At 64.8% G+C, this 57,671-nt stretch carries 45 protein-coding genes (1 of these 45 running past the window's edge); 22 read left to right on the plus strand and 23 right to left on the minus strand.

Going from position 1 to position 57,671, the window contains the following annotated elements; all coding sequences use genetic code 11:
• Positions 1-804: 804 nt before the first annotated feature.
• The 4 genes from WC597_RS12675 (at position 805) to WC597_RS12690 (ending at position 5,323) form a co-directional block, all read left to right on the plus strand.
• Entirely contained in the window at positions 805-1,197 is a 393-nt protein-coding gene (locus WC597_RS12675; RefSeq protein WP_372693892.1) for a DUF2946 family protein, read from the plus strand.
• A 361-nt stretch (positions 1,198-1,558) separates the two neighbouring features.
• Positions 1,559-2,023, plus strand: coding sequence for a copper chaperone PCu(A)C (locus WC597_RS12680; protein ID WP_372693679.1), 465 nt, complete (start codon positions 1,559-1,561; stop codon positions 2,021-2,023).
• Positions 2,024-2,376: 353 nt separating this feature from the next.
• The gene (locus tag WC597_RS12685; protein WP_372693681.1) at positions 2,377-4,479 is read left to right on the plus strand and encodes a TonB-dependent siderophore receptor; all 2,103 of its coding nucleotides are present in this window, start codon (positions 2,377-2,379) and stop codon (positions 4,477-4,479) included.
• 118 nt (positions 4,480-4,597) lie between these two features.
• Positions 4,598-5,323, plus strand: coding sequence for a superoxide dismutase (locus WC597_RS12690; protein WP_372693683.1), 726 nt, complete (start codon positions 4,598-4,600; stop codon positions 5,321-5,323).
• An 82-nt stretch (positions 5,324-5,405) separates the two neighbouring features.
• On the opposite strand, the gene WC597_RS12695 is transcribed toward WC597_RS12690, so the two are convergent.
• On the minus strand, positions 5,406-5,939 hold the full coding sequence (locus WC597_RS12695; protein ID WP_372693685.1) for a winged helix-turn-helix transcriptional regulator: 534 nt from the start codon (positions 5,937-5,939) through the stop codon (positions 5,406-5,408).
• Here WC597_RS12695 and WC597_RS12700 point away from each other — a divergent pair.
• From WC597_RS12700 to WC597_RS12720, 5 genes are all read left to right on the plus strand, one after another.
• A complete protein-coding gene (locus WC597_RS12700) occupies positions 5,904-6,761 on the plus strand; it encodes an NmrA family NAD(P)-binding protein (RefSeq protein ID WP_372693687.1) in 858 nt (285 codons plus the stop codon). The genes WC597_RS12695 and WC597_RS12700 overlap by 36 nt on opposite strands.
• 123 nt (positions 6,762-6,884) lie before the next feature.
• Positions 6,885-7,505: an SCO family protein gene (locus WC597_RS12705; RefSeq protein WP_372693689.1), complete on the plus strand. Its 621-nt coding sequence runs from the start codon at positions 6,885-6,887 to the stop codon at positions 7,503-7,505.
• Positions 7,506-7,839: 334 nt separating this feature from the next.
• A complete protein-coding gene (locus tag WC597_RS12710) occupies positions 7,840-9,267 on the plus strand; it encodes a cytochrome ubiquinol oxidase subunit I (protein WP_372693691.1) in 1,428 nt (475 codons plus the stop codon).
• The gene (cydB, locus tag WC597_RS12715; RefSeq protein WP_372693693.1) at positions 9,257-10,258 is read left to right on the plus strand and encodes a cytochrome d ubiquinol oxidase subunit II; all 1,002 of its coding nucleotides are present in this window, start codon (positions 9,257-9,259) and stop codon (positions 10,256-10,258) included. Before WC597_RS12710 ends, cydB begins: the two co-directional genes overlap by 11 nt.
• Before the next feature lie 175 nt (positions 10,259-10,433).
• On the plus strand, positions 10,434-11,087 hold the full coding sequence (locus WC597_RS12720; protein ID WP_372693695.1) for an STN domain-containing protein: 654 nt from the start codon (positions 10,434-10,436) through the stop codon (positions 11,085-11,087).
• Positions 11,088-11,160: 73 nt separating this feature from the next.
• On the opposite strand, the gene WC597_RS12725 is transcribed toward WC597_RS12720, so the two are convergent.
• Positions 11,161-12,057, minus strand: a complete 897-nt coding sequence (locus WC597_RS12725; RefSeq protein ID WP_372693697.1) for an MBL fold metallo-hydrolase — start codon at positions 12,055-12,057, stop codon at positions 11,161-11,163.
• Positions 12,054-12,614 (minus strand): cysteine hydrolase family protein, encoded by a 561-nt coding sequence (locus WC597_RS12730; RefSeq protein WP_372693699.1) that lies wholly within the window; start codon positions 12,612-12,614, stop codon positions 12,054-12,056. Before WC597_RS12730 ends, WC597_RS12725 begins: the two co-directional genes overlap by 4 nt.
• 90 nt (positions 12,615-12,704) lie before the next feature.
• On the opposite strand from WC597_RS12730, the gene WC597_RS12735 reads away from it, so the two are divergent.
• On the plus strand, positions 12,705-13,670 hold the full coding sequence (locus tag WC597_RS12735; protein ID WP_372693701.1) for a GlxA family transcriptional regulator: 966 nt from the start codon (positions 12,705-12,707) through the stop codon (positions 13,668-13,670).
• 270 nt (positions 13,671-13,940) lie between these two features.
• Positions 13,941-14,231, plus strand: a complete 291-nt coding sequence (locus WC597_RS12740; protein WP_372693703.1) for a HEAT repeat domain-containing protein — start codon at positions 13,941-13,943, stop codon at positions 14,229-14,231.
• Positions 14,232-14,984: 753 nt separating this feature from the next.
• Here WC597_RS12740 and WC597_RS12745 read toward each other — a convergent pair.
• The 7 genes from WC597_RS12745 to WC597_RS12775 all read right to left on the minus strand — a co-directional run bounded on the left by WC597_RS12745 (position 14,985) and on the right by WC597_RS12775 (position 32,218).
• The gene (locus tag WC597_RS12745; protein WP_372693705.1) at positions 14,985-16,847 is read right to left on the minus strand and encodes a PAS domain-containing protein; all 1,863 of its coding nucleotides are present in this window, start codon (positions 16,845-16,847) and stop codon (positions 14,985-14,987) included.
• A gap of 152 nt (positions 16,848-16,999) precedes the next feature.
• Entirely contained in the window at positions 17,000-17,734 is a 735-nt protein-coding gene (locus WC597_RS12750) for a Crp/Fnr family transcriptional regulator (RefSeq protein WP_372693707.1), read from the minus strand.
• A gap of 661 nt (positions 17,735-18,395) precedes the next feature.
• Positions 18,396-19,586, minus strand: coding sequence for an HlyD family efflux transporter periplasmic adaptor subunit (locus tag WC597_RS12755; RefSeq protein ID WP_372693709.1), 1,191 nt, complete (start codon positions 19,584-19,586; stop codon positions 18,396-18,398).
• The gene (locus tag WC597_RS12760) at positions 19,579-21,705 is read right to left on the minus strand and encodes a type I secretion system permease/ATPase (protein WP_372693711.1); all 2,127 of its coding nucleotides are present in this window, start codon (positions 21,703-21,705) and stop codon (positions 19,579-19,581) included. Before WC597_RS12760 ends, WC597_RS12755 begins: the two co-directional genes overlap by 8 nt.
• On the minus strand, positions 21,705-22,982 hold the full coding sequence (locus WC597_RS12765; RefSeq protein WP_372693712.1) for a TolC family protein: 1,278 nt from the start codon (positions 22,980-22,982) through the stop codon (positions 21,705-21,707). Before WC597_RS12765 ends, WC597_RS12760 begins: the two co-directional genes overlap by 1 nt.
• Entirely contained in the window at positions 22,979-31,183 is an 8,205-nt protein-coding gene (locus WC597_RS12770; RefSeq protein WP_372693714.1) for an Ig-like domain-containing protein, read from the minus strand. Before WC597_RS12770 ends, WC597_RS12765 begins: the two co-directional genes overlap by 4 nt.
• A gap of 213 nt (positions 31,184-31,396) precedes the next feature.
• Positions 31,397-32,218, minus strand: a complete 822-nt coding sequence (locus WC597_RS12775; RefSeq protein ID WP_372693716.1) for an NAD(P)H-hydrate dehydratase — start codon at positions 32,216-32,218, stop codon at positions 31,397-31,399.
• 114 nt (positions 32,219-32,332) lie between these two features.
• Between WC597_RS12775 and WC597_RS12780 the strand changes: the two genes are divergently transcribed.
• Positions 32,333-32,671: a P-II family nitrogen regulator gene (locus WC597_RS12780; RefSeq protein WP_008261682.1), complete on the plus strand. Its 339-nt coding sequence runs from the start codon at positions 32,333-32,335 to the stop codon at positions 32,669-32,671.
• Between the two features lie 83 nt (positions 32,672-32,754).
• Positions 32,755-34,161: a type I glutamate--ammonia ligase gene (gene glnA, locus WC597_RS12785; RefSeq protein WP_372693719.1), complete on the plus strand. Its 1,407-nt coding sequence runs from the start codon at positions 32,755-32,757 to the stop codon at positions 34,159-34,161.
• A gap of 106 nt (positions 34,162-34,267) precedes the next feature.
• Here the strand turns inward: glnA and tatC are convergent, their stop codons facing one another.
• The 3 genes from tatC to WC597_RS12800 are packed head-to-tail and all read right to left on the minus strand — an operon-like array spanning position 34,268 to position 35,972.
• Positions 34,268-35,158, minus strand: coding sequence for a twin-arginine translocase subunit TatC (gene tatC, locus WC597_RS12790; protein ID WP_372693721.1), 891 nt, complete (start codon positions 35,156-35,158; stop codon positions 34,268-34,270).
• Positions 35,155-35,730, minus strand: coding sequence for a Sec-independent protein translocase protein TatB (gene tatB, locus WC597_RS12795; RefSeq protein WP_372693723.1), 576 nt, complete (start codon positions 35,728-35,730; stop codon positions 35,155-35,157). The genes tatC and tatB overlap by 4 nt, the downstream gene beginning before the upstream one ends.
• A 23-nt stretch (positions 35,731-35,753) precedes the next feature.
• Positions 35,754-35,972: a twin-arginine translocase TatA/TatE family subunit gene (locus WC597_RS12800; RefSeq protein WP_248116433.1), complete on the minus strand. Its 219-nt coding sequence runs from the start codon at positions 35,970-35,972 to the stop codon at positions 35,754-35,756.
• Positions 35,973-36,082: 110 nt separating this feature from the next.
• Between WC597_RS12800 and rnhA the strand changes: the two genes are divergently transcribed.
• Positions 36,083-36,535, plus strand: a complete 453-nt coding sequence (rnhA, locus tag WC597_RS12805; RefSeq protein WP_372693725.1) for a ribonuclease HI — start codon at positions 36,083-36,085, stop codon at positions 36,533-36,535.
• Here rnhA and WC597_RS12810 read toward each other — a convergent pair.
• The 7 genes from WC597_RS12810 to kdsA form a co-directional block, all read right to left on the minus strand.
• Entirely contained in the window at positions 36,532-37,929 is a 1,398-nt protein-coding gene (locus WC597_RS12810) for an MFS transporter (protein WP_372693727.1), read from the minus strand. The two genes, rnhA and WC597_RS12810, sit on opposite strands and share 4 nt — an antisense overlap.
• A gap of 31 nt (positions 37,930-37,960) precedes the next feature.
• On the minus strand, positions 37,961-38,419 hold the full coding sequence (locus tag WC597_RS12815; protein ID WP_372693729.1) for an NfeD family protein: 459 nt from the start codon (positions 38,417-38,419) through the stop codon (positions 37,961-37,963).
• Positions 38,420-38,436: 17 nt separating this feature from the next.
• Positions 38,437-39,432: an SPFH domain-containing protein gene (locus tag WC597_RS12820; RefSeq protein WP_372693731.1), complete on the minus strand. Its 996-nt coding sequence runs from the start codon at positions 39,430-39,432 to the stop codon at positions 38,437-38,439.
• A gap of 76 nt (positions 39,433-39,508) precedes the next feature.
• Positions 39,509-40,600, minus strand: coding sequence for a DUF3089 domain-containing protein (locus tag WC597_RS12825; RefSeq protein ID WP_372693733.1), 1,092 nt, complete (start codon positions 40,598-40,600; stop codon positions 39,509-39,511).
• Positions 40,600-41,601: an ADP-glyceromanno-heptose 6-epimerase gene (rfaD, locus tag WC597_RS12830; protein WP_372693735.1), complete on the minus strand. Its 1,002-nt coding sequence runs from the start codon at positions 41,599-41,601 to the stop codon at positions 40,600-40,602. The genes WC597_RS12825 and rfaD overlap by 1 nt, the downstream gene beginning before the upstream one ends.
• Positions 41,598-43,055, minus strand: a complete 1,458-nt coding sequence (gene rfaE2 / locus WC597_RS12835) for a D-glycero-beta-D-manno-heptose 1-phosphate adenylyltransferase (protein WP_372693737.1) — start codon at positions 43,053-43,055, stop codon at positions 41,598-41,600. The genes rfaD and rfaE2 overlap by 4 nt, the downstream gene beginning before the upstream one ends.
• Positions 43,056-43,073: 18 nt before the next feature.
• Positions 43,074-43,952: a 3-deoxy-8-phosphooctulonate synthase gene (kdsA, locus tag WC597_RS12840; protein ID WP_372693739.1), complete on the minus strand. Its 879-nt coding sequence runs from the start codon at positions 43,950-43,952 to the stop codon at positions 43,074-43,076.
• Positions 43,953-44,064: 112 nt separating this feature from the next.
• Here kdsA and WC597_RS12845 point away from each other — a divergent pair, with 112 nt between their 5' ends.
• The 3 genes from WC597_RS12845 to sseA are packed head-to-tail and all read left to right on the plus strand — an operon-like array spanning position 44,065 to position 47,579.
• Positions 44,065-45,519, plus strand: coding sequence for a deoxyribodipyrimidine photo-lyase (locus WC597_RS12845; RefSeq protein ID WP_372693741.1), 1,455 nt, complete (start codon positions 44,065-44,067; stop codon positions 45,517-45,519).
• Positions 45,520-45,537: 18 nt separating this feature from the next.
• On the plus strand, positions 45,538-46,758 hold the full coding sequence (locus tag WC597_RS12850; RefSeq protein ID WP_372693743.1) for a class I SAM-dependent methyltransferase: 1,221 nt from the start codon (positions 45,538-45,540) through the stop codon (positions 46,756-46,758).
• Positions 46,755-47,579 (plus strand): 3-mercaptopyruvate sulfurtransferase, encoded by an 825-nt coding sequence (gene sseA, locus WC597_RS12855; protein ID WP_372693745.1) that lies wholly within the window; start codon positions 46,755-46,757, stop codon positions 47,577-47,579. Before WC597_RS12850 ends, sseA begins: the two co-directional genes overlap by 4 nt.
• Positions 47,580-47,582: 3 nt before the next feature.
• On the opposite strand, the gene WC597_RS12860 is transcribed toward sseA, so the two are convergent.
• Positions 47,583-48,905: a dicarboxylate/amino acid:cation symporter gene (locus WC597_RS12860; protein ID WP_372693747.1), complete on the minus strand. Its 1,323-nt coding sequence runs from the start codon at positions 48,903-48,905 to the stop codon at positions 47,583-47,585.
• A 34-nt stretch (positions 48,906-48,939) separates the two neighbouring features.
• Positions 48,940-50,031, minus strand: coding sequence for an amino acid ABC transporter substrate-binding protein (locus WC597_RS12865; protein ID WP_372693749.1), 1,092 nt, complete (start codon positions 50,029-50,031; stop codon positions 48,940-48,942).
• Between the two features lie 80 nt (positions 50,032-50,111).
• Between WC597_RS12865 and metC the strand changes: the two genes are divergently transcribed.
• The 4 genes from metC to WC597_RS12885 are packed head-to-tail and all read left to right on the plus strand — an operon-like array spanning position 50,112 to position 56,177.
• On the plus strand, positions 50,112-51,290 hold the full coding sequence (metC, locus tag WC597_RS12870) for a cystathionine beta-lyase (RefSeq protein WP_372693751.1): 1,179 nt from the start codon (positions 50,112-50,114) through the stop codon (positions 51,288-51,290).
• Positions 51,291-51,313: 23 nt separating this feature from the next.
• Complete coding sequence (locus WC597_RS12875) at positions 51,314-52,660, plus strand: O-antigen ligase family protein (protein ID WP_372693753.1); 1,347 nt, start codon at positions 51,314-51,316, stop codon at positions 52,658-52,660.
• Positions 52,635-54,716: a DNA topoisomerase IV subunit B gene (locus WC597_RS12880; protein WP_372693755.1), complete on the plus strand. Its 2,082-nt coding sequence runs from the start codon at positions 52,635-52,637 to the stop codon at positions 54,714-54,716. The genes WC597_RS12875 and WC597_RS12880 overlap by 26 nt, the downstream gene beginning before the upstream one ends.
• A 48-nt stretch (positions 54,717-54,764) precedes the next feature.
• Positions 54,765-56,177: an FAD-binding oxidoreductase gene (locus WC597_RS12885; protein WP_372693757.1), complete on the plus strand. Its 1,413-nt coding sequence runs from the start codon at positions 54,765-54,767 to the stop codon at positions 56,175-56,177.
• A 1-nt stretch (position 56,178) separates the two neighbouring features.
• Here the strand turns inward: WC597_RS12885 and WC597_RS12890 are convergent, their stop codons facing one another.
• On the minus strand, positions 56,179-57,201 hold the full coding sequence (locus WC597_RS12890; protein ID WP_372693759.1) for a cupin-like domain-containing protein: 1,023 nt from the start codon (positions 57,199-57,201) through the stop codon (positions 56,179-56,181).
• A 105-nt stretch (positions 57,202-57,306) separates the two neighbouring features.
• On the opposite strand from WC597_RS12890, the gene yaaA reads away from it, so the two are divergent.
• On the plus strand, positions 57,307-57,671 hold the beginning of the coding sequence (gene yaaA / locus WC597_RS12895) for a peroxide stress protein YaaA (protein WP_372693761.1). 406 nt of this gene lie beyond the right edge of the window; 365 of the gene's 771 nt are visible here — the first part of the coding sequence; its start codon is at positions 57,307-57,309; its stop codon lies off the right edge, out of view.

Raw genomic sequence — 57,671 nt, forward strand, 5'->3', positions numbered from 1 at the left:
AATCGGCCGGTCCGCTGCGCTGGTTGAAGGCTGCGCTGACCGGCCTCTTGCCAACCCCACCAACCCCAGTTCAGATCACCAAAGGACTCTCGTTATGGCTGGATGAGAAACGGGGGTCACGTCACTAGCAGCACGAACCCGCCAGCGATTACGATAAGGATTATGACGACTGCTTTCAAAATCATCGTGTCACTCTCCAAGTCCGAGGAGGATGGAAGACGATTAGAGGATGCGCCCAACGCTGCCGTTCGTCGTTCGGACATCAATTGTGAGCCAAGGGTGGAAATCAATTCTGACCCAGATTCGGAAAACAATCGAAACGGCGGTCAATTGTGAAACGCCACACGATTGGGGCAATAGGCTACACATATTAGATCAACGCCTAAGATATATTATGCGCAATGTTATCAGTCTCGCTTTTTGGTTTGAGTGTCAACGTTCCAGGTTTTCGAGACTCCGGCCATTTCCTGCGTCTTGGTTCGAGATTAGTTGGATTCCGGTTCCACATTCGTCAGACGCACGCTGTAGGCCGCTTGGGCACTCGCGCTGTCCAGCACATGGCTGACGGCTGTGAATACCAGTTCGTTCGGCGTCACAAGCCGATCAAGCGCGGCATCGCGAACTGTGAAGGCGAACCGAACGGGACGTTGACGCTTACATACAAAGCGTCATTAACAGATGAAGATACGCCGCCACATTCTCGAAGATGAACATATTGCTTCGTGCATAGCCATGTCAGACAATTGGCCACGCGGCATGGGTCTTCCTTTCATGCGGCCGCCCGAGTATGGCAGCCCAGTGTCTATGTCATCCTCCAAGCATTGGTCGCTGAACCGATCGCTGGCGTTCCTCGCCGCGACGTTCGCCATTATGTTCGGGACTCTGCTGCCTTCGGCAGTGGCGGCTTCTGCGGCGACGGGGTCGCCGGTGGTGCTATGTTCGGGCGACCAGATCATGGTGGTCTATGACGCCGACGGGAAGCCTCGACCCCAAAAGCCCTCGCCAATGGATAGCCTGAAATGCGCCTCGTGCGTATTGGCAAGCTTCACCACCCTGCGGCCTCCACCGCCGCCGATCCATCCAGTGACGCCGCCGCGTATCGTCGCGGTACAGCCGATCGTCATCGCCTCGATCCCGCCGCCGCCTCTGGTGCGGACGGGGCTTCGCCCGCCGCCCACGGCTCCACCTCCCGCCTGAACAGATCGACGCCTGCGCGATGACGCCCCCGTCGGTGCGCGCCCTTCCCTGTTCAGGACAATCCACACATGTCTCTCAAGACTACTGCGGCGCCCTCTGCGCTGCTGATCGCGGCGTTCGCTATGCGTCCTGTCGATCATCTGGCCGGTGATCCGGTGAAAGCGTTGCCTTGAAGCAGTGTCGGTGCTCCGCGCGAACTTCATCCGTTGAGACTGCATGCCCCTTGCCCTGTTGACGATCAGCCGGGCGGCCGTCCTCCTCTCGGCTGCCTCAGCCTGATTGCCATCCTAGTCGGGGCCTATTGGCCGCCGACCTGAGCCCCCCTCCTCCTGCTTTCATGACCGACAACCCGGAGATTCCGATGAAACACTTGATCCTTCCGACCCTCGTTCTGGCCCTCGCCGGCTGCGGCCAGGCTCCCGAGCCCGATGCGCAGGCGACGGTTTCGATCACCGACGCGACCTGTCGTCCCACACCCAACGGGCTTGATGTGACCGGCTGCTATGTGACGCTGACCGCCAGCCACGACGACCGGCTGGTCTCGATCTCCGCCCCCCAGGCCGGCATGGCTCAGGTCCACGAGATGAAGATCGAGGACAATGTGATGAAGATGGCCGAACTGAAGGACGGTCTGGCGCTGCCGGCTGGCGAGGCCGTCTCCCTGTCGCCGGGCGGAAACCATATGATGCTGATGGGCCTCAAACAGCCCCTCGTCGCGGGCGAGCAGGTGTCGATCACGCTCAACTTCGAACACGCTCAACCCATGGGCATCCGCGCCCTCGTCGCCCAGCCTGCGGTCGACGGCGACCACGCCAGCCCGCACTGAAGTCGGCTTAGGGGTGCGGAACTTCAGACGACAGGACGGACCCGGCTTCGCATTCGCGTTGTGCGCCCTGCTGTTCGCTCTGACGTTCCGTGCCCTCGTGCCAGCAGGCTTCATGCTGGAGGCCCGCCCGTCCTGATGATCTGAGCCCCGCCGGCCGCCTCGTGCGCCGGCCTGTCCGGTCATTCGAGGAGGCCCCCGTGCCCAATCCATCATCACGCGGTCCGCGGGAGACCGCCGCACAACGCCTGATCAAGACCGTGCGGACCGGACAGACCAATGCCCCTGTGGTCATCGCCGTCACGTCCTCGCCCAGACCCGCCCCAGCCTCCTCGCATCCCCTTCACGGACGTTTCATGACCTTCAAGACCTTCCTTCTCGCCGGCGCCGTGATGGTTTCGGCTTCGCCCGCCCTGGCGCAGACCGCCCGCGCCGATCAGGACGCCGCCAGCTGGATCGACGAGGTCGTCGTCACCGGCGCCCGTCAGGGCTATGCGGCCGCCGGATCCACCTCGGCCACGCGCACCGACACGCCCCTGATCCATGTGCCGCAATCGGTCCAGGTCATCACCCGCTCCCTGATCGAGGAGCAGGACGCCCGCACCCTGGCCGACGCCCTGGTCAACGTCTCCGGCGTCAGGGCGACCCGGCAGGAGGAGGCGCTTCTGGTGACACCGATCATCCGCGGCTTCCCCTCCGAAATCTATCTGGATGGCCTTCCCGTCCACACAGGCCCTAACGCCGCCAACGAGCCGACCAGCCTGTTGGGGGTTGACCGGATCGAGGTGCTTAAGGGGCCGACCGCTACCCTCTACGGCGGCGGACTGGGCACGCCGCTGGGCGGACTGATCAATGTGCAGTCCACCCGCCCCACGGCAGAGGCGGAGGCGACGGTGGCGGTGCGCGGCGGCAGCTTCTCGACCTGGGGCGCCGCCATCGATCTGAACCAGCCGTTCGGCGACCGCGTCGCCGGTCGGATCACAGCCGAATACCAGACCAACGAAAGCTGGATCGACCTGGTCGAGGGCGAGCGGATCGCCATCCAGCCCAGCCTTTCGGTCCAGTTGACGGGCCAGACAGAGCTGCTGCTCCAGGGCCAGTACAACAAGCGCGATATGCTCGAGTATTCCGGCATTCCCGCCGAGCAGGCGATGGCCGGCGAGATCGACCGCAACGCCTTCGCCGGCGCGCCGGTCGGCCAACCGCGCACCGAGATCGAGAACACGTCCGCGACGGCGACCCTTCGACATGCCTTCAGCGACGACATGCGTCTGGCCGTCACCGGCCGCTATTACGAAAGCGAGATCCCTCAGTACGGCAGCTTCATCATGCCGGCGTTCTCGCCCCCCGATCCGGCGACGCCGACGGTCTATCCCATCCTGACCATGAACATGATGAGCGGCTCGGAAGAGGCGACCTTCGACGCCAACCTCTGGCGTCGGGTCGAAGCCCTGGGCGGGCGCCACGAACTTCTGATTGGGGCCAGCTACGACCACACCGACTTCTACTCCAACATGGGTTTCAGCGGTCTGTCGGTCGGCGATCAGGGTCTTGCCGACCCAGCCTATGATCTGCCGTTCGGAGATCCGCAGCCGCTGATCCTGACCCAGACCGACCGCTACCAGACCCTGGCCGTCTATGCGCAGGATCAGGCCACCTATGGCCGGCTACATCTGCTGGGGGCCGTGCGCTACACCCGTCTGAAGTTCCGGGAGTTGGAACAAGGCACGGACCAGACCTATGAACGCTGGTCGCCGCGCGTCGGCGCGACCTTCGATCTGGTTGACGGCGTCGCCCTTTACGCCGGCTACGCCGAGGGCTTTCGCGCCCCATTCGGCTTCATCGGCATGACGACGCCGGAGCCCGAGGAGTCCCGCAACGTCGAAGGCGGACTGAAGCTGGCGCTGAGCGACCTCGGCGTGTCCGGCACCTTAGCCCTGTTCGAACAGACAAGGGATAATATCGCGACCCCTGATCCCGCCAATCCTTTCATGTCGGTCCAGACCGGCGAGCAACGGGCGCGCGGTTTCGAAACCGACCTGGTGTGGGAGCCGAGCCCTGCGGTGTCGGTTCTGTTCAACTACGCCTGGACCGACGCGGAGGTGACCCATGACAACACCACGCCGATCGGCGACACGCTGGCGCGCATCCCCGAGCACAGCGGTCGGATCGCGGCCCGCTACCGCTTCCTGAACGGTCCCGCCAAAGGACTGTCGCTCGGCGCCGGCGTTACCGCGTTCAGCGAGCGTCAGGTCACCCTGCCCAACACCATCACGGTGCCGGGCTACGCGACCATCGACGCCCAGGCAGCCTATGACTTCGATCGGTTCTCGATCGCGGTCTCCGCCGTCAATCTGGGCGGTCGCGACGCTTTCGACCCCTATCAGTATTTCGGCTTCCCGGTCGTCATGCCGACCCAACCGCGCTCGGCCTTCGTCACGTTGAAGGCGCGGTTCTGACCCTGCCGCCCACATCCCTGCGGCGCGCCTGCCAGCCGGACGACCGGCGCAAAGCGTCGCAGGCCTGGGCGTTCGTCTCTGCCAAAACGTTCACGCGTGACCCTTCAGGAGATTGCTCATGATCAGACCCCTCATCCTTACCTCCGCCCTGGCGCTCGCGACGCTCGCCGCCAGCCCTGTTCTGGCGCAGACAGCGCCCGCGCCTTCGACGCAAGGCCAGGCGCCGGCCGCCGCCTTCACGCTTCCGGCACTGCCCTACGCCTATGAGGCGCTGGAACCCGCCATCGACGCCGAGACGATGCGCATCCATCACGACCGGCACCACAAGGCCTATGTCGACAATCTGAACGCGGCCGTGACGGCCGACCCCGCACTGGCGGGCGACTCAATCGACGATCTGCTGGGTCGTGTCTCCACCCTGCCGCCGGCGATCCGCAACAACGGTGGCGGCCACTGGAACCACAGCCTGTTCTGGACCCTCCTCGCGCCCGTCGGTCAGGGCGGCGAACCTTCGACCGAACTGTCGGCCGCCATCACGCGAGACTTCGGCTCGATGGAGGCCTTCAAGACGGCCTTCAACCGGGCGGCTACGACCCGCTTCGGGTCCGGCTGGGCCTGGCTGATCGTCAAGGACGGCAAGCTGCAGATCACCTCGACGCCCAACCAGGACAATCCCTTGATGGACGTCGCCGAGGTTCGCGGCGCCCCGGTCCTGGCCGTCGACGTCTGGGAGCACGCCTATTATCTGAAATACCAGAACAAGCGCGCCGACTACCTGACCGCCTGGTGGACCGTCGTGAACTGGAACACGGTCAACGGCCTCTATGCGCAGGCAATGCAATAGCCGCAGTCGTCACTGGGGCGCCTCCCCCTGTCCGAGTAGATACAAGGATGACCCGCAGGTGCCTTCAAAACTAGGCTGTCGGTCATCTCGCGTTCAAGATCTGCTCTTCGTCGGACAGGGACCAGGCGTCGACGGGCTCGCGTCGAACCGAGCGATCGAGAACGTCTTTCGGCACGGCCATTCCCCAGTCGTTCATGGCGTAGAGAAGCGGCTTCAGAGACGCTCCAAACGGCGTCAGCTCATAGACGACGCGGGGCGGAATCTCCGCAAAGACCGTCCTCGTCACCAGCCCGTTGGTTTCGAACTTCCGCAGCCGATTGGTCAGCGTGTGGGCGCTGATCCCCTTCAGCTTCGACCGCAGCACCGAGAAGCGAAGGGGCCCCGCCAGCAGTTCGCGAACGATCAGCGTCGCCCAGGGACCGTCGAGCAACAGAAGGAAGCGCTCCACCCCGCATTCGGGCGATGAACACTGAGGCGAAGGGATTTCAGCCAGCATAGACAATTCGTCCATTGGTGCATTTGACGTAACCGGTGCACCTATAGCACCAGCGTGTTCTGTTTCACCACTCAGGAAGAACCGATGCCCTTCATCATCCATGGCGCGACCGGTGCGCAAGGCGGCCCCCTTTACGCAAGCCTGCGTCGCGCCGGCCTGGACGCCGTCGCCGCTGTTCGCGATGTCGCCAAGTTCCCGGACGACACGGCGGTCTCCATCGACAATGACTCTGTCGACTCGCTGATTTCGGCCTATCGCGGCGCGGACGGCGTCTTCATCCACCTGCCCCAGACCTCCGAGGCAGGCCGTCTTCAGCACGCCAGGAACATCGTTCAGGCCATCGAGACGGCCAAGCCCAAACGCATAATCATCTCCACCAACGGCGCGATCGTCGATCAGCCGGGATCGGCGCTGCAATCGTCGGACGACAGCGCCATCATGGTGTTGATCCGCGGCGTTCAGGACAGCGGCGTCTCGCATGCCGTGGTCGCCCCGCGTCTCTATCTGGAAAACCTGCTTCTTCCGATGGTCTTCGGCCCGGCCCAAAGCGAGGGCGTGCTGCAGTATCCCGTGGCCGCAGACTATGCGGTGTCGTGGAGCTCGCACCTCGACGTCGCCGAGGCCGCGCACAAGTTGCTGGTCGATCCTACCGTCTCCGGCGTCGTCGGGATCGGGCATCAGCCGGGATTGGTGAGCGCGGATCTCGCCGAGGGTTTCTCGCAGCAGTTCGGCCGCGACATCCGTTATGAGGCGCTGCTGCCAGAGGCGTTCGGCGACCTTATCGAACCCATGATCGGCCCGGCGACCGCCAGTGTCGTGGGCCTCTACAAGGCGCTCGCCTATGCGCCCGACAATGTGATCCGCCAGGAAACCAGCGCCCAGGAAGTGCTGGGGCTCCATCCCATGAGCGTGCAGCAATGGCTGAACGCCATGCAGGACTGATCCACCGCTCTGCGGCAGGCCTGTCGAAGACTGCCCGAGGCAGACCTCGACAGGCTGTCGATCCTCCAATCCGTGTCGCGCCCATGATCGCAGCGACGTCGCTTTAAAGCTGGAGCTGCATTCATGACCCGCCCCTCTCTCGTTCTATTTGCAGGCGGCGTTATCGCCATCGCTCTTGTGATTGCGATCGCGACAGGGGTCATTCTGGCTGGACGCTCCTCGTCGACGTCCGGTGAAACGAGCGCCGCAGGAACGCCTCTGATCGGCGGCGACTTCAACCTGGTGAACCAGGACGGTCAGCCGGTCGATCAGACGATGCTGAACGGCAAATGGAGCTTGGTCTTCTTCGGCTTCACCTTCTGCCCCGAGTTCTGCCCGACGACCCTGGCCGAGCTGGCGGTCGTTCAGCAGCGTCTGGGTAAGGACGCCGACCGTTTCCAGATCATCTTCGTCAGCATCGATCCCGAACGCGACACGCCTCAGGCCCTGAAGGATTACCTGTCGTCCGACGGCTTCCCCAAGGGGACGATCGGTCTTTCGGGAACGGCGGAACAGACCGCCCAGGCGGCCAAGGCTTATCGCGCCTACTATGCCAAGGTGGGCAGCGGCGACAGCTACACCATGGACCACTCGCTGACTGTCTACCTGATGGGGCCGGACGGCAAGTTCAGGACGGCTCTCACCTACGGCCTGGGTCCGGACAAGTCGGTCCAACTCATACAGGACGCCCTCGCCAAGGGCTGATCCGCTTGTCGCAGGCCCACGGACGGTGGCTGTCGCGCCGTCCTTCGCCGCGGCTGTGCGTTGATGCGATCTGCGGCGGATTTTCTCGTCCGTAACGATGCACGCTTCCATGGTCCAGGCTTTAGCGCCCTATCCGGCGCTCCGAGCACCGCCCTGGGACATTCCGCCCAAGGACAGATCGTCCAAGGACCGATCGCCCAATTGAGATCGCAGCCATGGCCAGACAAGTGTCGTCAGCAGTCAGATGCCGCTTTTTATCCGTCCGATGGACTGATGACGGCGCTTCGACAAGACGCGCCCTGTTCATCAGCGCATTTCAGTCAGGATCTTTCTCTTGGACGTAGACGCTCTTCTTCTTGCGCGCATGCAGTTTGCGTTCACCATCGCCTTCCACATCGTCTTTCCCGCCTTCTCCATCGGCCTCGCCAGCTATCTGGCGGTGCTTGAGGCGCTCTGGCTGAAGACCGGGCGGGATCTGTACCTCAACCTGTTCAACTACTGGCTCAAGATCTTCGCCATCGCCTTCGGCATGGGCGTCGTGTCGGGCCTGGTGATGTCCTATCAGTTCGGGACCAACTGGTCGGTGTTCTCGGACAAGGCTGGCCCGGTCATCGGGCCCTTGATGGCCTATGAGGTGCTGAGCGCCTTCTTCCTCGAAGCCGGATTTCTGGGCGTCATGCTGTTCGGCCTGAAGCGGGTCGGCAAGAAGCTGCACTTCATGGCGACCCTGATGGTGGCGATCGGCACCTTCGCCTCGGCCTTCTGGATCCTGTCAGTCAACAGCTGGATGCAGACGCCGCAGGGCCACGCCATCAACGACGTCGGACAGTTCATTCCGATCGACTGGTTCAAGATCGTCTTCAACCCCTCCTTCCCCTACCGCCTCGCACACATGCTGATGGCCGCCTATCTGACGACCGGCCTGGTGGTCGGCGCGGTCGGGGCCTGGCACTTGCTGAAGGACCGGACCAACAAGGGCGCGCGCAAGATGTTCGCCATGGCCATGGGAATGATCCTGATCGCCGCGCCGGTGCAGATCGTCATCGGCGACATGCACGGCCTGAACACGCTGGAACATCAGCCCGTCAAGGTGATGGCCATGGAGGGCCATTTCAAAAGCCACCCGGACGGCGCGCCCCTGATCCTCTTCGGCATTCCTGACCGCGGGGCGGCGACCGTTCACGGCGCGGTCGAGATCCCCAAGCTGTCGTCCCTGATCCTGAAGCACGATCTCAACGCGCCGCTAGCGGGGCTGGACACCATCGATCGCGCCGACTGGCCGCCGGTCGAGATCGTCTTCTGGTCCTTCCGCATCATGGTCGGCCTGGGCATGGCCATGCTGCTGCTGGGTGTCTGGGGCCTGTACGCCCGTGTGCGCAAGCGGCTGTATGACGCCCCCTGGCTGTACCGTTTCGCCCTCGTCATGGGGCCGATGGGCTTCGTCGCCGTCCTGAGCGGCTGGGTCACCACCGAGGTCGGGCGTCAGCCCTGGACCATCTATGGCCTGCTGCGAACGGCCGACAGTGCGGCGCCGCTCGCCGCCCCTGCGGTCGCCACATCGCTGGCCGCGTTTGCGGTCGTCTATTTCGCGGTGTTCGGCGCCGGCGTCTTCTACATCCTGCGCCTGATGAGCCATGCGCCCCATCGCGGCGAGCCGGGCGTGGCCGAGACGCCCATCCGCACCGCCGGGATCACCCCCGCGCCGGGCATCGATATGGACCGGCCCATCCCGACGATCGAGGAGAGCGACCATGACCGTTGATCTGACACTCGTCTGGGCCGCGCTTCTGGCCTTTGCGATCTTCGCCTATATCGTCATGGACGGGTTCGATCTCGGGGTCGGCATCCTGTTTCCTACCCTGAAGGCCGGCGAGCAGCGTGATCGGGCGATGAACTCGATCGCGCCGGTGTGGGACGGCAACGAGACCTGGTTGATCCTGGGCGGGGGCGGTCTGTTCGCGGCCTTTCCACTGGCTTATGCCGTCCTGATGCCGGCGGTCTATACGCCGATCATCGTCATGCTGCTGGGCCTGGTGTTTCGGGGCGTCGCCTTCGAGTATCGCTGGCGCACGGTGCGGGCCAAGCCGATCTGGGACATCGCCTTCTTCGGCGGGTCGCTGATGGCCGCCTTTTCCCAAGGTGTGATTCTGGGCGCGATCCTCCAGGGGGTCGAGGTCTCGGGCCGCGCCTATGGCGGCGGCTGGTGGGATTGGCTCAGTCCGTTCAGCCTTCTGACGGGCTGCGCCGTCGTGACGGGCTACACCCTGCTCGGCGCCACCTGGTTGAACATGAAGACGGAAGGACCGCTACAGGACCATGCCCGCAGTCAGGCCTGGAAGCTGGGTCCGGCGACGCTGATCATGATCGGGGCCGTCAGCCTGGCGACACCCTTCCTGGATGGAGAATACGCCAGACGCTGGTTCGACTGGCCCGGTGTGCTGCTGACCGCCCAGGTTCCGCTGATGGTGCTGGTGCTGGCGGCCGGCTTCTTCCTGGCCATGAGCAAACGACGCGAAGTCTGGCCCTTCGTGATCTCTCTAGGTCTGTTCGCCGTCACCTTTGCAGGTCTGGGCGTCAGCATCTATCCCTACGCCGTGCCGGACCAGATCACCCTGTGGGATGCGGCGGCCCCCGCCTCCAGTCAGTCGTTCATGCTGGTCGGCGCCCTGATCCTCATCCCCATCATTCTGGCCTACACCGCCTATGCCTACTGGGTGTTTCGCGGCAAGGTCGGCGACGAAGGCTATCACTGATGCGCGCCCCCTTTCGCCAGACGCTGTGGTTCCTGGGCCTGTGGATCTTCGGGGTCTGCGTCCTCGGGGTCGCGGCCTACATCCTTCGAAGCGTGCTCAAGCTCGCCACGGGCTAATTAAGGCCGCGACATACCGACGCGGTCACGGTGTTGATGCAGTTCGCCGCTAGACCTTGATGCGGCGGGGAAACTTCCCGCGCCTCATCATTTATCAGGGTATCAATATGCGCGTCTTGGCCGGTCTAGCGATCGTTGTCGGCATTACATCCGGAGCGGCGTGGCAAACGCCAGCGATGGCTCAATCCGCCCCTCGTCCGTGCGTCAACGAGTCCCTTCAGATCAATATTCGCGCCCAGCCCATGCCGGCCGCGCTTCGCGAGCTGTCGCGGCAGACACACTGCCCGATTTCCGGGACAGCCGACGCTCGGGGCCTCACCAGCAACGCCGTGCGCGGAACCTATACGCCGAGTGCGGCTCTGACCGCGCTCGTCGATCGGCGGGGGCTGAGAACGCGTTCCGTGCGACAAGGTCTGTCGGTCGAGCGTCTGGCGCGGACGAGACCGGCGCCGACGCCGGAACCGATCCAATTCGACTGCCAGAACGATTCCATCGCGCTCCGCATCCCGTCCATGCCGCTCGAAGCGGCGCTGAACGCCCTGTCGGAAGCGACCAAGTGCCCGATCTCGCGGTCGTTCCAGGTGGATGGCCTGCGCTCGCGCGCGATCAACGACACCTACACTCCGTCCGAAGGATTGCAGGCTCTGTTGGCCGGGACAGGTCTCCAGTCACAAGCGATCCGCCAGGGCCTCGAAGTTCTCCCGGCGCGTTGACCCAAAAACACCGGGCGGAGCCTCGTTCCGCCCGGTGGTGCGTCTGTATTTGGGCCTCAGATCGCCAGCGCGATTACAGCGCCACCCACTCGCCGTCGCCGGGGATATCCAGCTTCGAGGCGAAGCCTTCCCGTTCGGCGAAGACCTTCAGATCGGCGCGGCTGAGGATACAGTGGTTCACCGCCTCCATATGGGTCGCGATCAGTCGCGCCTGAGGCGCCGCCTTGCTCACCGTGAGAATTTCCTGCGGGCCCATCAGGATCGGTCCCAGATCGATGTTCTGGGCATAGCCGGCATTCAGGATGATGATGTCGGGTCGATGCTGGGTGATCGCCCCAGAGACCTCATCGTTCCAGACGGTGTCGCCGGCCAGATAGACGGTCTTGTGGCCCGGCTTGCTCAACACCACCCCACAGACAGGATCCAGGATCGGGATGGCCTTCAGGATCTCGTCTCGGCCGTGATGGCCGCCCGTTCGTGCAAGGGACACGCCCCTGAACTGGGTTGACGCGTCCAGGACGCGCACCTCCGTAAAGCCCTGGCCTCGGATCTTCTCGGCGTCGGTTTCGTTCTGCGCAAAGATCGGCATCGCCTTGGGCAGGGCGCGCTGAGCCGCCTCGTCCCAGTGATCCAGATGGGTGTGGGTCACGATCACCGCATCCACATCCATCACGGCCGACGCCGGCATCGGCAGGGGCACAAGCGGATTGCGCAGATGGCTCATCGCGGACCCCGGGAAACCCGGATAGGCGCCCTGATCCGCCAGCATCGGATCGATCAGGAACCGAACGCCCGCATAGTTGATCTGAACAGTCGCATTGCGGACCTGAAGCATGCGATCGCCGGCCGGTTGCGCCTGGGCCACCGCGCTGGAAACGGCGCCGGGGGCGGCAAGAACCGCCGCGACACCCGCGCCCACGCCCAGCATCCCTCGGCGCGACAACCCCATACCGAAGCCAGCCGAACTCATTTCGAAGCCCCTTCCAGAACTTCCGACGTCGAGACGATGCGGCCATAGGCGAAGGCGAGCGCAGCCATGAAGGCGGTATGCACCTGGTCGGCCGGCACATCGCGACCGTCGAACGACAACCCCATGGTGGCGCAGGCATCATGCGCGACGGTCACCCCATAGCCGAAGTCGAACGCGGCGCGGGCCGTGGCGTCGATGCACATGTGGCTCATGGCGCCGACGATGACGACCTCGGTGATCCCGGCGTCGTCGAGGCGACGCTTCAGCTCGGTGTCCCGGAAGGAATTGGGATAATGTTTGACCAGAACCGCCTCTTCGCCCTGAGGCGCAGCTTCGGCGATGATGTCGACCGCAGGCGTCCCCGGAGCGAACGGGACATCGGCAGGGCCGCCCGGCGTTTCGTGACGGATATGGATGATCAGGCCGCCATTGGCGCGCGCCGCGTCCAGAAGACGACGGGCATTGGCGACGGCGTCTTCGAGACCCGACAGCGGCAACTTGCCTTGCGATTGATATTCCTGCTGCAGGTCGACGACGATTAGAGCACGGTTGGCCATGGGAATGTTCCTCTGAGTGTGCGTGACCTATACACCCCTCGATCCGCCAGGTTCAGTGGCGGGATCGTCATAAGACGGGTCGAAAACGACATGACGCACATCGCCATTCTCACCTACCCGGAGGCACAGCTCGCGGCCGTCCTCGGCATGACCGACCTGCTCGCCGCCACCAACACCGCGACGATGCTGAACCTTGCCGAGCCGCCCCTGATCGTCAGCCATTGGCGAAAGACGCCATCCGGGATGCAGGTGGCTCAGGTCTTTTCGACGGGGACTGCAAGCCCCATCCCGACCGTCTGCATCATGCCGCCCTCGCTCCAGGGACCACCCGCGCCTGACCCCGCCACGACAAAATGGCTCCAGACCCTTCACCGTCAGGGCTGCGTGATGGCGTCCGTCTGCACCGGCGCCTTCGTCTTGGGCGCCGCCGGCCTGCTGGACGGCCATACCGTCACCACCCACTGGACTTACGAAGCGCGGTTGCGAAAGGCGTTTCCGCTCGCCCATATCGATGCGGACCGGCTCATCATCGATGAGGGCGACGTGGTCACGGCCGGCGGCGTGATGTCCTGGACCGATCTCGCCCTCACCCTGATCGAGCGTTATCGAGGCCGCGCCGTTATGAGCGAGGTCGCTCGCAGTTTTCTGCTGGACCCGCCGGGGCGGCGGCAGAGCTATTACAGCAGTTTTGCGCCCGCCCTCGATTACGGCGACGACGCCATACGCCAGGCGCAGGTCGTTCTGGCCGAACGCATGAAGGAGGAGATCAGCCTGGCCGAACTGGCGTCCGCTGCGGGCCTGGAACAACGTACCTTTCTGAGACGCTTCACAAAGGCGACCGGCCTCACAGCGACGGCCTATCGGCAACGCCTGAGGATTTCCCGCGCCCAGGACTTGCTTCGCAACACCAATCTGAAGACAGAACGCATCGGTTGGGACGTCGGCTACGCCGACCCCAGCGCCTTCCGAAAGGTCTTCCAGACCATCGTCGGCCTATCCGCCACGGAATACCGAAAACGCTTCGCAAGCGATATTCAGAAAGAGAATCCCAATTAGGGTGGCTTGAGTTGCACTTTTGCCAAGAAGCGCCGCGAATGACACTTGGGGACGTGGCAGCCCAAGTTCTTAGTCGACCATCATCCCTCCTATAGGGCCGAAACCGGCTCCAGACCGAAGCTCTAGCTTCGGAAGGCGTCCCTGCGCTCGCGCATCTTGCACAAAATTCGGCCCACGAAGGAACCGAGTGCAAGATTTTGACAAATCAAGGTATTTTATCATCGCTGAGGCGATTCGAGGAGCGTGACGGACGACTGACTGCCGGATGCCGTGGTCGCACGCGCCCTCGAAGTGATCGCCAGCCTACAATCCGCTGCTCTGATCAAGGCGAGCAGCGCCAATCTCGCGGCCGTCAGGGTCGCGGCGGCCCAGACGCTCCATATCCTTCCGCACGGCGCGCGCGACAATCTAATCATGCTTGTTGACGACGAGGCTCCCAAGGTCCGACTGGCCGCGATCCTTGCGCTAGAGGCACTGGGCGAGACCGTGGCGCTCGACGCGGTGGAATCCATTCTCGCGCGCAGGCCGCGTCACCCATCGTTCTTTGGGGCCCCGGCGTGAAGGGCCAGGAGGAATATGTGGCCTACAATGCAAGCACCTGCCTTACTGGTCGGCGGAGGCGCCCGGCGCTCTGATCGACGATGACGAGACGGATGCCGACATCCTGGCGGCCTATTGCGAAGTGACATAGGGGCGGACCGTTCTGCGGCAAATCCTGGATCGCACGCCGTTCCGAAGCACCTTGTCGAGCGGCTCGGCAGTTGGCGGACGGCGGAAGTGAACCTATCGACGCTGCTTTCCTGCGCAACAGATCAACTGGCTGCGGCACGACATCCGATCGATCTGGAGCGGATCCGGTCCGTGATGACAGGATCGCCGATCCGGTTAAACGAACTACTCGGCTGATGCTCTCGGGCATCTGTGCCGTGTTCGCTCTCCACTCCTACGGATCGTGCTGGATATTTCGTTCACAAGGAAATGCCGAGGAGACATGTGGATGGAAGATCGTTCGTCTTCCCTCTTCGCTTCTGGCGTTTATCCAAAACCGATATACGTCTCAGATTCTTGTATCTACCCACCTCCCTGACAACCCGAGCGCCTTGCTGCTTTGCAACAGCGGCTTCGCCCAGAACGCAACAGCTATCTCTCTTAAATTGTGATATTGCTATATCTATTCAGGCCCCTACACCGGCAACAGCTCCCGGACCTGTTCAGTCTCCGAAGAGGGCGCATGTTCCAGACTGTGCAGCCGGATCACACAGCGCCGGGGCTTAGCGCGGGCTACCCCACCAATTTCAAGGGGCTTGGTGCAAATCAGCCCATCCCAGCTTCGGCAGCCAGTTTTAGTAGCTCGGCCAGGCTCTTTACGCTGAGCGTATCCATCAACTGGGCACGATAGGTTTCGACGGTGCGCGGGCTGAGATTCAGGTCTCTGGCGATCGACTTGTTCGAGCCGCCTGTCATGAGGCCCTTCAGCACATCGCGTTGGCGATGTCCCAAAGCGTCGAACCGTCGCCGCGCCTCCACGAGGGGCGCCTGTTTTGATGCGTAGGCAGGGTCTGGCGACGACGCCAAAGCCGCCGACATGATCGCTGTGGGCGAAGCTCCGAAATCCAGAACATTGGCCGCGCCGAGCCGCGTCAACTTCACGGCGTCGCCCAACTGCGTCGAAGGCCCGCCAATGACAAGCCACGGCAGGCGATCTTTTGTCAGCTTCAGAATGGCGGCGCTCTGCGTCGAATCCGCAATCATCGCTGCGTCCGCAATCACGACTACGCCTGGCATCAAGGCGTCCGCCGCCTCGGCGAACTGAGCCACGTCGGTGAAGCCTCGGACCTTCACCTGCCCCCGCGCCGCCTCCTGCATCAGGCCGGCACTGGCTTGGTACGCAAAGCCGACAAGATAGATGTGCGGGTCGAAACGATGCGTCACATCGACGATAAAGCCGCCCAGCCGGCGTATAACGCCATCGAATCCAACGATCGGAAACCCGGCGGCGTGGAACCACCGCAATGCGCCGTCGAGGGTTTGAACGCGGAAATTCCCATGCAGGGTTTCCCCTGACGCCAGCCGATCGAAAGCGCGCGACATCTGCAGTCGATCTTCGATGTAAAGCGTCGACACCCAGTCTTCCCAAGGCGTCGGTTCGGTCGATAACTCCAAAGCCCATGAGGACCGGAAATCGGGATTTAGGCTGACCACCTTCTTGGTGACTACATCGGCCGTCCAGATCAGGGTGGCTTCGGCGCTGGTGACCTCAAAAATCTCCTCATGGCCTCGACCGTCGGTATTGCGACGCCAGTCGTCGATATCGACGGCTGATCCGCACCACCCCGCCAGATCGCCATCATCCGCACGCCAGATGGGCTGAGAGCGCACAAGAGACCAGCGATATTCGCCATCTCCGCCAACCAGGCGGACCTGGGCCTCGAATGTGTGGCGTGCCGCGAGCGCGTCTTCTTTCAACTCTTTGGCTGTGGCCCGGTCGTCGGGATGAATCTGCTCCTGAAATCGAACACCCTCAATGTGGGTCAGACGCCAATGATCTCGCAGCTTCTGGTTCGCCCAAAGCAGCCGACCGTCGGGTTCGCAGCGCCACAACAGCGTGGGAGCCAGATCCGTGACTGCACGCAGGGCGTCTTCCCTGGCTTCTAGCGCTTCCTCCGCGAGACGGCTTCGCGTGGTTTCGTGGACTACGCCCAGGACGCCTCCAACCTCGCCCTCGCTATCCCTCAGCGGTGAATAGGAGAAGGACCACCATGTGTCGGCAAGGACGTTGTTGCGAAGAAGCGGTAGGTGAAAATCCTCGAAATAGGTCGCCTCCCCTCGCATCGCCTGGTGCAGCAGCGGTTCGAGCAGGGAAAGCGTTTCCGGAAACGCGTTTCGGAAAGGCCGCCCGATCAGGGGCCGCGCATCGGCAAGCGCATATTCGAAGGCGTCATTGTGGAAAATATGATGGTCGGTCCCCCACGTTAGAAACATCGGAAAACGAGAACTCAATATGGCGTCGATTGCCGCCGTCAAAGCGGGATCCCATGACCACAGCGCTCCCAGTGGCGTTTCTTGCCACGGCAGTTTTCGGATGATGTCAGCGCATGGGCCGGTCGATCGAATCTCGCGCTCAGGCCGTTCGGACGGCCAAGAACCGGGATCCATTGTATAACCGGCCTTCTGCATCTCGCCTCCGGGTGGATTGAGATTCATTCATCAGAGACGCGGTCGTTCCCTTCCGCCCCTGTCACGCCTAGCTGTCCACTATCAAAAATCACTGTTCCATAACATGCGTTGTAATAATGCACGTTATGCGCGAGCTTTCAGCACGCTAACGATCAGCTATCGAGAAAGTGAAGATATCTTGGGTTGAAATCGGCAATCTCACGGAGGTTTTCCCATGACTCGAACGTGATGTTGCGCTTGTTGCGAACCAGCAACCCCTCGCTCTCCAAAATTTTCAGCATCCGACTGACGTGGACAGAGGTGAGACCCAGGGCGTCGGCGAGTTGCTCCTGAGTGATCGGCAAGGCGTAACCGGGACCGGACGCCAGCCCTCGCATCCGCATTCTGAACGCGAATTCGCACAGAAGATGCGCCAGCCGACTTCGCGCATCGCGGCGCCCGACATTCAGCACCCACTCGCGAAACACCGAGGCCTCGACCAGGGTGGCGAGACTGACGGCGCGAGCGACACCGGAATGGTGACTGACGACATCCTGCAGCTCGCGCATCGGGATGAACACCACCTCGCCCCGCGTCATCATCTGCACGCTGTGATCCGCAATGCCCAGAAACAGATGCTGAAGGTCCAGCGCATCGCCTGGAATATTCAGGGACACGATCTGACGCTGACCGCCGGATGTCTGCTTCTGGCGATAGGCGAGCCCGGACTTCAAGACGCAACAGAAGTTCGGCGTATCGCCTTCCCTGACAATGTAGCTGGACGGCTCGAGCTTGCGCACCTTCGCCGGCAACGACAGGAGTGCATTAAGATCGTCTTCTGAAAGACTTCCCTGCTTTTGGAACGCCTGCACCATAAGCAAAAGGGGATTGTCTGGACGATGGTCCATTTTGGCCTCCGCAACAGGGCGGGAGCACAAAGAACTCTCTGTCGCCAAAGCCCGAATAGCCGGTCAGCGATCCGTCACAATAACATAGGCCAGATCATAAAAATTAACATGGATTGGGTTGAGTGCAGCAACGCTTGAAATCACAGGTTTAGCCGCGACGTGCCCGCGGTCAATCTTCCGTCTCAAAACTGTGGGTTGATGCCGAACTCGTCAGAACGAGCCGCTTCGGGCAGAAGCGTTCGCTCGACAATCAATGTTCAAAACTGAATCTCTCGTCGCATGGGCCACGTTCGGCATATTGAGGCGAATGATGAGATTTCCGCGCCCGGATAACCGTGTGAAGCACGTCCGCGAGATCAAGCGTCTGCGCGCATGACAGCATCGCGGTCGCCCTTAGCAACTCTCCCCTGAGCGCAAGAAAGGCCTCTTCCGGCATCTCCGTTCTCGTCGTGTCGCGTCTGCCCATACTGCCTCCGAACAACGGCATGGCCGTCTTGAGGGAACCGGGGAGACGATGGCTCGCCTTCCCGAAGACGACGCTTTCCACGGGGGAGTGGATGGAGACGACGCCTCATCATGAGTTTCGTCCCTTCAGACGATGGCGTCATGCGGGCCGCTACTCAGTACCAATCCTTGCTCCACCCCAGGTTCTACATGGGGCTCAGGTCAGACGCGCCTTGATCAGCGGCTTCAGCAGGTAGTTGAGGACCGTCCTCTGTCCCGACTGCACATCCACTTCCGCCACCATGCCGGGCCGGATGGGCAGCTTCTGGCCGTTGCGTTGCAGATAGGCGCGGTCGGTCCGCACCAGGATGCTGTAATAGGAGACCTTGCCGCGCGGGGTGTCCTCTTCCAGCGTATCCTCGCTGATCTGCTCGACCACGGCGGGAAGGTCACCATAGACGGTGTAGTCATAGGCCGTGATCTTCACCCGCGCCGGCATGCCCGGCCTGATGAAGGCGACATCGCGCGGCAGGACGCGCGCCTCGACAAGCAACTGATCGTCGATGGGCGTCAGCTTCATGATCGCCTCGCCGGGCTGAAGAACCCCGCCGCGCGTCGTCACCAGTATGTCGTTGACCCGTGCACGAACCGGCGCGACCAGCCGGGTCCGATCCAGCTGATCGCGTCGCTGATTGAAGATCTGCGATTGGGCGGCCAGCTCAGCTTTCTTCGCGGCCAGCTCGGCATAGGCTTCCTGCATATAGGTGTTTCGCACCTCGGTCTGGCGACCGGTCAAGCCCGCGATATCCTTGCCCAACCGCAGAGCCTCGACTTCGCTCACGACGCCTCGCGCCGCCAGCGGCTCAACCATTTCCAGCTGACGACGCGAATAGGCCGTCTCCTGCACCAGGGCCTGCAGCGTGGCGTTCAGGTTCTGCCTGCGCGCCCTGAACAACGCCTGCTCGGACGCGATCACCGGATCGTTGTGTGAAATGCTGGCGGGAAAGTCGATCGTCGATGCGCCCAGCACCTCGGCCTCCAGCCGTGCGATCGCTGCACTGAGGGCCGTAACCTGGGCGCCCGACTCCAGTGTCGAGGATTCGAATCGCTTGCTGTCCAGTTGCGCCAGCGGCTGGCCTGCCTCGACGATCTGCCCCTCCCTGACCAGCAGGTCCTGCAGGATCCCGCCTTCAAGGCTCTGGATCACCTGAACGCGGCTGCTGGGCACCACCCGCCCCTCGCCTCTCGCCACCTCATCGACCGTCGCCCAAGAAGCCCACAGGCCGAAGACCGCGACCAAGGCGACGCAGACCCATAGCACAGGCCGCGCGGCGGGATGGGCCTCACCGTCGCGCCCTTCCGCCAGGGCCCGCCTCAGCCGCCGTTCGACCCGAAGAGAATCAGCCATGGATCTTCCTCACGCTCGGATTTTCGGTCGAGATTGGCATCGGCGTATTGGGACCGTCGCCCGCCAGCCGTCCGCCGGACAGCGCCAGAACCCGGTTCGCCAGCGACAGAACGGCGCGCCGATGCGTCGCCACCACGACAGTTCGTCCCTTGGACCAGTCGTTCAGGAAATCGACCACCCGCCGCTCGTTGGTCTGGTCGTAGGCCGCCGTGGGCTCGTCCATCAGCACGATCCGAGGATCCTGGAGCAGCAGCCGCGCCAGGGCGATGGCCTGTCTTTGTCCGCCGGATACCGTCTGAGGGCCGATGATCGGCAGATCCAATCCGCGCGGATGCGCTCGCACGAAGGCGCCCAGGCCAACCGCATCAAGCGCCTCCAGAAGTTCGGCGTCCGCATGCCGCGCTCCGTCCAGCGCCAGGTTGTCGCGAAGCGTGCCGTGAAACAGCGCCGAATCCTGGGGCAGATAGCCGATGGCCTTGCGCCGGTCCGACGGTTCGATCTGCGACAGGCTGACATCGTCCAGCAATATCTGTCCAGCAGTAGGGTCTCCGATGCCCGACAGGATGCGCAACAGGGTGGACTTGCCCGCCCCGTTGCCGCCGATGATGGCGATACGGTCCCCGGCGGCGATCGTCAGCGCAGGCAGGTTCAGGATCGGCGCCGCATCCGGCGCTGGCCGCACTTCGATCCCTTGCAAAACGAAGGCCCCGCGAATGTCTGGGCGACGGGTGAACTGACGGTCCGCCGGCCGCTCGACCGGCGCGCTCATCAACTGATCCAGCCCTTCGAGCGCGATCTTGATATGCTGCCAGCGCGCGAGGATTCCGGTGAACTGCGCCGTCGGAGAAATGGCGCGCGACACCAACAGCGAGCAGGCCACCAGCGCGCCCATGGTCATGTGGCCGGCGGCGATCTGATAGACGCCGATCACCACGGCCCCGACATAGGCCAGTTGCTGGGCCGCCGCCGCCGAATAGCTGAGGGTGGTGGAAATCGACCGCGTCTTTGCGCCGGATTCCGCCAGTTGCGCCGACAGCATGTCCCAGAGACGCAGGTTCCGCCCCTCCGCTCGCGTCGCCTTGACCGCCTCCAGATTGTCGACGGTTTCCAGCAACAGTCCCTGTTTCACCGCGCCTTCCCGAAGATTGGCGCGCGACAGCTCCCCCAGCTTCTTCTGCAACAGCCAGGCCGGGATCAGCATCAGCAGAACGGCGGCCGCCGGCGCCAGCGCGACCGGGCCGCCCAACAGGGCGATCACCCCGATGAAGGCCAGGATGAAGGGCGCATCGCTAATGGCGGCGACCGTCGAGGCGGTGAAGAACTCCCGGATTGATTCAAACTCTCGCACCTGACTGCTGAAGGCGCCGGTCGATCCCGGCTTGGCCGACAGCCGGATCGCCATCACCTGTTCGAACAGGCGCGACGACAGCTTCAGATCCAGCCGCTTGCCCGTAACGTCCAGCAGGTGCGCGCGCAGCAGCCGCAGTAACAGCTCCGCCACCACCGCCAGCGTCACGCCGCTGGCCAGCACCCAAAGGGTGTTGAAATTGGAGGTCGGGACCACACGGTCATAGACCTGCATCGCGAACAGCGAGGTGGCGATGGCCAGGAAGTTGGCGAAGGCCGCCGACACCCCCACCTCCACGAACGCAGGCCAGCTTTCCGTCACCGCCCCACGCAGCCAGTGGCGCGGCGTCTGTTTGGCGTAGGCGCCCGCACGGTCGTCGCCCTCGTAGACCGGCCTTGCGAAGACGATCAGGCCGTTATGCGCCTGGCGCAATAGGTCCAGCCTGACCCGCTCCTGCCCGCCGCCTGTCTCCGGCAGCAACACCACCGCCTCGTCGCCCTCGCGCGAGATCAGGACGCGGGTTTCGCCGTCAACCATCAGTAGCAACGCGGGCAAAAGCCCTTGCGGCGCCTCGTCGACCGACACGGCGACTGCTCGCGCCGACAGGCCTGCGCGACGCATGGCCTTGCGGATATGCTCGATCGGCAGACGGCCGTCCTCCAGCGGCAGACCGTCACCGATCTGGGCTGCGGACGCCGGACGACCCAGTTCGAAGGCCAGCAGGCTGAGCCCCTCACGCAATGGATCAGATCGCCGCTCGGCCTGCATCATCAGAAGATCTCCGTCGGCTGCTGCATCTCGTCACCGGACAGGGCGGGCGTCAGCAGGCCCAGTTGCGCGGCGGCGCGGTACTGAAGCCGCAGCCTGTCGATGGTCAGCTCGATCACCTGGCGTTCGGCCTCGAAATGTTCGCCTTCCATGATGACGAGATCCTGGATGTCGCGCCGGCCGACCAGGAACTGCTCGCGATAGACCTCTCGCACCGCCTCCGACTGAGCGGCCTGATCCGACAGGGCCGTGATCCGCCCATCAAGCGCGCCATCCTGCGCCGCGAGGGATTCCACCGTGCGCTTCAGATCGCGTGCGACGCTTTCGGCTTCCAGGGCGATGGCGGCGCAGCGCTGTTCTTCCAAGGCGGGCCTTTGCAGTGCGGACAGGCCCTGTTGGGTGTTGAACCGCAACCGCAGACCCACGGCGCTGTCGTCCACCATGCGACCGCCGATCTCGCGACGCTGAAGCGATCCTTCCACCGCCAGCCGGGGAAACCGCGACGCCTTGGCCTCGCGCACTACGGCGTCCGCCGCCTGGACGGCCAGCCTGGCGCGGCGATAGATCGGCGCCGTCACGATGGCCGCATCCAGCCCGCCGTCCTTACGCAGGGCCTCTAGAAACTCCGGCGGGTCTGGCAGACGCAGTCCGTCCGATGGTTCGCCAACCAGCAGGGCGTAGTGACTGGTCGCATCCGCCAGCTCGCCCATCAGCCGCGCCTTCATGCCCGTCGTGGTGGCGACGGCCAGGGCGACACGGCCGGTTTCGGCCTGGTCGGAGTAGCGTCCCTCGACCCGCGTCTGAGCCATCGAAGACAGGGCCTCCAGCCGTTGTAGATAGCTGTCCACGAGAGAAAGCTGCGCCCTGCGGCTGGCGACATCCAGATAGACCTCGACGATCTCCAGCGCGACATCGTCTCGAACGACCTGAAGGTTGGCCTGCTGTCGCGCCAACTGAGCCCGTTTCTGATCCACCTGACTGTTGGTCTGACCCCAGTCGAAGACCGTCTGCGACAGGTTGACGTCATAGCCCAGGCCGGGCGCCGTAGTTCCCGCCGACACGCCCACGGCGGGCAGATAGGCGTTGCGGATCATTGCCACTTCGGTCGTCGCCATGGCGACCTCGGCCTCGGCCGCCTGGACTTCAGGGTGGCGCAGCACGCCTTGCAGCACCGCCTGGTCCAGAGACGCGCCGGCCCAGGCCGATGTCGCGACCCAGCACAGTCCTGCGATCGCTCCGGCGACCAGGGGCCGCCGGAGCCGCTCCCCCCGTACCCTCATGCGTGGACCGTACCGGCCTCCTCGTCGAAGATCGGCGCCGGCGCGATGGCGCCGATGTCGATGTAGCTCGCGGTATCCGGCGCCCCCGAAAAGGCCGAGCCGGCGACATTCAGGGCGTCGGCCTGTCCACCGGGAATGTTGAGCTCGTGGTGATCTTCGACAAAGGCCGCGATCATGGCTTGAGTGATCGTCAGGTCGATCCCGTCGTCGATCAGTATGACCTCTGCCCTTTCGCCACCGCTGTCCCAATGCCCTTCCGGCCTGCCGAACGTCTGGATCTCGTGGGGCGCCGCCACCAGGTCGTCACTGGTCCATCCGGCTGTCGCGTGATGATCCAAGATCGAAACCTGATCCGCATCAGTCGCTTCCGCCGAAACGATTGCGTTCAGCAGAGTGGCGCTGCCGTTTTCGTCCAGGCTGTTCAGCAGGTTCACGTCCACGACAGACCCGACCACCACCGAACTGCTCAGGCCTTGGGCGTCCTCGGCGGTGATGGTCAGCGCGTTCAGAAGTCCTGCGCTAAGCAACGTGCTGCTCAGCAAGGCCCCGGAGGTGTCGGTCAAATGGACGGTGGCCAGGAACTGGTTCACCTCGGCATTGTCCAGCACGCCGCCGTCCAGCGCTGTGACGCTGATCCGCGCCGTCGGGGCGACGATGCCGAGCAGACCGGCAGACTCCGTCACCTGAACCTGATAACCGAACGACGCCGCCAGCGCCGCCGAATAGCCGAAGCTCAACGGCGACAAGTTCAACGCGACCAGCGGCGAATATTCGACCTCGACCCGGCTCAGATTGCCATTGGCGTCCGCCGCCAACAGATCCTGCTGTCCCAGGTTTAGGCCCAGAACGCCCAGGCCGAGAACGCCCAGCAGGGCCTCGGCCTGCGCTTCCACCACAGGCGCGACATTGGCCGGATTGGCCGGCGCCGGCTGTACGCCCGAGCTATCGATGGTCAGCGAGGTCGCGCCGTTGTCACCATCGCCATCGACCGCCACCCCGCCGATCGTCAGGACATCGGATGTCGGGGCCGGCGCGGTCAGTTGATCGACCACCAGTTTACCCCGCTCCAGCAGATCGGTCAGGATCGCCTGATCCGAACCGAACCCAGCAGTCAGATCGACGCCCCTCAACAAGATCGTCTGGTTGGCCACGCCGGCCGTCGCAGACCCGAACCCACCCACGAAGCCGCCCGTCGTGCTGATCTGGATCAGGGTGTCGGCGCCGACCTTCTGGAAATGGATGAAGTTGGTCAGGTTGCCGGGATTGGTCCCGATCCGTCCTTCGCCCTGCAGCAGTCCTGCCAGATCCAGGACGTCGCCGCCGAGCGTGAGGCTAGACGCACCGAAGTCCGTGATGATGTCCGCCGCGATCCCGGCGCCCGTCACTTCGTCGCCGCGCTCCCACCGGAACAGGTCCTGACCTGTTCCGCCGCTCAAGGTATCGTTGCCTCGCCCTCCGATAAGAAGGTCGTTACCGGATCCGCCATTCAGCGTGTCGGCGCCCTGCCCGCCGCGCAACAGATCGTTGCCCAGCCCGCCATTCAGCGTATCGTCCCCGTCGAAGCCGTAGAGACGGTTATCCAGCGCCGCCCCCGTCCCGACATCGGACGCCGTGATCGTATTGGCGTCGGCCGTACCGTTCAGTATCTGGCTTGGCGCAGCGCTGCCCAGCAATCCGGCCAGCACCCCTAGGTCGGCCAGATTGGTTTCCACCTCCTGCACCACCGTCTGATTGGCATCGGTCGCCGTAATGCTGAGCGATTGACCGATGCTCAGGCTCAGAAGGTTCGACAGCCCTCCATCGAACGTGATCGACCCAAGGAACTCGTTGAGTTTCAGATTGTCGATCTCACTGCCGCCGATCGCCTTGATGGTCAGCTGCGACGAGGATGAAATGAAGTTGGTATTCGCCGGCGTCACCTCCAGGCCCAGTTCCGTCGCCAGCGCAGTCGAGAAACCGAAGAACCGCGCGCCAATGCTCACAGCAGCGGAGTAGCGCACCACGACTTCGGTGATATTGTTGTTGGCATCCGAAGCGGCGAAGAACTGCTGCTCTCCTAGCTGGATCAGACCCAAGGCATCCGCGCTGACCAGTCCCAACAATCCTTCCCCGCCCCCCAAGGCGACTTCTGGAGCGGCAGCAGTCGCTGGCCCGGACGATACGCCGGTCACCTCCACGCGATAGGCGCCGGTAGCGAAGTCCAGAGTGATGGCCTCGCCGCGCAGGGTGGTCGCCGACAAGACGCCGTCATTCACGGAATAGGCGCTGATCGTGGTCGACGAACCGCCCACCGAAACCGTGTCCGTGGCGGCATTATAGGTGAAGACGCGCCCGTCGATGGTGACGGAAGCCAGGCTTCCACCGTCCGCGCCGAAGCTCTGGACCAGGCTGCCGACGATGATCCCCGGTTGGCCGGGTGTCAGCGACACCGGAGCCGCCATCTGCGGGGCGCCGTCGACGATGGTCAGGGCGATGGTTCCTGTCGCAGAGCCTGTGCTGTCTGTGACGACGACTCCGATAGGAAGCTGGATCGTATTGGCGCCGCCGCCGGCCGGATGGTCCACACCGTCCAGCAGAGTGACGCTGTAACCGCCGGAGGCGTTCACGGTAGCGCGAACGACCTCGCGCCCTGCCGCCGAACCGACCAGCGCACCCGAAGGTTCGGTCGTCCAGGTGACAGCGACACCTTTGGACGTTAGCGCTTGGGTCGGCGCCTGAAGCGCGATGGTCGCGCTTCTCGTTTCACCATTGATGGCGATGACGCCCGTGGCGGCAAGACCTAGAGCCGTCTCAGCGACCGAGGCCGTAACGCCGCTGACGGACAGGGCGATCGCATCGACGTTGAAGACCACGGCAGACGACGGCGCCGACACATTGCCGGCGGCGTCGCGGATCACGGCAACAGCGCTGTATGCGCCGTCCGCCAGGCCCGAGCCCAGGGAAAGATCGACACGTCCGGCCGTCACCTGCGCGGCGCTCAAAACGGCGCTGAACGTCTGTGCGACCCCGCCGACAGTGAGGGTCAGGGTGACCGTGTCCCCGGCCTGGGCCGATGGCGTAAGAGCGACGCTGGCGACGACGCCGGCTGCCAGTTCGACCGGATTGATCAGACCATCCGCCGCCGCCGAGATCGTCAGCACAGGCGCATCCGTTCCCGTCGCGCCTCCGGGGCTGACAAGATCGGCGACATAGCCGCGCGTGGCCGTTATGGAGCCGATATTGCCGGCGGCGTCGCTGGCCTGGACCGTAGCCTGGACCGCGCCGCCCGTCAGCGCCGACCCCGGCAAGGCGGCCGTCCAGCGGCCATCCGCCCCTACCGTTGTGGACACTGAGGCTGCGCCCGCCGTCACCGTCACGACATCCCCGGCGCGGAACTCGCCGGAAACCTGACCGGTGACCGAGACCGGCGACTGCGACTCGGCGAGGTTGACGATGTCGTCACCCGCGATGACGCCGATCAAAACGCTGGTCGTCGTCGCGTCGGGCGGCGTCAGATCGATCGCAGGGATTTGGGTGCTGCCAGACACATTTCCAGCCGGATCCACAGCCCTGACCTGACCGGAGAATCCGCTGGAAACGGCTCCCCCGGGGAAGGCCGACGCCGGTATCGACCACTGTCCGTTCAAGCCGACCTGGGCGGTGATCGGCTGACCTGATGCGCCAACGACAGGATTACCCACGCCGTCCAAAAGCTGGATCGTCGCGCCGCCTTCGCCCGCGCCCGCCAGACCTGCGGCCCCAGCGGCCGAGATCGAGGGCGCCGACGGAGCCAGCGTATCCACACCGACGCCGTGTTGCTGGCTGACGGTCGCCGTATTGCCTGCGGCGTCCGTGGTCGTGACGGCCACCGTCAGGCCAGCCGAGGCCGCCAGATTGGCTCCCGCGAAGCTGACGCTCCAGGTCCCACCGACGCCCAGAACCGTGCTCTGGGTGGAGCCGTCCGCCAAGGTCACCAGAACCGCGTCGCCCACACGGTATTCGCCGGCCACCACACCCGTCACCGCCACTGCGCCTTGGGCCGATTCCGCGATATTGATGACATTGTCCGCGGTCACGGCATTGACGGTGATGCTCAGGTTGACGGCGCCATCGATTGGACCGATCGGTGTGGCGGCTGTATTGCCCGCCGCGTCCGTCGCCTGAACCGAACCCGTAAAGCCGTTCAGCGACGCATTGACCGACGAAGCGGGGATCGACCAGGCGCCGGACGCATCCGCCGTCGTCGTCGCGACTGGAATGCCGCCAGGTGACCGAACGACGATGGTCGCCCCACCCTCTGCGGTCCCCGAAAGGCCTTGGCCGTTCGCGATCAGGATCACCGGCGCCGGCGTCGTCAGATCGACGACATAGGCCTGAACATCCGTCACGGTGGTCGTATTGCCCGCCGTATCGCGAACGGTGGCCGAGGCGGTCACGCTGCTGGCGGCGGCCAATTCCGCGCCGGAGAACACCACGGACCAGACGCCGCCGGCGCCGATGGTCGCGGTCTGGAACACGCCGGTGGACAGTTGCACCCGAACCGTGTCGCCGGGCGCGAACTCACCCAGGGCCGCCCCGCGCACAGTCACGCCGCCTTGAGCCGCTTCGGCCCCGTTCAGAACATTGTCCGCCGTCACGGCTTCGATCGACAGGGTCAGATTGACCGTCCCATCGATCGGTCCGACCGGCGTCGCCGCCGTATTGCCCGCCGGATCGGTTGCGGAGACTGATCCGGTGAAACCGTTCAATCCGCCGGACACGGCGCTGCTGGGGATCGACCAGTTTCCGTCGGCCGAGACCACGACCGTCACCGGGACGCCGCCGCTCAGCACAGGGCTTCCGTCAGCATTCAACAAGGTCAGGGTCGCCCCGCCTTCCGCAGTGCCTGTCAGGACCGATCCATTTGCGGCGACGATCACCGGCGGCGGCGTGACGCCGTCCACCGGTCCGACCGCACCGGCCGCGCTGTTGCCCGCCAGGTCGGTGGCCTGAACGGAGCCAGTAAAGCCATTCAGCCCGCCCGGCACGCTGGCGGCCGGGATCGTCCACGCCCCCGAACCGTTCGCCAGCACGGTGATCGGCGCGCCCGCCGTATCCAGCACAGGCGCGCCATTGGCGCCCAAGAGGACGATGGTCGCACCCGCCTCGGCCGTTCCTTCCAAGCCCACGCCATTTGCCTGGGTCAGGGTCGGTTGCTGCGTGATCCCGTCCACGGGTCCAACGGGTGAAGCCGCACTGTTTCCAGCCGGATCGGTCGTGCTGACGAAACCGATGAAGCCGTTCAACCCGCCCGGCACGCTCGCGCCCGGCAGGGTCCAGGCGCCGTTGGCGTCGGCAACCACCCTGATGACGACACCCGCGCTGTTGGTCACGGGAGCGCCGCCCGCATCCAGCAGGGTGATCGTTGCGCCCGCTTCCGCCGTGCCCCGGATGCCGGCTCCATTGGCTCCGACGATGATCGGAGCGGACGGCGGCGTGATATCCACGCCGTAAGGCTGGGCGTCCATGACCGAGATCGGATTGCCCGATATGTCGGCGGCGACGACCGACACGGTGACAGAGGTCGAGGCCGCCAGCTCTGCGCCTGTAAAGGCAGTCGCCCATACGCCATTGGCGTCCAGGGTCGCGATCCGGCTGGCGCCTTTCGACAGGGTAACCGTGACCACGGCGCCCGTCGTGAAGTCGCCGAAGACCGAGCCCGTCACCGCGACCGTCGCAGCATTCGCCTCGGCCAGGTTGATCAGATTGTCGCCGGTGACAGGATCGATATTGATCGAAAGGGTCACCGACCCATCGATCGGGCCGACGTCCGCCTGGGCGGTATTGCCCGCGGGATCCGTCGCTCGAACGGCCCCTTCGAATCCGTTCAACCCGCCGGGCACCGCAGACGCCGGAATGGTCCATACGCCATTGGCGGCCACGACCGCCGTCACGGGAAGCCCGCCGGGGCCTTGAACGGCTGTGCCGTCATCGTTCAGCAAGACGATCGTCGCGCCGGCCTCGCCCGTGCCTTGAATACCCAGTCCGTTTGCGCCCGTGATGACCGGGACGGGGGTCGATCCGTCGATCGGCCCGAGGGTGGTCGACGCCGTGTTTCCCGCCGGATCTGTCGCCCGAACCGAGCCCTGAAAGCCATCCAGCCCGCCAGGAACCGTCGCCCCCGGAACGGTCCACGTCCCATCGGCCGCCACGACCACGGAAATCGGCGTTCCGCCCGTCGTCAGGATCGGCGCGCCATCTGCTCCCAACAGGACGACCGTCGCGCCAGCCTCGGCGCTGCCAGACGCTCCAGCGCCGTTCGCCGTCACGATGACAGGCGCGGGTGTCGTCGTATCCACCAGGAAACCCACGGCGACCGAAGGTGCAGAGGCCTTGCCCGCGCCGTCGTCGATCACCGCCGTCACCGTATAGGCGCCGTCGGCCAGGGTTGCGGGCAGGACCAGAACGGCCGCCCCCCCTTCGATGTCCTGAACCGTGACGATGTGCTGCACGCTGACGCCGTCGGATCCCGTCACCGTCAGGACGATGCGGTCGCCCGTCTGGGTTCCCGGCGTCAGGATGACACGCACCTGAATGCCGTTGGACAGCTCCACGGCGTTGACGCCGTCCGCCGCCTCGCCGATCAGAACGGTCGGCGCATCGAGCCCCTGAGGACCTCCCGGCAAAACCAGGTCAGGCGCCGTCGCGGTCGCATTCGGCGAAACATTGCCCGCAGCGTCGGTCTGGGCGGCGACCACCGTTTCCTGGTTACCAAGCGGCGGCGTCAACGGCAGAGTGAAGCCCCCGCCCGCGCCTACCGTACCCGTCGCCACGACCTGACCACCGGGTCCGCGAACGGTGACGGTCGCCCCGGCCTCGCCCGAACCCGAGATCGACGTCCCGTCATCGCTGATGGTCAGACCCGACGGCGCCGCCGGTGCGGTCGTGTCGGGCGCATCCGCCGTCACGGCGGGAGAGGTGTTTCCTGCCGCATCCGCCAGGGTCACGCGAACCGTTTCGCCGTTGGTCAAAGTCGGCTGGATCGCGACCGTGAAGCTACCATCCGCCGCCACCACGCCCGTGCCGATCGTGCCGCCGCCTGGCCCCGTGACCGTTACCTTGGCGCCCGGCTCGCCCGTGCCGGTGACCGCCCCGCCATTGTCCGAGACATCCACCTGTCCCGGCGCCACGGGCGCGGTCAGATCCGGCGCGGCGACCGTCACCGGCGACGACGTATTTCCCGCTCCATCTGTAAGGGTCACCGAAACAGGCTCGCCATTGGTCAGAGCGGGCTGGATCACGACCGTGAAAGTCCCGTCCGCCCCCACCACGCCCGCGCCGATGGTGTCGCCGCCCGGCCCCGTGACCGTCACCTTGGCGCCCGGCTCGCCGGTGCCGGTGACCGCACCGCCATTATCTGAGACATCCACCTGTCCCGGCGCTACGGGCGCGGTCAGATCCGGCGCGGTCGCTCCAACGTTGGGAGACACATTTCCCGCAGTATCGGTCAGGGCGACCGTCACAGGCTCGCCATTGGTCAAAGGCGTTTGCAGGATGACGGTGAAGGTCCCGTTCGCCGCAACGGTCCCTGTGCCGATCACCACGCCGGCCGCGTTGCGCACGGTTACGGTCGTCCCCGCCTCACCCGATCCGGACAATGTCGATCCGGACGCATTGAAAACCAGATTGGTGGCCGCGACCGGCGGGGTCGTGTCAGCGGGAGGCGCGGGCGGCGATACCGATCCGCCACCTCCGCCACCACTACCGCCTCCACCCGCAGCGGCGGCCAAGCCGGCCACGCCTGCCAGACCGCCCAGAAGGACGCCCGCCCCCATGCCTCCACCCGCCGCGCCTGCAGCGCTGGTATCCGTCAGACTGACGAAGGGCGACAGTTCGGGTTGAGGGGAGAACGCCAGCGTCAGCGGACCATCCGAGGCGGCGGTCGCAGTTTCGACCAACACCTGCCGATCATCATCGCTTTCGAGGAAAAGCTTGCGCACCGACACGCCGTCGAAGAACCCCTCGAGACGCAGCATCTGTCCGTCGGCGGTCATCAGAACCAGATCACCGCCCTTGCGAGTCAGGCTCGCAACGTCCGACGCGTCAAGATCGAGGTAGACATCCTTCGCCTGGCTAACATCCAGAACGCCCCTGGCCTCCATCACCGGCGCGGACCGGGCCTCACGAGGATCCTGCGTAAGTTTGGCGGCGATATCGAGCGGCTTGGCTGCGGCGTCTTGCATTGGCTTCCCTCTCCCATCAGGTCGAGAAACCTTCGCAATATCCGTCCGCTGGCGCGTCGGACCCATTACCGCGTGAACAGCAACGGGAAGGCTCCCAACCTCATTTGGTCAGGGCTTCTTCCAGCCGTCTTCGGTAGGAATACTGAGGATCGGTACGGCTGCCGTCGTTAATGTTCAGGAAACATTTCTTAGCGCCAAATTTGTCCAATGCAGCTATCGGAGCAATGACGATAGTACCTTTGGGAGGACATCACCGAGATCTTCAGAGGTTAATCCTGGCCCAAAACGCTCCGCCGCATCGGAATGGATCCAGACCGCCGCGCACGCCGCATCGAAACTGTCCATGCGCTGGGCCGCCAGTCCGCCGATCATCCCGGCCAGGACATCGCCGGTTCCTGCCGTCGCCAGCCAGGCCGAGCCGTTCTCGTTTCGACGGACGCGTCCGTCAGTTGACGCGATGATCGTCTGAGCGCCTTTCAGGACGATGGTTGCCTGGGTCAGGCGCGCGGCTTCGATGGCGGCGGCTTCGCGGCCTTGGGCCAGCAGGCCTGGGAACAGCCGCTCGAACTCGCCCTCGTGCGGCGTCAGGATGTCGTCGCAATCCAGGACGGCGAACAGTTCGGCGGTTCGGCCCTTGAACACCGACAGGCCGTCGGCGTCGATCACCATCACAGCGCCGCTCAATGCCAGTGCCTGGATGTTGGCGATCGTCGCGTCTTCCAGTCCTGCCGCCGGTCCGATCACGACGGCGTCGCTTCTGACGGCTTCACGACCTAAGACTTCAGGTGAAGAGAACGGCGTCAGCATGATCGCCTGGACCGCCGGCGCGATGACGGCGACGGCGTCAGGCGGGCACAGGATTCGCACAACGCCGGCGCCCATTCGCAGCCCGGCCCTTGCCGCAAGCCGCGCAGCGCCCGTCTGATGCGCCTTTCCCGACACGACGATCAAGCGGCCCCGCGTATGCTTGTGCGTTTCCGCGCCCGGCCAAGGCAGAAAATTGCGCCAGATCGCCGGGTCGTTGGTTTCTATCATCCGCGTTCCGATTATCCGTGGCTTTTCTGCGAAAATCGCTTGCTTTGAACGCCCTTGCTGTGTCCCATTTGGGCCCGAGCGCCGCTGCATTCCGTGCGCCGCTCAGGGGTCGCCATGAAGAAAATCGAAGCCATCATCAAGCCTTTCAAGCTGGATGACGTCAAAGAGGCGCTCCAGGACGTGGGCGTGCAAGGCATGACTGTGCTGGAGGCCAAGGGATATGGTCGCCAGAAGGGTCATTCCGAACTGTATCGCGGCGCCGAATACGTCATCGACTTTCTGCCCAAGATCAAGATCGAGGTGGTCGTCGCCGACGACCTCGCGCCCGCCGTCGTCGAGGCCATTCAGACCTCGGCCCGCACAGGCAAGATCGGCGACGGCAAGATCTTCGTGTCCGATGTCGCCGAGGTGATCCGTATCCGCACCGGCGAGACCGGAGCCCAGGCCGTCTGAGTTCGACCACCCTCCCCGGCCCTCGGCCCCTCGGGTCGTTGACCGGTTTCCTCCCCAAACGCCAAGAAACAGGACTTCCGAGAATGAGCGCCAGCAAGATCCTCAAACAGATCAAGGATGAGGAGGTCCAGTATGTGGACGTCCGCTTCACCGACACGCGCGGCCGTCTGCAGCACGTCACCTTCGATATCGACCTGGTCGATGAGGACTTCCTGAACGAAGGCACGATGTTCGACGGCTCGTCCATCGCCGGCTGGAAGGCCATCAACGAGTCCGACATGCTGCTGAAGCCGGACCTGACCACGGCCTATATCGACCCCTTCTACCAGCAGAAGACGATGTTCCTGTTCTGCGACGTGCTGAACCCGGACACCAACGAGCCGTACAACCGCGACAGCCGCTCGATGGCCAAGAAGGCGCTGTCCTACGTGCAATCGTCGGGCGTGGGCGACGTGGTCTATTTCGGCCCGGAAGCCGAGTTCTTCATCTTCGACGACGTGCGCTGGTCGACCCAGCCGCACAACACGTCGTATTCGTATGACTCGACGGAACTGCCGGCCAACACCAACGCCGAATACACCGAAGGCAACATGGGCCACCGCCCCGGCGCCAAGGGCGGCTATTTCCCGGTCAACCCGGTCGATTCGGGCCAGGACCTGCGCGGCGAAATGCTGGGCGTCATGCGCGACCTGGGCCTTCAGCCCGAGAAGCACCACCACGAGGTGGCGCCGGCCCAGCACGAACTGGGTCTCAAGTTCTCGGACCTGCTGACCATGGCTGACCGCCTGCAGCTCTATAAGTACGTGATCCACAACGTCGCCGCCGCCTATGGCAAGTCGGCGACCTTCATGGCCAAGCCGATGTTCGCGGACAACGGCTCGGGCATGCACGTCCACATGTCGATCTGGAAGGACGGCAAGCCCCAGTTCGCCGGCGACCAGTACGCCGGCCTGTCGCAGGAATGCCTGTGGTACATTGGCGGCATCATCAAGCACGCCAAGGCCATCAACGCCTTCGCCAACTCGACCACCAACAGCTACAAGCGTCTGGTCCCCGGCTATGAAGCCCCGGTCAAGCTGGCCTATTCGGCCCGCAACCGCTCGGCCTCAATCCGTATCCCGCACGTCTCGTCGCCCAAGGCCAAGCGTCTGGAAGCCCGCTTCCCCGACCCGATGGGCAACCCCTATCTGACCTTCGTCGCCCTGCTGATGGCCGGTCTGGACGGGATCGAGAACCGCATCGATCCGGGCGCGCCCGCCGACAAGAACCTCTACGACCTGCCGCCGGAAGAGCGCGGCTCCATCCCCGAGGTCTGCGGCTCGCTGCGTGAAGCCCTCGAAAACCTCGACAAGGACCGCGCCTTCCTCAAGAAGGGCGGCGTCATGGATGACGATTTCATCGACAGCTACATCGAGCTGAAGATGGAAGAGGTGATGCGTCTGCAACTGCACCCGCACCCGGTCGAGTTCGACATGTACTATAGCTGCTGATCGATAGATCACAGTTACGACAAAGGGCCGGGGAGCAATCCCCGGCCCTTTTCATGTCCGCACACATCGAAGCTGGGTTAGACGATAGGCCGCCGTATTCGGCAGTTCAGGCGAGTTCGGCTTCCAGATCGTCGGCCTTCTTGCGGCGCAACTCGATCAGTCGCACGCACCAGATCGACACCTCGTAGAGGATGACCAGCGGTATTGCGAGCATCAGCTGGCTGATCGGATCCGGCGGCGTGACCACGGCGGCGACCACTACCACGGCGACGATGGCGTAGCGGCGACCCGACGCCATGACCTTTGAGTTGATCAGCCCGGCCAGGCCCAACAGGGTCGTGACGACCGGCAACTGGAAGCACAGGCCAAAGGCCAGCAGCAGCGATGTCACCAGGCTGAGATAGTCGGAAATCTTGGTCGTCTGGGCCACGGAAATGCCGTCGCTGGCTACCTGCTGGCTCAACGAGAACAGCATGACGAAGGGCAGCATGACATAATAGACCAGCGCTCCGCCCAGGCAGAACATGACCGGCGCGGCGATCAGGAACGGCAGGAAGGCCCCGCGCTCGTTGCGATAAAGGCCCGGCGCGACGAAGCGATACATCTGCCAGGCCATGACCGGGAAGGTCAGGACGGCCGCGCCGAAGGCCGCGATCTTCATCTTGGTGAACAGCTGTTCCAGCGGCGCCGTGGCGATCAGTTGGACGACGGCGGCGCTGCCCGGCGGATAGGGTTTCAGCCCCGTCATCACCGCGATCAGTTCGAGAGGATTGGCGTGACCGCCCGACGCCATGGCCGCAGCGTGAACCGCCACCGCCGCCTGATAGGGTTTGATCAGGGCGATCTGGATCTGATTCGCGAAGGCGAAGCACAGGATGAACGCCAGGAAGAAAGCCACGACGCAGATCAGCAGTCGCCCACGCAGCTCGATCAGGTGATCCATCAAGGGCGCGCGCGACGCCTCGATCTCGGCCTCGTCACGATCAGGAGACGTCACAGGTCAGCGGCTTTCTTGCGCGGAGTCTTGGGCTTGGCGGTGGCAGGCCTTGTCTTGGCGGCCGGGGGCGCCGCCTTGGGCTTGGCCGCTGCGCGTGGCTCAGTCGTCGAGGGCTTGGCCGTCGTCGCCGGTTTCGCCTTCGCAGCGGCCCGTTTGGGCTTCGTCTCCACCATGGGCTCGACGGGCGTCGGCGTGTCGGGCCATTCGTCGGCGGCCGGCGTCATGACCGGAACCTCCGGCTCGGGCGCAGGCAGTGCGGCCGTGGGCGTCGGCGCTGTCAGTCCTGCGTTGATGTCCTTGAAGGCGGCGTCCGCCTCCGCGCCCAGGGGATACATGGCCCCCTGCCCCGTCCGCAGCGCCTCGACCTCCTTACGCAGGTCGTCCAGCTCGGACTGACGCGCCATCTCGTCGAAGCTGGAACGGAACTCGTTGGCCATGGAGCGCGCCTTGGCGACCATCTGGCCGACGCGACGCATCAGAACAGGCAGATCCTTTGGCCCCACGACAAGCAGGGCCACCAGACCGATCACCACTAATTCGAAGCCCCCGATACCGGGGCCGAGCCCGCCCATGCGTCAGCCCTTACAGACGACGACTAGCGCTTCAGCTCTTCCTTTTCCGCCTCGGTGCGCGGCAGCGAGCTGACGCCCTCGTGCGGGCCGTCCTTCTTGTCTTCGTCCTTCAGGCCGTCCTTGAACGCGCGAATGCCCTTGGCCGCGTCGCCCATGATACCTGACAGCTTGCCCCGGCCGCCAAACAGCAGCGCGACGACGACAATGACGATGGCCCAATGCCAGATGCTCATGGAGCCCATGGCTAATCTCCTCGCGGGGACCGGTCATCCGATCCCATCCACTATTCTTCGATCCGCATATAGGCGCAGTGATGGCCCCACGCCAAGGGACGCTGTAGGTCTGCGCGACCATGAGTCTCTCCGATCACGTCATCATCCACACTGACGGCGCCTGCAAGGGCAATCCGGGCCCGGGCGGCTGGGGCGCATTGCTCCAAACCGGCGGCGGTCACGAAAAGGAATTGTGGGGCGGCGAAGCCAACACCACCAACAACCGTATGGAGCTGATGGCCGCCATCATGGCGCTTGAAGCCCTGAAACGACCCTGCAAGATCGAACTGCATACCGACAGCAAATACGTCATGCAGGGAATTACCGAATGGATGCGCGGCTGGAAGGCGCGGGGCTGGCTGACCGCCGACAAGAAGCCCGTCAAGAACGCTGACCTGTGGCAACGCCTGGACACAGCCCGCCTGCGCCACGACGTCAAATGGCGGTGGGTGAAGGGTCACGCGGGTCACGAATTGAACGAGCGAGCCGATCAGCTCGCGAATCGCGGCGTGGTGGATCTGAAGAGACGTTAGACCGCCTCGACTTCCTTTTCCGGCTCAGCCGGACGCCGCCGTACGCGCGATCCGCTCATCACCGCGCCGAACAGGGCGGTGACCGCCGCGATCTGAAAACCGTGCGCCACGCCGGAGACCGGTGCCGCCGACAGCAGGAAGGCGACAACGACGGCGCCCAGCGACTGTCCAACGACGCGCGCCATGCCGAGGGTTCCGCCCGCCGCCCCTGCCCGCTCTCGCGGCGCTTCGGACAGCATGGCGCGGTTATTCGGCGACTGGAAGAAGCCGAAGCCCGCGCCGCAGACGGCCATTCTCCACACGATATCGAAATGGCTCGACTCAGCATTGAGGAAGCTCAGCGCCATCAGGCCGCAGGCGAAGACGCTCAGCCCGATCGCCCCCAAAACGCCCGCCGAGTATCGATCCGACAGATAACCGGCCAGAGGGGCTGCGAACATAGTCGCCAGCGGCCAGGGCGTCATCAACAGGCCCGTCTCGACCGCCGTCAGTCGCAGCGATCCCTGAAGAAAGAAAGGCAAGGCCACGAAGGCCATCATCTGCGCCGTGAAGGAAATGATGGAGGTCGCCACCGATAGGCTGAACATCGGCCGCGCCAGCAGGTCCAGCGGGATCAAAGGCGACGCCCGCGACCGCTCGTGGCGAATCAGCAGCACACCCGCTGCCAATCCTGCCCCAGTCAGGCCAAACCCCAACACGGCCGCCTCGCCATGCGCCAAGGATTGCAACCCGGTGATGACCAGGCCGAACGCCGCCGCATTCAACGCCGCCCCGGTCCAGTTCAGCTGGCGCTTGTGCAGCGGATTGTGCGGCAAGGTGAACCCGGCCAGCGACACGGCCAACAGCCCGATGGGTATGTTCAGCGCAAACAGCCAGCGCCAGTGCCCGACGGACAGGATGGCGCTTGCGATGGTCGGCCCGGCCGCCGCCGCCAAGGACACGATAACGGCGTTGATGCCGACAGCGCGACCCAGCAGGCTCTGTGGATAGGTGAACCGCACCAAGGCGCCGTTCACGCTCATGATGCCCGCCGCGCCAAAGCCCTGGATCACGCGAGCAAGGCTCAGCGCCTCGATGGAGTTGGCGAAGACGCAGGCGATGGACGCAAGGGTGAAGACGGCCAGCCCCGCCTGTGACACCCGTCGATAGCCGACGATCTCGCCCAGCGACGCGAGCGGCAGAAGCGCGACGACGATGGCGATCTGATAGGCGTTGACGATCCAGATCGAAGCCGCCGACGACGCCTGCAGATCCTGTGCGATGGACGGCAGGGCGACATTGGCGATGGCCCCGTCCAGGACTGCCAGGGTGATCCCCAGGCCGATGGACACGATGGCCCAATAGCGCCTAGGCGTGGGCAGACCGTCCGAAGCGGCGTTCTGGTTGGCTGTCATTCCTGACGAACGCCTCTCGGGCCGCGTCGTTTCAGACGGGGGATTGGACCGTCAATAAAGACCCGGTGATGCGCATCACCACGACGTCCTGCCCCTCCACCGGCGCTTCGCCCTCGACCTCGGCCGGCCATTCGGCGCCCGAGATGAAGACGCGGCCGCGCCCGGAAACGAATGCCTCGACCACCCGCGCCCGCTGGCCGATCAGACGGCTGTCGCGATCGTTGATGTCGGGACCGGCAGGGTTGGCCTTGGCGATCAGTCGACGAGACAAAAGCGTAGCGATCACCGTGAGAACGGCGAAGACGGCTACCTCACCGGGCAAACCCAGCCGCACGCCCGCAGCCGTCATCACCGCGACGACACCGGCCGAAACGGCGGGCCACAGCAGCCATTCGGTGGAGAACATCGCCTCGACCGCCAGCAGCAGAACCCCGATAGCCAGCCAGATCCAGAACGGCTGGCTGGTATAGAGATCAGCGAGCGACATCATCGGTCAGCGTCCTTCGATCAGGCCGAGGGTGGGACAGCGCCGCCCGCAGGGCGACGCGGCGGTGCGGGACGGACCGGCGGCGTCGTAGCGTCGCCGGAATTCTGGTTCTTGGCCAGGCCGACCATCTCGCCGATGCCGGCGATGGTGCCGACCAGGGCGCCCATTTCCGCAGGCACGATGACGGTGCGCTGCTGCGGGCTGCGGGCCAGTTCGGCGAAGGCTTCGACGTACTTTTGGGCGATGAAGTAGTTGATGGCGTTCACGTCGCCGCGCGCGATGGCTTCCGACACCATGGCGGTCGCTTTTGCTTCCGCCTGGGCTTCGCGTTCACGAGCCTCGGCGTCGCGGAAAGCGGCTTCCTTGCGGCCTTCGGCCTGAAGAATGGCGGCCTGTTTGGCGCCTTCGGCGCGCGCGATCGCGGCCTGTTTCTCGCCCTCCGCCTCAGTGATGATGGCGCGCTTTTCACGCTCCGCCTTCATCTGGCGAGCCATGGCGTTCGTGATGTCGACAGGTGGAGTAAGGTCCTTGATCTCGATCCTGTTGACCTTGACGCCCCAGGGTTCCGTCGCAGCGTCGATGACCGTCAGCAATCGCGTGTTGATCGAATCGCGTTGAAAAAGAACCTCGTCCAGTTCCATTGAACCGACGACCGTTCGCAGGTTGGTCATGCAAAGCTGGGTGATTGCGTAAGGAAGGTTCTCGACCCGGTAAGCGCCCGCCGAGGCGTTCATCACTTGAATGAACACAATCGCATCGACCTTCACCATGGCGTTGTCCTTAGTTATGACCTCTTGGGTCGGGACGTCCAGTACCTGCTCCATCATGTTCATGCGGCGACCGACCCGCTCCACGAACGGGGTCAGGAAGCCGATGCCGGGGCTCAGCGTCTTGGTGTATTTGCCGAAGCGTTCGACCGTGAATTCACGCCCTTGCGGCACGATCTTGATCACGCTGATCAAGAGCACGATGGCGAGAAGCAACACTACGCCGGCGAATATGGTGGTGACGTCCATTCAGATCCTCCCTGAGGCGGTCAGCCTACGCGCTGGACGCGAGCGGCGCCATAGAAACCGGACGAGCTGATCGAGGCTAAGGTTCGCGCTTGACCCGCCAGGCCGCCAGCCGGACGCTGACGTCACGCTCGATGTCGCCGTAGAACAGGTTGTAGGGGACGATCTTGCGCCGATCCGCCCAGCTTCCGCCGGCGGTCAGAAAGTCCGCGTCGGGTGCGCTATGCCACAGCAGGCCGCCGCGACATTCGGTCGAAATCAGTCGCCCGGTCAGGGCTGGGCGCGCCCCCCACTCCAGCCCCGTCGCATTGGTCGCCCCGCTGTGCTGGCGAGCTTCGGCGCGCGGCTGTTGCGTCGCTCCGGTCACCGGGTTGACGCAGATCGGCGCGGTCGTCAGCCCGACCAGCTCGCCCCGGTCGTTCCATTCCAACGCCCGCCGCAGCTTGCGCCGCGCCGCCGGTTCGTCGCCGTCCTCGACCGAAGACCAGGCGACGATACAGCCTGTCTCGTCCGACGCGTCGCAGGGCGCGACCCTCTGCTGGAACATCTCGCGACTGACCAAGGTCTCGATCAGATAGGCCGCAACCAGCCGATCCTTGAGCTTTGGATCGGAGCTAAGCGCGTCGCGCACCAGTAGCGCGGACAATTCGCCGCCCTGCTCGACCCCGGCGATCACGATCGGACCGGTCTGGTGATTGCGTAGCCAAATCGCGAATGCCGCCTTCACATCCCCATAGGCGAAGGCCCGCGCCTCACGCGCATCGTCGCGCAGGGTCAGCCGCGTATAGAGGCTGGCCTGGCGATAAAGCGGCGCGCTGACCTTGCCTTCCCTGGCGAACGGCGAGGCGTAGTTCGGAAGGACGACGCGACGAAGATAGGCGTTCGCCCGTGCATCATCGATGGGGCCGTTCCACTCCGCGCCGCCGTCGAAGGTGGTCGGCATGACGAAGAAGACCGACGCGCGGTCCGGCGCGCCTTCGTCCATCAACGCCCAGGACGACGCCGATCGATAATCCGGCGCGGGCGGCGGCTTGTAGGTCTGGAACGGCACCTGGGGGTCTAACCCCGCCCGCAGGATATCTCCGCTCCAGACCGCCACGGCGGCGGTTAGGACGAAGACGGCGGCGAAGCCCGCATAGCCGACCCATTGCCTGAAGGTCAGCCGGCGCATCAGCGGTAGGGATCAGAGGTGGAGAGGAAGTCCTGCACGTAACGTCGCACGCCCTCTTCCAGCGGCGTGGACTGGCCCTCGAACCCGGCGGCCCGAATCCGGTCCATCCGGGCTTCGGTGAAATACTGGTACCGGTCGCGAATGACCTCGGGCATGTCGATATATTCGATCGACGGCTCCTTGCCGGCGGCGGCGAAGGTGGCGCGCGCCAGATCGGCGAACGACCGCGCCTGACCGGACCCGGCGTTGAAGATGCCGGACACCTCGGGCGATTGCAGCAGGAACTCGATGATATCGACCACGTCGTCGACGTAGACGAAGTCGCGCAGTTGGCCGCCGTCGGGATAGTTCGGATTGTGCGACCGGAACAGGCTGACCGCCTCGCCCGCCTCGACCTTGGGCCAGATCTGGGCCACGACCGACTTCATCCCGCCCTTGTGCCCCTCGTTCGGCCCATAGACGTTGAAGAACTTCAGTCCGGCCCACTGGCGCGGCGCCTGGCCGCGACCCGATTGGCGCACGGCATGCTGATCGAACAGCATTTTTGAATATCCATAGGCGTTTAGCGGCCGAAGCTTCGACAGAGACTCCGCATCGTCGTCGTCATTGAAGCCCGTCTCACCGTCGCCGTAGGTGGCGGCCGAGGATGCGTAGATCATCCTGGCATCCCGGATCGTGCACCAGTCCCACAGGTCTCGCGACAGGGTGAAGTTCGTGCGCAGGATCAGGTCGGCGTCCGGCTCGGTCGTCGAAGAGATGGCGCCCATGTGCACGACAGCCTCGATCCGCTCGGCGTGACGCTCCAACTGTTCGAACAGTTCCTCGGGCGACCAGAAGTCGGCGATGGCGTGTTTGGCGACGTTCTTCCATTTGGCCAGGTCGGCGTTCTCCAGCCGATCGCAGACCACGACGTCATAGGCCGTCTCGGCCGTTAGGCGCGCCACGATGTTCGAGCCGATGAAGCCGGTGCCGCCGGTGACGACGATCATGCGAGGCGTCATTGCTGGGATCCTGTGGTCATCTTCTCGATCGTTCGAGTAGTCGAATAGCCATCTTTGAAATCGGCCAGCTTGACCTCTCCGCCCCAGCTCTCGACCAGATCGCCGCCGACCACGCCCTCGCGGGTATAATCCGAGCCCTTGATCAGCACATCGGGTCTCAGCCGTTCGATCAAGGCGACCGGCGTGGGATCGTCGAAACTGGTCACGCGATCAACGCTGGCCAGGCCACCGATGACGACCGCCCGGCTGTCCAGATCGTTGACCGGCCGGCCATCGCCTTTCAGCCGCTTGACCGAGGCGTCGGTGTTCAGCGCCACCACCAACCGGTCGCACCAGCTGCGCGCCTGGGCCAGATAGGCGACATGGCCCCGGTGCAGAATGTCGAAACATCCGTTGGTGAAGCCGACCTTCAGCCCCTGACGCCGCCAGGCCTCGACCTCGGCCGCCAGCTCATCCAGCGGCGTCACCTTGGCGACGGCGGCGGTGGCATGTTGGCTCAGTTCGGCCTCGATCAGTTCGGCCGGCGTGACCACGGCCGTCCCGGCCTTTCCGACCACCACGCCTGAGGCCAGGATGGCGAACTCCACCGCCGTCTCCAGCGACGCTCCGGCGCCCAGGGCCAGGCCTATGGCCGCCAGACAGGTATCCCCGGCGCCCGAGACGTCGAACACCTCGCGCGCCCGTCCAGGGAAATGCTTCACAGATTCCCCGCGCCGAGCCAGGCTCATGCCCTTGCCCGCGCGCGTCACGATCACGGCCTTTGAGGTCGTGCCGGCCAGCAGCGCCTTCAGCGCCGTTTCGACCTCGGCGTCCGTCCCGATTGGGAGGCCCGTAGCGCCGGCCAGTTCCGAAGCGTTGGGCTTGATCACATCGACCGCCCCATAGCGGGCGAAGTCTCGTCCCTTGGGATCGACCACGACCGGCGCGCCTGACGCCTTCGCCGCAGCCAAGGCCGAACCGATCAGCGCGTCGCCGACCACGCCCTTGGCATAGTCAGACAAAAGATAGACGGAAGCACCCGTAAACGCGTTGGAATTATAGATAGAAACTGGTGCAGCTTCGTCGTCCAACCGCAACAACTGCTGCCCCGCCGAGACGAACCGCGTCTTGACGATGGTCGCAGCCCCTGCGGGACGGGCCAGGGCGTCCTCGATACGCGGCTCGGCGGCGATCAGAGCGGTCAGCTCAGCGCCCGCCGCATCATCTCCGACCACGGCGCCCAGACGGGCCACACCGCCCAAGGCCGCGATGTTGCGCGCCACATTGCCGACGCCGCCGGGCATGGCGACGGTGCGGGCGGCGCGCAGCACAGGGATCGGCGCCTCGGGCGAGATGCGGCTGACCTCGCCATAGACGTAGCGGTCCAGCATCAGATCGCCGACGCAGGCGATCTTCAGGCCGCGCACGCGCTCCAGCAGGCTTTGCAGGGCGCCCAGGTCCAGGGTGTCAGACATGGGTCCGACCTAGAGGATTCAGGCGGCCTGCGCCACCGGCGCCTTGGCCCCGATCTTGATGGCCAGGTCGTCGAAGGCGATCAGTTGCGCGGCCAGGGCTTCGAACTGGTCCAGCGGCACCATGTTGGGGCCGTCAGACGGCGCATTGTCCGGATCCGGGTGCGTCTCCACGAAGACCGCATCCACGCCGACTGAGACGGCGGCGCGGGCTAGGACCGGCACGAACTCGCGCTGACCGCCCGACGACGTGCCCTGCCCGCCGGGCTGCTGCACGCTGTGGGTCGCATCGAACACGACGGGGCAGCCTATCTCACGCAGAACCGGCAGCGCCCGCATGTCGCTGACCAGGGTATTGTAGCCGAAGCTGGCGCCCCGCTCGCAGGCCATGACGTTGGGATTGCCCGCCCCGACCACCTTGGCGATGACGTTCTTCATGTCCCAGGGGGCCAGGAACTGACCCTTCTTGATGTTGATCGCCTTGCCGGTCGCGGCAGCGGCCAGCAGCAGGTCGGTCTGGCGGCTGAGGAAGGCCGGAATCTGCAGCACATCGACAACCTCGCCCACCGGACCGCACTGGGCCTCGGAGTGGACGTCGGTCAGGGTAGGCAGGCCCGTCACCTCGCGAATCTCGGCGAAGATCGGCATGGCCTCCTTCAGGCCGATACCGCGCGCGGCGCTGGCGCTGGTGCGGTTCGCCTTGTCGAAACTGGTCTTGTAGATGATCCCGACGTTCAGCCGCTCGCCGATTTCCTTCAGCGCATGGGCCGTTTCCAGTGCGTGCTGACGGCTCTCCATCTGGCAGGGACCGGCGATGAAGGCGATTCTTGCACCGCCCCCGATGACGACAGGCGTCCGAAGACCTTCGGACAACGTAATGACAGCGTTGGGTCGGCTCACGGGGCGGCTCTTTCGAAGTTCGGGTGTTGTGGAGGCGGCGTTTGCCGCAGCTATTGGGCCATCAGGTGGCGCTCTGAACGGTTGAGCGCAAGTTATCACGGAGTTCGCCCGCGTGGCCACCAAGCCTGTCATCCTCTGGTTCCGCCGCGACCTGCGCCTGCACGACAACCCTGCCCTGAACCAGGCCGCCGAGACCGGACGGCCGATCCTTCCGGTCTTCATCCTGGATCAGAGCCCCGACCGACCCACTGGCGCGGCATCGCTGTGGTGGCTCGACAAGTCGCTGAGGGCGCTCGACGCGACGCTTCAGGCGCGGGGTTCGCGGTTGATTTTGCGCAGCGGCGATTCGCTGGTCCAGCTCCAGAGCCTGATCGACGAGACCGACGCCGACGTGGTCTTCATGAACCGGCTGTTCGAACCGCAGGCGTTCGAACGCGACGCCGAAATCGCCCATGCGCTGAAAGCCGACGCCATCGACTGCCGGGGCTTCAACGGTTCCCTGCTGTGCCGGCCTGGCGCCGTGCTGAACGGCACGGGCGGTCCCTACAAGGTCTTCACCCCATTCCTGAAGGCGCTTCTGGCCAAGTCGGAGCCGCCCGCGCACACGACCGGCCTGCGCGTGATCGACACGCCAGCCGCCGTCGAGAGCGAATCGATCGACGACTGGAAACTGCATCCCACAGGACCGGACTGGTCCAAAGGCTTCGACTGGACGCCGGGCGAAGACGGCGCCTCCGCCGCCCTGTCCGACTTCATCGCCCATGGGCTGAAGACTTACGCCGTCGGCCGCGACTATCCCGACCGTCCGGCCACTAGCCGCCTGTCGCCACACCTGCACTGGGGCGAGATCAGTCCGTGGCGCGCTGTCGAGCGGGCGCGCGATGCGGCGGATACGGGCAAGGTCACTGCCGCCGAGGCCGAGAAATTCGTCGCCGAGATCGGTTGGCGCGATTTCTCCGCCCACCTGCTCCACCATTTCCCGACCATGCCCGAGTGCGCCTTCCGCCCCGAGTATGACGCCATGCCCTGGCGTGACGATCCCGAAGGGCTGGAGGCCTGGAAGCACGGCCGCACGGGCTATCCCCTGGTCGATGCCGGGATGCGACAACTGTGGGCGACCGGCTGGATGCACAATCGCGTGCGGATGGTCGTCGCCTCTTTCCTGATCAAACACCTGCTGGTCGACTGGCGCGAGGGAGAGGCCTGGTTCTGGGACACGCTGGTCGATGCCGATCTGGCCAGCAATGTGCAGAACTGGCAGTGGGTCGCCGGGTCCGGCGCCGACGCCTCGCCGTATTTCCGCATCTTCAATCCTATCGCCCAGGGCGAGAAGTTCGACGCCAAGGGCGGCTATGTCCGCCGCTGGGTTCCCGAACTGCGCGCCCTGCCCGACCGCTGGCTCCAGGCCCCCTGGACCGCTCCGGCCGAGGTGCTGCGCGACGCCGGCGTCAGGCTTGGCAAGGACTATCCCAACCCCATCTTGGATCATGGCCAAGCTCGCGCCCGCGCCCTCGACGCCCTCAAGACGGTGTCGGGACGCGGCGACGACACGACCGACCGTGATTGACGCGTAGAAAGGTTCATCATGAGTCTCGCCACGACCGACATAGAGGCCGCCGCCGCCAGGACGCCCCGCGTCTTTGCGATGCTGCTCCGCCTGCTCGCCTCCAACTGGACCTTCGGGCGCCTGACGGTGCATCTGCCCAACGGCGAGGCCCATGTGCTGGAAGGCAGACAGCCCGGCCCCAGCGGCGTGATGCACGTCAAGGATTATGGCTTCGCGCGCCGTGTCCTGGCCGCCGGCGACATCGGGTTCGCCGAGGGCTATATGGCTGGCGAATGGGACAGCCCGCATCTGCCCGCCCTGCTGGAGACTCTGGTCGATAATTACGACCACATCCGCCGCCTGTTCGACGGCAACTGGCTGATGATGGCGGTCAACTGGTTGTCGCACCGCAGCAAGCGCAACAGCCGCACAGGGTCGAAAAAGAACATCCACGCCCATTACGACCTGGGCAACGCCTTCTATCTGAACTGGCTGGACACCTCGATGACCTATTCGTCGGCGCGTTTCAGTCGCGAGGACGAGACGCTGGAAGCAGGCCAGCGCGAGAAATACGCCAGCCTGGCCCGTATGATGGACATTAAGCCCGGCATGTCGGTCTTGGAGATCGGCTGCGGGTGGGGCGGTTTCGCCGAGTTCGCCGCGCGCGAGATTGGCGCGAACGTCACCGGCATCACCATCTCGAAAGAGCAGCACGACTTCGCGCAACAACGGCTGTTCAATGCAGGTCTGGCGGATCGGGCCAAGATCGAGCTGGTTGATTACCGCGACGTCCAGGGCCAGTTCGACCGCGTCGCCTCCATCGAAATGTTCGAGGCGGTCGGCAAGGAATATTGGCCCGCCTATTTCGACAAGGTCCGCGATGTCCTCAAGCCGGGCGGTGTCGCGGGGCTGCAGATCATCACTATCCAGGATGTCCTGTTCGAGGAATACAACGCCCGCACCGACTTCATCCAAAAATATGTCTTCCCTGGCGGCATGCTGCCGTCGGAGGAGAGACTGGCGCCCGTAACTTCGGCGGCAGGCCTGTCATGGCAGGCCGTCGAGCGGTTCGGTCTCGACTATGCTTCCACTCTGAAACGCTGGGACGAGCGCTTTCAGGCAAGTTGGTCCGAAATCAGCAGGATTCCCGGTTTCGACGAGCGTTTCCGGCGGCTATGGCGCTTCTATCTCGCCTATTGCGAAGCCGGGTTCCGATCCGGCCGCACCGACGTCATCCAACTGGCCCTGTCCCGACCATGAGCTTTTTGATTTCCACCGAAGATCTCGCCATTCGTTTGGACGAGCCCGGCCTACGCATCGTGGATGGCAGTTGGCATCTGGACGGCCGGGACGCGCGTGCCGACTTTGAGCGGACCCACATTCCCGGCGCGGTTTTCTTTGATCTGGATGCCGTGTCCGACCGCGACAGCCCCCTGCCCCACATGATGCCGTCGCCGCAATCGTTCGCGGCCTCGGTCGGCGTTCTTGGAATCGGCAGCGACGACCGGATCGTCGTCTATGACACGGCCGGCCTGTTCTCGGCGGCCCGCGTCTGGTGGATGCTGAAGACGATGGGCGCCAAGCAGGTTCAAGTGCTGGACGGCGGCCTCCCGCGTTGGCTGGCGCAGGGCCGACCGGTACAGACCGGCGGGTCGAAAGCCGTCGCGACCAACTTCGAGGCCACAGAACTCGGTGAGGCCATTGCCTCGCTCAATGACGTTCGAGACGCCTTGGCCCAAGGTATCCAGGTCGTCGATGCGCGCGGCGCTGCGCGCTTCAGCGGTCAGGCCGCCGAACCCCGCCCTGGCGTGCGCAGCGGTCATATGCCGGGCGCGCTCAACTTGCCCTACGGCCGCCTGCTGAACGAGAACGGCACGATGAAGCGCGGTGCGGCCTTGGCACAAGCCTTCGTCGAGGCTGGCGTGGACATAGACCGGCCCATCGTCACCACATGCGGCTCCGGCGTCACCGCCGCCATCCTGACCCTGGGCTTGGCAGAACTGGACCGACCGTCAAAACTATACGACGGTTCATGGTCCGAATGGGGCGCCCGCTCGGACACCCCGGTCGAAACCGGCTGAGGGTCAGACCGGCGACGCCACGGGAACGACATCGTCGGCTTCGAGGGCGTCGTCCTCTTCGCCACGCGAGACCACGGTCGCCAGCACCAGATCGCCGGTGACGTTCAGGGTCGTGCGGCACATGTCCAGGAAACGATCGACGCCCAGGATCAGGCCGATCCCCTCCGGCGGCACCTTCACCATCACCAGGATCATGGCCACCACCGGCAGCGATCCGGCCGGCACACCCGCCGTGCCGATCCCGCCCAGTATGCAGACCAGCATCACGATGACCTGCTGGGTGATGGTCAGATCGACGCCGAAGAATTGGGCCAGGAACAGAACCGTCACCCCCTCGAACAGGGCCGTGCCGTTCTGGTTGGCGGTGGCGCCGACCGTCAGCACGAAGCGGGCGATCTTGCGCGGCAGCTTCAGCTCTTCCTCGGCTGCTTTCAGCGACACCGGCAGCGAGGCGTTGGACGAGGCGGTCGAGAAGGCCACCACCATCGGCTCACGCACGCCCTTGAAGAAGGCGATGGGCGAGCGCCCGCCCAGGATCCAGATCACCAGCGGATAGACCACGAACATATGGATCGCCATGGCGCCCACGGCGACACCCACATAGGCCGCCAGCCGCACCAGCAGATCCCATCCGAACAGAGCCGCCAGGTTGAACATCAGGCAGGCGATGGCGATGGGGGCCAGTTTGATGAAGAGGTTGATCAGCTTCATCGTGACTTCGAAAATGCCCTCGATCACCTGCTGAAGCCGGTCGGTCGCAGGCGACTTGGCCATCACCAGGCCGATGCCGAAGAACAGGGCGAACACCATCACCGGCAGGATCTGGTTCTCGGCTGCGGCCGTGAAGACGTTCGACGGAATCAGCTCCAGGAAGAAGTCGCCAAGCTGGATGGTCTCGGGCGCCCCGCGCACGATGCCGGCCGCGCCATCGCGGCCCTGCTCCAGCAGCTGTTGCGCCAGCACGGGATCGACGCCCCGTCCGGGTTGGAACACGTTGACCATGACCAGGCCGATCACCACAGCGATGCTGGACACCAGTATGGTCAGCACCAGGGTCTTGATCCCCGCGCGTCCCAGCGAGCTGAGATCGCCCATCTCCGCCACCCCGACCACCAGGGCCGAGAACAGCAGGGGGATGACCATCATGAACAGCAGGCGCAGGAAGATCTGACCCAACGGCCCTGTGACGTTGTCCGTCAGCCAGACGACCCAGCCCGTGTCAGCGCCCAGCGTCAGATTGACGAGGAGACCGCCGCCCAGACCCACGGCGAAACCGATCAGCATCAGCCAGTGCAGCGCGAGGCCGCCACGTTTCGTCTCGGTCATCTATCCCCCAAGGAAGCGATACAAGCGTCGGCGCTTATCGGATCGGCAGACCATAGATCAAGCCAGCCGGGCGCGCGTTCCATTGTGCGTTCAAACCGCGCGCCAGGTCGAGCGCCGATTGCGACCCCAGATTCCGCTCAAAAATCTCGCCGTAATTGCCGACCGCCCCGACGGCATCCCTGGCCCAGGTCTTGGACAAGCCCAGCATGGGTCCGAACTCGCCCTCGACGCCCAGCAAACGGCGCACGCGCGGGTCAGTCGCAGTCTTCGCCTGCGACTCGACATTGACCTCCGTGACCCCCAGCTCCTCGGCCAACATCAGGGCATTCAGGGTCCATCGCACCGTCGAAGCCCATCGTTCGTCGCCCGCCTTGACGACCGGTCCCAGCGGCTCCTTGGACACCACATCCGACAGGATCACATGTTCGTTGGGGTTGGTTAGAATGGTCCGCGCGGCGGCCAGGGCGGAGATGTCGGCGCTGAAGGCGTCGCAGTCTTCGCGGCCATAGGCGTCGCGCGCCGCCTCTTCGGTTTCGAAGACGACAGGCCGATATTCCACGCCGCGCGAGCGGAAATAATCGGCGGCGTTGGCTTGCGAGGTGGAGCCGGACTGCACGCACACCCGCGCCCCGTTCAGCTCGGTCGCGCTGTTCAGGTTCAGCGCGCGCCGAACTAGGAAGCCCTGGCCGTCATAATAGTTGATCCCGGCGAAGACGAACCCCTCGCCGGCGTCTCGGCTCATGGTCCAGGACGAGTTGCGCCACAGCACGTCAATCCGGCCGTCGTTCAGCGCCGCGAACCGATCCGACGCCGACAATGGCACGAACCGCACGGCATTGGCATCGCCCAGCACGGCTGCCGCCGTGGCGCGACAGAAGTCCACGTCGAATCCCCGCCACTGACCGCGATTGTCCGTATAGGCGAACCCGACCAGTCCCTGATGGACGCCGCAGTTCAGGCGTCCCCGCCGCTTGATCGCCGCCAGGGTCTGGCTTTCGGGGACGGCGCTTGGCGTGGTCGTGGTCGACGCAACAACTGTCTTCTCAGGCGTCGGATCGGCGTCCTGCCGCCCGCACGCGGCCGTCAGCAGCACCGCCGCCATCGCTCCGATCATCCAGCACCGCATCGCGTTTCAATCCCTCGCCGCTTGCGCCCCGCTGGCTTTAGAGGCCTTTAGGCCCCGATCCGCAACCCATCGGAAACGCCATGTCGCCGCATTCGGACCGCACCCGCCTGATCGCCGCCGCCACACGTCGAGGTCAGGGTCGTCGCGGCGTCAATCCACCCATCGAGCGCGCCTCGACCATGCTCAGCGACACTGCCGCCGTCATGCGCGACGAGACGGATGGTCCGACCTATGGCCTCAGCGGAACCAGCGCCGCCCGTGATCTTCGCCGCGCCCTGGCCGATCTGGAGGGCGCGAAGGATGCCTTTCTGGTCGCCTCCGGCCTGGCGGCCGTCACCGTTCCCCTGCTGGCCCTGCTACGGCCGGGCGACGAGGTGATCACCACGGACGCTGTCTATGGCCCGACACGCCGCTTCCTCAGCCGCTATCAGGCCGCGCGCGGCGTCACGACCCGGTTCCTTCCCGCCGACGCCGACGCGGCGGCCATCGTCGTCGCCTTGGGCGATCGAACGCGACTGGTGCTGATGGAATCGCCGTCATCCCTGACGTTCGAAATGGTCGATGTCGCCGCCGTGGCCCAAACCTGCCGAGCGCGAGGCGTCCTGACGGTGGTCGACAATACCTGGGCCGCCGGCCTGGCTTATCGCCCGCTGGCCCACGACGTGGATGTCAGCGTCCAGGCCGTCACCAAATACGTCGGCGGACACTCGGACGTGCTCATGGGCAGTATCGCCTCGAACGACCCCGCCTGCCTGCGCGCCATCGGCGACACCATCGAGGACCTGGGCTGGCATGTGTCGCCCGACGACGCCTGGCTGGCGCTGCGCGGCCTTCGGACCCTGCCGCTGCGCTATGCGGAACAGGCGCGGTCGGGGCTGACCGTCGCGGAATGGCTGCAAGCGCGGCCCGAGGTTTCCCGCGTCCTCTACCCGCCCCTGCCCGGCTCGACCGGCCACGACCTGTGGCGGCGGGATTTCACCGGTGCGGCGTCTCTGATGGGCGTGATCATGAAGGGCGGCGACAAGGCGGCGGGTGAGGCCCTCCTGAACGCCCTCAGCCTGTTCGGTCTCGGCTATTCCTGGGGCGGGTTCGAAAGTCTGATCACCCACGAGACCCATCAGATGCCCTATCGCGACCATCCGCCCGTGCTGGAGGGCGAACTGATCCGCATCCATGTCGGACTGGAAGACCCCGCCGACCTGATCGTCGATCTGGAACGGGGCCTCGCCGCCTTCACCGCCGCACTCACGGTTCCTTAAGCGACGCAAAGGACTGTGCGCCCGTGCGCGAACCGCCCGTTCAGATTCAGGATGATTCGCCGCCGCTGTGGGAACAGTGGGCGGCCGGTTTCGTCGTCTTCATGCTGACAGGCGCCCTGATCGCCCCCGTGATCGCGCCGACCCAGGTCGAGACGCCGATCCTGCGGTTCATCTGGTTGCCGGTCTATGCCGTCATCGCGGGCCTGATCGTCTTTCGGTTCGATAAGGTCATTCGCGCCTGGCCCGCCTGGCTGATGATGTTCGGCCTGGTCGCCCTGTGTTTCGTGTCGAAATACTGGTCGATCGACCCCGGCGTGACCGAGCGCCGCGTGATCGCCATGGCCATCAACAGCGCCTTCGCCATCTATCTGGGCGCCCGATTCCGCGACGACGCCCTGTCTCGCGTCCTGATGTACACCTGTCTGGTGATGGCTGTCGGCAGCCTTCTCATGGTGTTCGGCTATCCCAAGGTGGGCGTGCACCAGTTCGACAACGCCGGCCTTTGGCGCGGTCTCTGGTACGAGAAGAACCAGATGGGGCTGGTCATGGTGATCGGCGCCGTTTCGGCCGCCGCGACCCTGGCCGCCGATCATATCGCCGGACGCAGCAACCGTTTCTGGGTGTGCCTGCTGACGCTGGGCCTGACCACGCTCTTGGTGCTCGCCACCCAATCCAAGACATCGCTCCTTTGCTGGGGCCTGGGCCTTGGCATGGTCGGCGGCTGGTGGACGCTGAAACAGGGCGGCGCCGTGATCACGGTCGCCGGAATCTGGCTGGGCGTCATCACGGCGGCGGCGGCCACCTGGCTGTGGAACTCCGATTCCGCCGCCATCCTGGAAGCTCTCGGCAAGGATCCGTCCCTGACTGGGCGCACCCTGATCTGGGAAGCCTTGATGCGTAAGGTCGCCGAGCGTCCTTGGACCGGCTACGGCTTCAGCGCCTTCTGGGGCGTGGACTCCATTCCCGCTCGCGAAATCCGCATCGAGACCCAATGGCCCGTGCCGTCGGCCCACAACGGCTGGATCGACCTGCTGGTCCAGTTGGGCTGGCCCGGCGCGGTGGCGGTCGGCGCCGTCATGGCGATCTCGGCGATCCTGATCGTCGCGCGGCTGAACGGCCACGGCGCGCGCGAGGGCTATTGGAGCATCGCCTATCTGACCGTCTTCGCAGCGCTGAGCCTGTCGGAGAGCGTCCTGCTGACCCACGCCAACTTGCCTTGGATCCTGATGCTGGCGATCATGGCGCGCGCCGTGACCTTCGATCCTGCCCCTGTTCGTGCGCCGCTTGCTCGACCGGCCTCACGGGCCTACCAGACCCGCTCCCGAATCGCCTCAGACTATGTGAATGGCCGCCGACCTCTTCGCTTTTGATGACGAACCCGAAGCTCGCAAACCCGAGCCTCCCAAACCCGTGGCCGTGAAACCGCCCGAGGCGCCGCTCGCGCCTGCGCCATCCCCTGCCCCGACCGCAGCCGCTGCGCCGACGGCCGGCAGCGCCAACGCATATTCGGCCTCCTCCATTGAGGTGCTGGAGGGGCTGGAGCCCGTCCGCAAACGCCCCGGCATGTATATCGGCGGCACCGACGAGCGCGCCCTGCACCACCTGTTCGCCGAAGTCCTGGACAACGCCATGGACGAGGCGGTGGCCAAACACGCCAAGCTGATCACCGTGGATCTGGACGCCGAGGGCTATCTGTCGGTGCGTGACGACGGCCGCGGCATCCCGGTCGATCCGCACCCCAAACACCCCGGCAAGTCGGCGCTGGAAGTTGTCATGACCGTCCTACACTCAGGCGGCAAGTTCTCGGGCAAAGCCTATGAAACTTCAGGTGGTTTGCACGGCGTCGGCGTCTCGGTCGTCAACGCCCTGAGCGAAAACGTCGAGGTCACCGTCTGGCGCGACGGCTTCGAATGGAAACAGGCCTTCAGCCGCGGCGCCGTCTTGGCCCCGATCCAGCAGATCGGCCCGTCCAAGAAGCGCGGCACCCTGATCCGCTTCAAACCCGACGACGAAATCTTCGGCATGGGCGCGGCCTTCAAACCCGCCCGTCTGTTCCGTATGGCCCGCTCCAAGGCCTATCTGTTCCGTGGCGTGGAGATCCGGTGGACCTGCGCGCCCGAGCGGATCACCGACGCCACCCCGACCCAGGCCAGCCTGCACTTCCCCGGCGGCCTGGCCGACGCCTTGGTCGACCGGATTGGCGAACTGGACACCGTCACCCCCACCTTCGCCGGCCGCGCCGAGCGCCAGGGCGAGGCGGGCGCCTTCGAATGGGCCGTCACCTGGTCGCCCATCGGTTTCGGCGAATCCGACGGCTTCATCCAGTCCTACTGCAATACCGTCTCCACCCCCGACGGCGGCACGCACGAGGCCGGCTTCCGCGCCGCCCTGGTCAAGGGTCTGAAATCCTACGGCGAACTGACCAATGAGAAGCGCGCCGCCATCATCACGGCCGAAGACGTCATCGCCAATGCCGGCGCCCTGATCAGCGTCTTCATCCGCAATCCCGAGTTCCAGGGCCAGACCAAGGACCGCCTGTCTTCGCCCGAGGGCACGCGCATCGTGGAGCAGCTGCTCCGCGACCCGCTGGATCACTGGCTGACCGAGAGCCCCAAACAGGCCAACGCCCTGCTCGGCTTCGTCGTGGATCGCGCCGAGGATCGTCTGCGCCGTCGCAAGGACAAGGAGGTCCAGCGCGCCGCCGCCACACGCAAGCTGCGCCTGCCGGGCAAGCTGTCCGACTGCAGCCGTCAGTCAGCTCAGGGCACCGAACTCTTCATCGTCGAAGGCGATTCGGCCGGCGGCTCGGCCAAACAGGCGCGCGACCGCACGACCCAGGCTATCCTGCCCCTGCGCGGCAAGATCCTGAACGTCGCCTCGGCCACAGCGGACAAGCTGCGCCAGAACGTCGAACTGTCCGATCTGGCGCTCGCCATGGGCGTCCAGCCGGGCAATCGTTTCAACATCGACGACCTGCGATACGAGCGGATCGTCATCATGACCGACGCCGACGTGGACGGCGCTCACATCGCGGCCCTGCTGATCACCTTCTTCTACCGCGTCATGCCCGAGACCATCCGCCAAGGCAGGGTCTTCATGGCCCTGCCGCCGCTGTACCGGATTTCGGCTGGCCCCTTGAGCGAATACGCTCGCGACGACGCCCACCGCGACGAACTGATGGCCACAATCTTCAAGGGCAAGAAGACCGAGATCGGCCGCTTCAAGGGCCTGGGCGAAATGATGGCCTCCCAGCTCAAGGAGACCACCATGGATCCCAGGAAGCGGACCCTGGCCCGGATCACCGTGCCGGACGCCGAGACCGACATCGAGGACCTGGTCGAACGCCTGATGGGCAAGCGCGCCGACGCCCGTTTCCAGTTCATTCAGGAAAACGCGCAGTTCGTGAAAGAAGAACTCGACGTCTGAGGCCCTCGCGGCCCTTCCACCGAACGACGCCGCCTGACAAAAGGGGGCATGCAGACGCCCGCCCCCTCCTCCGCCGTGCTCGACGAACTGAAGGCCGCGCTGGGGCCGGGCGGCTGGACCCAGGATCCCGACGTCATCGCGCCGTCGCTGACCGAATGGCGCAACCGCTGGACCGGCAATACGCCGATCCTGCTGACCCCGCGTTCGGTGGAGGAAACGGCGAAGGCCGTGACGATCTGCGCGCGCGAAGGCGTCGCCATCACGCCTCATGGCGGAGGCACGGGCCTGGTCGGCGGCCAGATTCCCTTCGGCGAAGTCCTGCTGTCCACCCGCAAGATGCGAGCCGTCCGCGACGTGACCCCGCTGGACGACGCCATGACGGTCGAGGCCGGCCTGACCCTGTTGGAAGCCCAGCAGGCGGCGACGGCGGCGGGCCGCTATTTTCCGCTCAGCCTTGCGGCCGAAGGATCGGCCACCATCGGCGGCGTCATATCGACCAACGCCGGCGGCACCCAGGTTCTGCGCTACGGCATGATGCGCGATCTGGTGCTGGGCCTTGAGGCCGTCATGCCCAACGGCGAAATCTTCCGTGGCCTGAAGCGTCTGCGCAAGGACAACACCGGCTACGACCTGAAACAGCTGCTGATCGGCGCCGAGGGCACCTTGGGCGTCGTCACCGCCGCCACCCTGAAACTGTTCCCGATCATGCGTTCGCGCGCCGTCGCGATCGTCGGCTTGGAAACCGCCGCCGCCTCGGTCGAACTGCTGGCCCGCGCCAAGGCCGAGACCGGTGGCGGGGTAGAGGCCTTCGAGCTGATGAAGAGGCTGGGCATGGCGTTGGTGCTCAAGAATATCCCCGATACCCGTGAGCCGCTGGACTCGACGCCGGACTGGTACGTCCTGATCGAGATCGCCTCGGGCACACCCGGCGGCGCCGAGGCCCAGATGGAAGCCCTGCTGGAAGTCGCCTTCGAGGAAGGCCTGATCACCGACGCGGCTATCGCCCAGAACGACACCCAGCGCGCCGCCTTCTGGCGCCTGCGTGAGGAGCATTCGGCGGCGCTGAAGCCCGAAGGCGGCGGCTGGAAACACGATGTTTCCGTCCCCATCAGCCGCATCGCCGAATTCATCGACGAGGCTTCCGCCGCCGTCGAACGCTTCCACCCCGGCGCCCGCATCTCGGTCTTCGGTCACGTCGGCGACGGCAACCTGCATTACGACATCCTGCCGGGCGTCGGTCAGGACATCCCCGCCTTCATCGGTCGCTGGAAGGAAGGCTCCCAAGTCGTTCACGACGTTGTGGGATCCTACGACGGTTCGATCTCGGCCGAGCACGGCCTGGGCAGGCTCAAGACCGAAGAGGTCAAGCGCTACAAATCCCCCGTTGAGATCGAAACCATGGCCGCCATCCGCCGCGCCATCGACCCCAAACGGATCATGAACCCGGCCGTTCTGTTCTGACCTAGATTCGTCTGGTCATGTTGGCCGCAAGGGCCGCCTTCAGGTGATCGGCGCGCGCTTGAGAGAGCTGCCCCTGCATGCCCCGCGCCGTCGGCGCGAGATGTGCGCCAGGCGTCTTTCCTGCGTCGAAGACGAAGGCGTCGAACATGCTGCGCCACGCCTCACGTTGTTCAGGCGGCAAATCCCGAACCCCCAGCATGGCGTGGATCAGCGCTTCCATCGGTCGAAGCTGAGCCGGAGCCGTGTTCCACCAATAGTTCACCAGCATGGCGAAACTGTCGAACGACTGGACGTGGTGCCACCACATATAGGGAATGTAGAGCGCGTCGCCGGGCTCAAGATCAGCAGTTTCGGCTTCAGCCCAGGCCTGATGGAAGTTTGGAAATCGCTCGTGATCCGGTGCGTCCAGCCTGACCATGCTGGTCAGCGGGCCGGCCAGTGTCCGCTCAAAAGGGCCAAGATACAGATTGGCGGTTTGGCTTGGCGGAAAGAAGGTGAAGCGCCGTCGTCCAGCCACTGCACAGGCGACATTGTCGTTCATGTCGTGATGCGTCTGGACGACGGCGGCGTTGCCGATCCACAGACGCGCCACGGCCGCATGTACCGGCACAGGCGGAGGATTGGCGGCGCTGAAACCGGGAGCCGCGGCCGATTCGGCCAAGGACTGGGCGGCCATAGACGGCGGTCGCTCCGTTCCTTCCAAATCCAGAAGCCGCTGAAACAGCGTCGTCAGCGGCATCGGCAGGGTTTCGAAATTCGTCCCCGTCAGCGTCTCGTCGTAGAAGAACAGCCCCGCCTGATCGTATGGCGTGCTGAGCACAGGCGCCGGCTGCGGGCCGGTAAACGGCGCAAGATAGTCAGCCAATGCCCTTCCGCCCGCCTTGCCCGCCTTTACTGCGGGCCAATGATCAACCACGCCTCGCATGATCGTAGGCCGGCCCGCAGGCCGTATCTCGCGTTCGAAGATGTCCGCGTCGACATCGTGGAACTCGCGGGTCCGTCGCTCGGGCAAGGGGATTGTCATCGGTCGAGGTTAATCCGTTTTCTGCATGGTCGCGAGACAAAGCAGCACGGTTCAAATCCATGCTGAAGCGGCCTATGTGAGCGGCGCTGCAACGGAGCCACCAAATTGCTGATCGTTCTCTCTCCCGCCAAACGGCTCGACTTCACCGAGGCCGATCCGGCGATCCCCGGCACTGAACGTCGATTCGTGGAGGATACCGCAAGCCTGGCGACGACCGCACGGCGTCAGACAAAGGCCGATCTTCGCCGCCTGATGGGGATTTCTGACGACTTGGCGACGCTGAACGTCGCCCGCTTCAAGGCCTTTGATTCCGAATCGACCGATGGCGTCCAGGCCGCCTTCGCCTTCGCAGGCGATGTTTACGAGGGACTGAAAGCGCGCGAACTCGACGCCAAGGCGCTCGCCTATGCCCAGGATCATCTGCGCATCCTGTCGGGCTTCTACGGCCTGCTGCGTCCGCTGGACCGGAT

Origin of the sequence: Brevundimonas sp., assembly GCF_041648115.1 — a bacterium.
In the GTDB taxonomy this organism is placed as follows: Bacteria; Pseudomonadota; Alphaproteobacteria; order Caulobacterales; family Caulobacteraceae; genus Brevundimonas.

Coding starts and splice junctions, on each gene's coding strand:
- WC597_RS12675 (WP_372693892.1), top strand. CDS start 805: ATGTCATCCTCCAAGCATTGGTCGCTGAACCGATCGCTGGCGTTCCTC.
- WC597_RS12680 (WP_372693679.1), top strand. CDS start 1,559: ATGAAACACTTGATCCTTCCGACCCTCGTTCTGGCCCTCGCCGGCTGC.
- WC597_RS12685 (WP_372693681.1), top strand. CDS start 2,377: ATGACCTTCAAGACCTTCCTTCTCGCCGGCGCCGTGATGGTTTCGGCT.
- WC597_RS12690 (WP_372693683.1), top strand. CDS start 4,598: ATGATCAGACCCCTCATCCTTACCTCCGCCCTGGCGCTCGCGACGCTC.
- WC597_RS12700 (WP_372693687.1), top strand. CDS start 5,904: ATGCCCTTCATCATCCATGGCGCGACCGGTGCGCAAGGCGGCCCCCTT.
- WC597_RS12705 (WP_372693689.1), top strand. CDS start 6,885: ATGACCCGCCCCTCTCTCGTTCTATTTGCAGGCGGCGTTATCGCCATC.
- cydB (WP_372693693.1), top strand. CDS start 9,257: ATGACCGTTGATCTGACACTCGTCTGGGCCGCGCTTCTGGCCTTTGCG.
- WC597_RS12720 (WP_372693695.1), top strand. CDS start 10,434: ATGCGGCGGGGAAACTTCCCGCGCCTCATCATTTATCAGGGTATCAAT.
- WC597_RS12725 (WP_372693697.1), bottom strand. CDS start 12,057: ATGAGTTCGGCTGGCTTCGGTATGGGGTTGTCGCGCCGAGGGATGCTG.
- WC597_RS12730 (WP_372693699.1), bottom strand. CDS start 12,614: ATGGCCAACCGTGCTCTAATCGTCGTCGACCTGCAGCAGGAATATCAA.
- WC597_RS12735 (WP_372693701.1), top strand. CDS start 12,705: ATGACGCACATCGCCATTCTCACCTACCCGGAGGCACAGCTCGCGGCC.
- WC597_RS12745 (WP_372693705.1), bottom strand. CDS start 16,847: ATGCAGAAGGCCGGTTATACAATGGATCCCGGTTCTTGGCCGTCCGAA.
- WC597_RS12750 (WP_372693707.1), bottom strand. CDS start 17,734: ATGGACCATCGTCCAGACAATCCCCTTTTGCTTATGGTGCAGGCGTTC.
- WC597_RS12755 (WP_372693709.1), bottom strand. CDS start 19,586: ATGGCTGATTCTCTTCGGGTCGAACGGCGGCTGAGGCGGGCCCTGGCG.
- WC597_RS12760 (WP_372693711.1), bottom strand. CDS start 21,705: ATGATGCAGGCCGAGCGGCGATCTGATCCATTGCGTGAGGGGCTCAGC.
- WC597_RS12765 (WP_372693712.1), bottom strand. CDS start 22,982: ATGAGGGTACGGGGGGAGCGGCTCCGGCGGCCCCTGGTCGCCGGAGCG.
- WC597_RS12770 (WP_372693714.1), bottom strand. CDS start 31,183: ATGCAAGACGCCGCAGCCAAGCCGCTCGATATCGCCGCCAAACTTACG.
- WC597_RS12775 (WP_372693716.1), bottom strand. CDS start 32,218: ATGATAGAAACCAACGACCCGGCGATCTGGCGCAATTTTCTGCCTTGG.
- WC597_RS12780 (WP_008261682.1), top strand. CDS start 32,333: ATGAAGAAAATCGAAGCCATCATCAAGCCTTTCAAGCTGGATGACGTC.
- glnA (WP_372693719.1), top strand. CDS start 32,755: ATGAGCGCCAGCAAGATCCTCAAACAGATCAAGGATGAGGAGGTCCAG.
- tatB (WP_372693723.1), bottom strand. CDS start 35,730: ATGGGCGGGCTCGGCCCCGGTATCGGGGGCTTCGAATTAGTGGTGATC.
- WC597_RS12800 (WP_248116433.1), bottom strand. CDS start 35,972: ATGGGCTCCATGAGCATCTGGCATTGGGCCATCGTCATTGTCGTCGTC.
- rnhA (WP_372693725.1), top strand. CDS start 36,083: ATGAGTCTCTCCGATCACGTCATCATCCACACTGACGGCGCCTGCAAG.
- WC597_RS12810 (WP_372693727.1), bottom strand. CDS start 37,929: ATGACAGCCAACCAGAACGCCGCTTCGGACGGTCTGCCCACGCCTAGG.
- WC597_RS12815 (WP_372693729.1), bottom strand. CDS start 38,419: ATGATGTCGCTCGCTGATCTCTATACCAGCCAGCCGTTCTGGATCTGG.
- WC597_RS12820 (WP_372693731.1), bottom strand. CDS start 39,432: ATGGACGTCACCACCATATTCGCCGGCGTAGTGTTGCTTCTCGCCATC.
- WC597_RS12825 (WP_372693733.1), bottom strand. CDS start 40,600: ATGCGCCGGCTGACCTTCAGGCAATGGGTCGGCTATGCGGGCTTCGCC.
- rfaD (WP_372693735.1), bottom strand. CDS start 41,601: ATGACGCCTCGCATGATCGTCGTCACCGGCGGCACCGGCTTCATCGGC.
- rfaE2 (WP_372693737.1), bottom strand. CDS start 43,055: ATGTCTGACACCCTGGACCTGGGCGCCCTGCAAAGCCTGCTGGAGCGC.
- WC597_RS12850 (WP_372693743.1), top strand. CDS start 45,538: ATGAGTCTCGCCACGACCGACATAGAGGCCGCCGCCGCCAGGACGCCC.
- sseA (WP_372693745.1), top strand. CDS start 46,755: ATGAGCTTTTTGATTTCCACCGAAGATCTCGCCATTCGTTTGGACGAG.
- WC597_RS12860 (WP_372693747.1), bottom strand. CDS start 48,905: ATGACCGAGACGAAACGTGGCGGCCTCGCGCTGCACTGGCTGATGCTG.
- WC597_RS12865 (WP_372693749.1), bottom strand. CDS start 50,031: ATGCGGTGCTGGATGATCGGAGCGATGGCGGCGGTGCTGCTGACGGCC.
- metC (WP_372693751.1), top strand. CDS start 50,112: ATGTCGCCGCATTCGGACCGCACCCGCCTGATCGCCGCCGCCACACGT.
- WC597_RS12880 (WP_372693755.1), top strand. CDS start 52,635: ATGGCCGCCGACCTCTTCGCTTTTGATGACGAACCCGAAGCTCGCAAA.
- WC597_RS12885 (WP_372693757.1), top strand. CDS start 54,765: ATGCAGACGCCCGCCCCCTCCTCCGCCGTGCTCGACGAACTGAAGGCC.
- WC597_RS12890 (WP_372693759.1), bottom strand. CDS start 57,201: ATGACAATCCCCTTGCCCGAGCGACGGACCCGCGAGTTCCACGATGTC.